Source organism: Streptomyces sp. NPDC001002, from assembly GCF_053599215.1.
Map to the genome: position 1 here is coordinate 1 of NZ_JBSFLV010000057.1, position 55,585 is coordinate 55,585.

Sequence of the window (55,585 nt, forward strand, 5' to 3'; positions counted from 1 at the left end):
TCCCGCACCGGCGCCTCCATGCACTTCATCCGGATGCCCATGTACGGCGCCGCGGTCCCCTTCGCGTACGCCTCCGCGATCAGCCGGGCCGCGCGGGCCGCCGCCTCGTCCTCCTCGGCGTCCGGGCGGGGGCCGTATCCGTCCTCGAAGTCCACGCGCAGGTCCTCGATGGGCTCGCGCTCCAACTTGGCCCGCACGCGCGCGTGCACGGGCTCGGCGAGGTCGTCGCTCAGACCGAGGACCGCGGCGAAGGAGGCGGCGTCGGGGGCGTGTTCGTCGAGGGCGGCGAGCGCCCGGTCGCCCCAGGAGCGGACGGTGTCGGCGGCGAAGACGTCACCGGGCACGTACACGGTGTGGACGGGCTGGCGGGTGCCGGGGTCTCCGGGGTAGCGGCGCTCCAGTTCGGCGTCGACCGGGGCGAGGGAGGCGCTGATCTCCCCGCTGACGGCGCCCGCGAGGCTCGTCGACACGTTCTCCTGCTGGCCCTGACCCATCCCGCACCCTCCTGTTTTCCACTGTACGGAATCAACAATCCGTTGAATGAAGTTATCGGGGCACCTTCGGGATGGTCAACACCGTGTCCACGGGGAGCCACTCGGCCATCCCGACATGTTCACGCCGATCTCATCCGGGGGTATCACCCCCGGGTACCACCCTTGTGTACGCCTGACCCGCCACCCGCACGACTCGCCATTCGCACGACTCGTCCGGCTTTTGCCACCGAAGGAGCCTCCGTGCCGAGCCCTCGCCGAGTCACCCGCCGTCTGGGCCTGAAAGCCGTGCTGGCCGCGGCGGTCACCGTGCCCCTCTCCAGTGCCGCGATCCCCGCGTCATCGGCCTCGCCGACCGTTGCGCCCGCCACCGCCGGACCGCAGGTGCGCCGCGCGCGCCCGGCACCCCTGCTCGATGTCATGACCTTCAACCTGCGCTTCGCCAGCACCGCCGAACCCAACAGCTGGCGCGACCGCAGGCCGGTGATGCGCGAACTGCTGCACCGCGCGCGCCCCCACATCATGGGCACCCAGGAGGGCCTCTACCAGCAACTGCGCGACATCGACAGCGACCTCGGGCCGGACTACGACTGGGTCGGCACCGGCCGCGAGGGAGGCAGCCGCGACGAGTCCACGGCGATCTACTACGACCTGCGGCGCCTGCTCCCCGTCGAGCACTACACCTTCTGGCTCTCCGACACCCCGGAGGTCATCCGCTCGAACACCTGGGGTGCCGCCTTCCCCCGCATCGTCACCTGGGTCCGCTTCCGCGATCTCGCCGACGCGGGACGGGAGTTCTACGTCCTCAACACCCACTTCGACCATGTGAGCCAGTACGCGCGCGAGCGCAGCGCCACGCTGATGACCCAGCGGATCGCCCAGCTCGACCGCACGCTGCCCGTCGTGGTGACCGGCGACTTCAACGTCGCCGCGCACAAGAACCGGGCCTACGACACCCTGGTGGGCTCGGGGCTCGTCGACACCTGGGACGTGGCGGAACAACGCGGCGCCCTGTACGGGACGTTCCACAGCTTCAGCGAGCCCAGGCCGAACGGCGACCGCATCGACTGGATCCTGACCTCGCCGGGCGTACGCACGCACCGGGCGACGATCAACACCTTCTCCCGGAACGGTCAGTTCCCCAGCGACCACCTGCCCGTGCAGGCGTCGATCGCCCTGGGATGAGCGGAGGCCCCCGCGACCGTCGGTACGGTCACGGGGGCCTCGTACAGCCCTCGCACGAATCAGGGCGTCAGCCCCGAACGGGCTCAGCCCTTGCGGGTGTTGATCTCTTCGGTGAGCTGCGGGACGACGTCGAAGAGGTCGCCGACGACGCCGTAGTCGACGAGGTCGAAGATCGGGGCCTCGGCGTCCTTGTTGACCGCCACGATCGTCTTGGAGGTCTGCATGCCGGCCCGGTGCTGGATCGCGCCGGAGATGCCGTTGGCGATGTAGAGCTGCGGCGACACCGACTTGCCGGTCTGGCCGACCTGGTTGGTGTGCGGGTACCAGCCCGCGTCCACCGCGGCGCGGGAGGCGCCGACGGCCGCGCCGAGGGAGTCGGCGAGGGCCTCGATGATGGCGAAGTTCTCGGCGCCGTTGACGCCGCGGCCGCCGGAGACCACGATCGCGGCCTCGGTCAGCTCCGGACGGCCGGTCGACTCGCGCGGGGTGCGCGCGGTGACCTTGGTGCCGGTGGCCTGCTCGGAGAACGTGACGTCCAGGGCCTCGACCGTGCCGGCGGCCGGAGCGGCCTCGACGGCGGCGGAGTTGGGCTTGACGGTGATGACCGGGGTGCCCTGGGAGACACGGGTCTTGGTGGTGAAGGAGGCGGCGAACACCGACTGGGTGGCCACCGGACCCTCGTCACCGGCTTCGAGGTCGGTGGCGTCGGTGAGGATGCCGGACTTGATGCGCAGCGCGAGACGGGCGGCGATCTCCTTGCCCTCCGCGGAGGACGGCACCAGCACGGCGACCGGGGAGACGGCCGCGACGGCGGCCTGGAGGGCATCGACCTTGGGGACGACGAGGTAGTCGGCGTACTCGGACGCGTCGTGCGTGAGGACCTTGACGGCGCCGTGCTCGGCGAGCGCGGCGGCGGTGTCGGCGGCACCCGAGCCGAGGGCGACCGCGACGGGCTCGCCGATGCGGCGGGCCAGGGTCAGCAGCTCCAGGGTGGGCTTGCGGACGGCACCGTCCACGTGATCGACGTAGACGAGAACTTCAGCCATGGGAATGGTCTCCTGCGTGCTTGCGAAGTCTGAGGGGAGGAAAGCGAGTTGGGCCTGCGGCCTTAGATGAACTTCTGGCCCGCGAGGAACTCGGCGAGCTGCTTGCCGCCCTCGCCCTCGTCCTTGACGATCGTGCCCGCGGTGCGCGCCGGGCGCTCGGCCGCGGAGTCGACGGCGGTCCAGGCGCCTGCCAGGCCGACCTCGTCCGTCTCGATCTCCAGGTCGGACAGGTCCCAGGCCTCGACCGGCTTCTTCTTCGCGGCCATGATGCCCTTGAAGGAGGGGTAACGCGCCTCGCCCGACTGGTCGGTGACCGACACGACCGCGGGGAGGGAGGCCTCCAGCTGCTCGGAGGCGGTGTCACCGTCACGGCGGCCCTTGACCACGCCGTCCTCGACCGTCACCTCGGACAGCAGGGTCACCTGCGGGACACCCAGGCGCTCGGCCAGCAGCGCCGGGACGATGCCCGCGGTGCCGTCGGTGGAGGCCATGCCGGAGACGACCAGGTCGAAGCCGGCCTTCTCGATCGCCTTCGCCAGCACCAGCGAGGTACCGATCGCGTCCGTGCCGTGCAGGTCGTCGTCCTCGACGTGGATCGCCTTGTCCGCGCCCATGGAAAGCGCCTTGCGCAGCGCGTCCTTGGCGTCTTCCGGACCCACCGTCAGGACGGTGATCTCCACGTCGTCGTCGGAGTTCTCCGAGATCTGCAGTGCCTGCTCGACCGCGTACTCATCCAGTTCGGAGAGCAGACCGTCCACGTCGTCCCGGTCGACGGTCAGGTCATCGGCGAAGTGCCGGTCGCCAGTGGCGTCGGGCACGTACTTCACAGTGACAACGATCCTCAAGCTCACGCCGGCTCTCCTACTGCTTCGTCTTTTTTTCGGCTGCCTCTTGAAGGCAGCATAGGCGCCTCAAGCGGCCGATCCCGGTCGGGGCGGCCTGCGCTCCGAACGAAATATTACTCGCCAGTACACCCAGTTCCTGCCCGCTAAGCAAGCGCTTTGAACTGTGACCTGTGCAACGCAGCGTAATCGGAACTCGACGGCTTCGCAGAACGGCGGCGGCAGTTCTAGTCGCGCAGACCGCTGAAGCGCCCCTGGTGGTAGAGGAGCGGACGGCCGGGACCGGCCGGGTCGCCGAGCACGACCTCGGCGAGGACGACCCGGTGGTCCCCCGCGGGCACGCGCGCGTGAACCCGGCACACGAGCCAGGCGAGGACGTCGTCGAGGACCGGAACTCCTTCGGGACCCTCGCGCCAGACGGTGGGTGCACCGAAGCGATCGGCGCCGCTTCTGGCGAAGGTGGCCGCCAACTCCTGCTGGTGCTCCCCGAGTATGTGGACGCCGATGTGCTCTGTGGCCGATATCGCCGGCCAGCTGGAGGCGCCGGTGCTGATGCCGAAGGAGAGGAGCGGGGGCTCGGCGGAGACGGAGGAGAGCGAGGTGGCGGTGAAGCCGACCGGGCCCGTCTCACCGCGGGCGGTGATCACCGCGACGCCTGCCGCATGCCGGCGGAAGACGGAGCGCAGCAGGTCGGGAGAGGCGAGTTGAGGGGTACGGGCGCCGAGGTCGGGCGTGGCCGTCATGGAGTTGTTCCTTCTGGGAAGAGGGACGAGCGGATCCGTGGCTGCTCAGCAGCCCGGACAGCGCGCACTCGCGGTGCGGGCGAGGTCCACGTGGACCCGCTCGAAGAGAAGGAGTTCCGAAGGCATACGGTCAGGCTGACGATAGGTGGTACGCACAGTCAAGTACGTTCCGGCATATGGGAGATGCCTCACCGTCCGCGACACAGTCGTCAAACCGCCTCCCCCAGTGCCGCGATGACGTCGGCCTTGCGCGGCTGGCCGGTGGCACGCCGGACGACCCGGCCGTCGGCGTCGAGGACCAGCACGGTCGGGGTCTTGAGGATGTCGAGTTCCCGGACGAGGTCCAGGTGCTCCTCGGCGTCGATCTCGACGTGGGTCACGCCCGGGACCAGTCCCGCGACCTCGCCCAGGACCCGCCGGGTCGCCCGGCAGGGCGCGCAGAAGGCGCTGGAGAACTGCACGAGCGTGGCGCGCTCGCCGAGTTCCGCGCCCAACTCGCCCGCGCCGAGCCGCTTTCCGTCGTCGCGCCCGCGCACCCGTACCCTCCCGCTCCGCCGCCGATGCAGCACTCCGTAGGCGCTCGCCATCGCGAGCACCGCCACGCACACCACGAGTCCGGTCATCACCTGCACAAGCATTCACGAGACTGCAAAGATTCCCGCCCCCCGGAATCGTCTCGGTTGCGGAATGCTTGATTCATGGACATCGATGTGCGGGGCCCCCGATTCGGCGCGGCCCTGACGACCGTCGTACTGGCGGTCGTGCTGATCACCGGGAACGTCTGGCTGCTCGCCTGGCAGACGCTCGCGTTCGCGCTGGGCGCCGCGGGCGGGGTGGGACGGTCGCCGTACGGCTGGCTGTTCCGCAAGGCGGTACGTCCCCGGATCGGGCCGCCGACCGAGTTCGAGCCGCCGGAGCCGCCGCGGTTCGCGCAGGCGGTCGGACTGGCCTTCGCGGTCGTCGGGCTCGTCGGTTTCGCGCTGGGTCCCGAGTGGCTCGGACTGGCCGCGACGGGGGCCGCGTTGGCGGCGGCTTTCCTCAATAGCGCGTTCGGGTACTGCCTGGGGTGCGAGATGTACCTGGTCCTGCGTCGCGTGACCGCCCGCGCGGAGTGATCGGGAAGTAAAGGGCACTTAAAAGCCCGAGGTGGATCACTGGGCGCCGACGTGACGAGGATCTCGCGGTTCACAGGCACTTGGGGTGGCTCCCCGGGCGTTCTTGGGGCACGATCTGCGAGATGCCGTAAACCTACGGCTGCGTAGCTTTCCCGCCGGGAGCTCCCTTCCCTGGCCGAGAAGGAAGGGCCCACTCCGTCCATGGCAGAGCTTGTCTACCGTCCCGTCGTTGGTTTCGCCCAGGCGCTGTTCAAGGCGTGGGACCTGAAGATCGACTGCCAGGGGTCGGAGAACATCCCGCGCTCGGGCGGCGCCGTGCTGGTGAGCAACCACATCAGCTATCTGGACTTCGTCTTCGACGGCTTGGCGGCCCTCCCGCAGAAACGTCTCGTTCGCTTCATGGCGAAGGAGTCCGTGTTCCGGCACAAGATCTCCGGTCCGCTGATGCGCGGCATGAAGCACATCCCGGTGGACCGCAAGCAGGGCGAGACGGCCTACGCGCACGCGCTGGAGTCGTTGAAGTCCGGCGAGGTCATCGGGGTCTTCCCGGAGGCCACGATCTCTCCGTCGTTCACGCTCAAGAGCTTCAAGTCGGGTGCCGCGCGCATGGCGCAGGAAGCCGGCGTACCGCTGATCCCGATGGCGGTCTGGGGCACGCAGCGCCTGTGGACCAAGGGCCAGCCGCGCAACTTCAAGCGCAGCCACATCCCGATCACGATCCGCGTGGGCGAGGCGATCGAGGCCTCCCGGGACAAGTACGCGGGCGCCATCACCCGCCAACTCCGCGAGCGCGTCCAGGAACTCCTGGAGGCCGCCCAGCGCGCCTACCCCGTCCGTCCGAAGGACGCCAACGACACCTGGTGGATGCCGGCCCACCTGGGCGGCACGGCTCCTACGCCGGAAGAGGTGAAGGCGGCGGAGGCCCTCTGACGTAGGACGGGCGGCCGACTGCGGTCGGCGGCCCTCCGTCGATCGGCCCGAGTTCAGGCCCCGGCCGCCCGACGCACGTCGATCCGTGCCCCCGGGCTGAACTTGCCCAGCAGCTCCGCGAGTTCGGCCCCGGCCGACTCGACCTCCGCGACCGGCATCGGGGCCAGGCTCTCCAGCAGGAAGAGTGCCGAGACGGTCTCCTCGGTGAGGCGGGTGCGGGGGCCCTGGCGCCAGTTCCAACGGCGGCAGGTCACGCCCTTCTCGTCGCGCCACACCACCTCGCCCGCGTCGGGGTGTTCGACGGTCTCCTCACCCCCGGCCACGGTCACGAAGTCCTCGTCGCCGGTGGCCCGTACGAGGTGCATTCCGCCCTGGATCCGGTCGAGGTCCTCGCCGCCGACGGGGATCAGGTGGGCGACGCTGATGGCGTTGTAGAGGTCGACGAGCACGTTGATCCGGGGCAGCCCTGCCTCCGACAGCGCCCTTTTCGCCAGCGCCTCCGCCGAGTTGCGGGTGCGTGAGGGCTTCGAGCCGAACGCCGTGTAGACCTCGCGCCAGGCGGCCATGTGCGGGTCCTCGTGCGGGGCGCGGCCGTCCAGGCGGGCGGCGAGGCGGCGGCTCGCGTCGTCGAGGAGGGCCGAACTCTCCTCCGTGCTGGGGCCGTTGACGAGTCCGTGCGCCTCGATCGCGACATGGGTGAAGCCGGGGGCGATGGCGCGGACGTCGGGGGACACGGTCAGCGAGAGGGTCATGGCTTGCCTCAGAGTGCGGTCGGGAGCGTCTTCCACAGGTGCGGCCGGTCGGATGCGGCTTTGAGGGCGTTCAGCACGACCGGATGCGGTTCAGCGTACAGTACCGGATAGTCCAGCTCATTGAACTCAGGGTCGGGCGCGAAGGCCAGCCGTTCACCGTCGAGGGAGAACTGCGCGTCCACGCCCGGCTTGTTGCCCCGGGGATCCTGCCGATGCCAGGCGCCGTTGAAGCGGACGGCGACCAGACCGTGGACCACGTCGAATTTCTGGTAGCACAACGCCGTAGGGATGTCCTCGGCCCGCAGCAGCGCCGCCAGGGCGTGGGCCTTGGCGTAGCAGATGCCGGTGCCCTGCTCCAGGACGTCGGAGGCACGCCAGGTGACGCGCATGTCGCCCGAGTCCTGCGAGTGCGGAATGGTGTCGCGCACGAATTCGAAGGCGAGCCGTGCATAGGCATACGAGTCTGCGGCCCTCCCGGCCAGGCGCGCGGCCGTCTCGCGCACGAGCGGATGCTCGTGGTCGATTGCCTCGTCAGCGGCCAAGTATGCGGACAGATCGGGGGTGTTCTGGATCAGCTCCATGCCTGCAGAGCATAGGAAAGCGATCACCCGAACGTCAATGACTTTTCAGGTGACCGCATACCTATGCGTCGAGATCTTCGGCACGCCGAGCGAACGCCTAGCGCGCCATCTCCTCCTTGAGCGCCGCCAGGAACGCGTCCACGTCGTCCTCCGTAGTGTCGAACGCGCACATCCAGCGCACGACCCCCGCGGCCTCGTCCCAGAAGTAGAACCGGAACCGCTGCTGGAGCCGCTCGCTCACGTCGTTCGGGAGTTGAGCGAAGACCCCGTTGGCCTGCACCGGGTAGAGGATCTCCACCCCGTGCACCGAGCGGACGCCCTCGGCGAGGCGCTGGGCCATCTCGTTGGCGTGGCGGGCGTTGCGCAGCCAGAGGTCCTTGGCGAGCAGGGCCTCCAACTGCACTGAAACGAAGCGCATCTTGGAGGCGAGCTGCATGGACAGCTTGCGCAGGTGCTTCATGTGGCTGACGGCGTCCTGGTTGATGACGACGACCGCCTCGCCGAAGATCGCGCCGTTCTTCGTCCCGCCCAGGGAGAGGATGTCGACGCCGACCGCATTCGTGAACGTCCGCATCGGGACGTCCAGAGAGGCCGCCGCGTTGGCTATGCGGGAGCCGTCCAGGTGCACCTTCATGCCGTGCGCGTGAGCGTGGTCGCAGATCGCGCGGATCTCGTCCGGCGTGTAGAGCGTGCCGAGTTCGGTGCTCTGGGTGATCGAGACGACCTGCGGCATCGCCCGGTGCTCGTCGTCCCAGCCGTACGCCTGCTTGTCGATGAGTTCGGGCGTGAGCTTGCCGTCGGGCGTGGGCACCGTGAGCAGCTTGAGGCCGCCCATGCGCTCGGGGGCGCCGCCCTCGTCGACATTGATGTGCGCGCTCTCGGCGCAGATCACCGCGCCCCAGCGGTCGGTGACCGCCTGGAGCGCGACGACGTTGGCGCCGGTGCCGTTGAAGACCGGGAAGGCCTCCGCCGTAGGACCGAAGTGGCTGCGGACGATCGCCTGGAGGTGGTCGGTGTAGTCGTCCTCGCCGTACGCGACCTGGTGGCCGCCGTTGGCCAGGGCCAGGGCGGCCAGCACCTCCGGGTGGGCGCCGGCGTAGTTGTCACTGGCGAAGCCGCGGAGCTCCGGGTCGTGGTGGCGACGCGCGTCGGTACGGGGAGGGTTCACGGCTGCTCGGTCAGCCACAGGCGCTTTCCGTTCACTTCTGCGGCGGGCTCGCTCCAGACACCGACGATGGCGTCGGCCAGGTCCTTGACGTCCGTGAAGCCCGCGAACTTCGCGTTGGGCCGCTCGGCGCGCATCGCCTCGTGCACCAACGCCTTGACCACCAGGATCGCAGCCGCGGAGTCCAGCGTGTCGGTGCCCCCCGCCTTGCGGAAGGCGTCGGCGAGCGCGAGCGTCCAGGCCTCGGCGGCGGCCTTGGCGGCGGCGTACGAGGCGTTGCCCGCGGTCGGCTTCGTTGCGCCGGCTGCGCTGATCAGCACGTACCGGCCGCGGTCGCTGCGCTGCAGGCCCTCGTAGAAGGCCAGGGAGGTGTGCTGGACCGTGCGGATCAGCAGCAGTTCGAGGAAGTCCCAGTCGTCGAGGCTGGTCTTGGTGAAGGTCTCGCTGCCGCGCCAGCCGCCGACGAGGTGGACCAGGCCGTCGACCCGCCCGAACTCCTTCTCGATGTGGTCGGCCCAGTCGCGGGTGGACTCCAGGCTCAGCAGGTCGACCGGCTCGCCGGTGACGGTGGCACCGCCCGAGGCGTAGCGGGCCGCGTCCACGGCCTCCGCGAGCCGCTCCGGGTCGTTGTCCGCGCCGACGACCGACGCGCCGGCCTCGGCCAGACGCAGCAGCGCCGCCCGGCCCGCGGGTCCGCCCGCGCCGGCCACCGCGATCACCGCACCGCTGAGAGCGCCGTTCCCCATGTTCTTCGCCTCCTGAGCAGTGGTTCTGGTGGTGCGGTCGCTCACGCGGCGATCCGCTCGGCGCTCTCCGCCGTGATGCCCTTGGTCTCGGCGATCACGTTCTTCAGCTTCTTGGAGAGGGCCTCATAGAACATGCTCAGGGGAAACTCGTCCGGAAGCACGTCATCCACGAGTTTCCGCGGCGGCAGGCTCAGGTCCAGGGCGTCGGGGCCCTTGGCCCAGCGGGAGCCCGGGTGCGGGGCGAGATAGGTGGAGACGAGCTCGTAGGCCTTGAACCAGTGGACGAGCTTGGGGCGGTCGATGCCGGCGCGGTAGAGGTCCTCGATCTCGGCGCAGAGCCGGTTGGTGACCTCGGGGGCGCGCTGCCAGTCGATGTGCAGCTTGTTGTCGGTCCAGCGGACGACGTCGTGCTTGTGCAGGTAGGCGAAGAGGAGCTGGCCGCCGAGGCCGTCGTAGTTGCGCACGCGCTCGCCGGTGACGGGGAAGCGGAACATGCGGTCGAAGAGGACCGCGTACTGCACGTCACGGGCCTGCGGGACGCCGTCGGCCGACAGCTTGACGGCCTCCTTGAAGGCGGTGAGGTCGCAGCGCAGCTCTTCGAGGCCGTACATCCAGAACGGCTGGCGCTGCTTGATCATGAACGGGTCGAAGGGCAGGTCGCCGTGGCTGTGGGTGCGGTCGTGGACCATGTCCCACAGGACGAAGGCCTCCTCGCAGCGCTTCTGGTCGTGGACCATCGCGGCGACGTCGGCGGGCAGTTCGACGCCGAGGATGTCGACGGCGGCCGCGGTGACCCGGCGGAAGCGGGCGGCCTCGCGGTCGCAGAAGATACCGCCCCAGGAGAACCGTTCCGGCGCCTCGCGCACGGCGATCGTCTCCGGGAAGAGGACGGCGGAGTTGGTGTCGTAGCCGGCCGTGAAGTCCTCGAAGGTGATGCCGCAGAACAGCGCGTTGTCGTAGCGCGTGCGCTCCAGCTCGGCCAGCCAGTCCGGCCAGACCATGCGCAGCACGACCGCTTCCAGGTTGCGGTCCGGGTTGCCGTTCTGCGTGTACATCGGGAAGACGACCAGGTGCTGCAGGCCGTCCGCGCGGTTGGCGGCGGGCTGGAAGGCCAGCAGCGAGTCGAGGAAGTCGGGCACCTGGAAGCCGCCCTCGGCCCAGCGGCGCAGGTCGGCGGCGAGGGCCTCGTGGTAGGCGCGGTCGTGCGGAAGCAGCGGGGACAGCTCGTCCACGGCGGCCACGACACGTCGTACGGCGTCCTCCGCGTCCGCGCGGCCGGGCGCACCCTCGGCCTCGAAGTCGATCGAGCCGTCCTTGGACTGCCATGGCCGGATCCGTTCCACGGCATCCTTGAGCACCGGCCACGCCGGGTGCTCGACCACCCTGGTCGCGGGAGCGATCCGCTCTCCCTCAGCCGACCGCACAAGAATTTCCGTCATGTCCCACCCTCCACAGGAGAACCTCGCGTATGGAAACCGTATACATACAGGCTTCCTTCCAGCAAGGGGGATCTTGGGAGATTATCCTGCCTCCCCTGTTCGTAACAGAACTTTTTCCCGCCGGAAGCCTCGCGGGCCACCAAAGGGCCATCGCGCCGCTACCCGGGGAGCCGGGTGCCGAAACCGGCCATCGGTCAATCCGCGCCTTCGCCCGTCACTCCGATCCCCTGTGTACGCACGGGTACATCGCGGGGCGTGGCCATTAGGCTGCGGATCTGCCCGCGCGGCCGTCCGCTCCGGTCCGCGCGGGCTTCGAGCCGCCGTCGACGGAAGCGAGTTGAACCTTGAACTTCCTTACCATCGGTCACCGCGGGATCATGGGTGTGGAACCCGAGAACACCCTTCGTTCCTTCGTCGCCGCCCAACAGGGCGGTCTCGACGTCATCGAACTCGACCTGCACCTGAGCAAGGACGGCGCCCTCGTCGTCATGCACGACACCGATGTCGACCGCACGACCGACGGCACCGGGCCGATCGCCGAGAAGACCCTCGCCGAACTGCGCACCCTGGACGCGGGGCGCGGCGAGCGCGTACCGGTCTTCGAGGAGGTCCTGGACGCCGTGAAGGCGCCGCTGCAGGCCGAGATCAAGGACGTGGCGGCGGCGCGGGCGCTGGCCGAGGTGCTGCTGGCGCGGGACCTGGCCGGCCGGGTCGAGGTGTCCTCGTTCCACGACGAGGCCGTCGCCGAGATCGGCCGGCTGGTGCCGGGCGTCCGCACGGCCCTGATCGGCAGCCGCTTCGGCCCCGACATCGTGACCCGGGCCGTCGACGCGGGGGCCACGACCCTCTGCCTCAACATCCGTCGGGTCACCCTGGAGGTCGTCGAGGAGGCCCGCAAGGCGGACCTGAGAATCATCGGCTGGGTGGTGAACACGCAGGATCATCTGCGGCTGGTGCGCGCCCTGGAGCTGGACGGTGCGACCACCGACTACCCCGAGATCAAGCGCACCGGCCGCTTCACCGCATGAACGTCACACCAACTCCTTGACCAGCAGCTCGAACTGCAGGTCGTCACGCTGCGGCACACCGAAGCGCTCGTCGCCGTACGGGAACGGCGTCATCCGTCCCGTACGGCGGTAGCCGCGCCGCTCGTACCAGGCGATCAGGTCGTTGCGTACGGAGATCACGGTCATGTGCATCTCCGTGACACCCCAGGTCTCGCGCGCCGCGCGCTCCGCCTCGGCGATGATCACCTTGCCGAGACCGCCGCCCTGCTGCTTCGGGCTGACCGCGAACATCCCGAAGTAGGCGTGGTCACCGCGGTGTTCGAGCTGGCAGCAGGCGACGATCACGCCGTCCCGCTCGACCGCGAGCAACCGGCCGTCGGTCTTCTTGATGACGGCGAGCACACCCTCCGGGTCGGTGCGCTGCCCCTCCAGGATGTCCGCCTCGGTGGTCCACCCGGCCCGGCTGTCGTCCCCGCGGTACGCCGATTCGATCAGCGCGACGAGGGCGTCGACATCAGTGTCGACGGCGTCGCGGAAGGTCAGTCCGGTGGCGGCGGTGTCCATGGGGGCGGCTCCGATCGGTGGCGTGGCGCGAGCAAGGCCGAGCCTAACGCCGCTACTAGGGTCAGGGTGCATGGTGCATGTACTGAGCAGCAGAATCCTCCTCCGCCCCACCGACCCCGAGCGCTCCCGGGTCTTCTACGGCGATCGGCTGGGCCTCGCCGTCTACCGCGAGTTCGGTACGGGCCCCGAGCGCGGCACCGTCTACTTCCTCGGCGGCGGCTTCCTGGAGGTCTCCGGCCGCTCCGAGACCCCGCCCTCCCCGGCCGTGCGCCTGTGGCTCCAGGTCGCGGACGCGACGGTGGCGCACGAGGAGCTGCGGGCCAAGGGGGTCGCTGTCGTCCGGCCGCCGGTGAAGGAGCCGTGGGGGCTGATCGAGATGTGGATCGAGGATCCGGACGGGACGCCGATCGTGCTGGTGGAGGTACCGGCCGACCATCCGATCCGTTCCCGGCCCGGCATCTGAGCTCACCCGGGCTGGTGCTCCCAGCGCCGGTCGGTGCGGGTGAGTTCCCGGAACCCGGCGGTACGCAGCCGGTCGAGCGCCGCCTGGTCGCCGGCCCCCTCGTAGGCGAGGAGACGGTCCACTCCGCTCAGCCGGAGCCAGTCGGCGGCCTCGCCCAGCAGCCGACGCTCAAGTCCCGTGCCGTGCGCGCCCGGTACGACGTACAGATTGCCGATGTCGGCGAGACCCGCCACGCGCGCATGCCGCTCGGCGCGGGCCAGGATCGTGTCGACCTCGATGAACCCCAGCGCGCGGTCGTCGGCGTACGCCGTGATGCGGGTGCCGCACTCCCCCAGGGTGCGCTCGTACGTCGTCCCGGTCTCGGGCGGGGACACCGGAAGGTCGGCCACCCGGGCGATCAGGACGACCTCCGTGTCGCCGACGTGTCGGAAGCCCGCCCGCTCGTAAACGGCCCTGATGTGCGGCCAGTTGCGCGGCAGCCCGTAGACGGCGGGGGCGGGCACGGAACCGTCGGCGTACCGAACGCGCACGTCCCACCGGGCCAGTTGGGCCAGGCACGCGGTCATCAGCTGGTCGGCGGCCCGCTCGGCGTCCGGCCGGAAGGAAGCCTGCGGATGGCAGACGAACCAGTCGATCTCGCCGGCGTCCCGATAGGTCTCGCCGACCTCGTCGTCGGCGCGGTAGCGCAACAGGTGCGCGGCGCCCACGACTTGGCGCCGCGACTCGACGACGAGCGTCACCCGCTCGCTCACCCACGGGTCGGTGATGAACTCTCCGGGCTGCCGTTCCAGCCCGCTGAGCACGGTGTTCACCGAGGCGGAGACACCGGGCAGGACGGCGGAGACATGGGCGTTGACCAGATCGGTGAGCTGGTCGCGGTCGGCGCGGTGGAAGGGGCGCACGGTGGGCACGGACATGCGGGACCTCCGGGGCAGGGTGCTGGGCTGGAGGCCGCCATGCGATGCGGTACAAGGGGAGAGTACGTCGGTCAGGCCAACGGTGTCACCGTGACCTGGTCGATGACCGGGGCGTAGGCCGAGCGTTGGCCGTACGGATTGGTCGATCGGCCGTCGAAGTCCGGGAGTTCGTCGGCGGTGAAGGTGAGGGTGTTGGTGCCTTCGTCGAGGGTGACGGGGACGGAGAGCTGCCGGAAGTCGTTGAAGTGGAAGGTCGTGGGGAACAAGGCGCGGTGCGCGGCCACCCCGTTCACGGCGATGTCGGCGTGGCGGCAGATCGGGTCCGGGTTGTAGTGGGTCGCCGGTGCCTGCTCGCCGTTGGAGTAGCGGATCGTGAGGGCGTGGCGGCCGGCGCGTGCGGCTGTCACGGTCAGCGTGAGCGCGTTGTCCGGGCCTGCGCCGATGCCGTCGACCGCCTTGCCGCCGGTCGCGCGGGAATGTGCGGCCGCCTTCGCGGTACCGGTGAGGATGCCTTCCTCGGCCGCGTACACCGTGGTCGGCAGCAGTCCACGCGAGGGGCCGACCCGGAGCCGGTCGACGACCAGCTTCTCCGAACTCCCGGTGACCGTCACCTTGTTGATCCCTCCGGCCAGGAAGAGGGCGACCGGGCCGTACTGGACCGAGCCCAGTTCCTCGCCGTTGACCGCGAGTTGGCCCTCGCCGGGGCCGAGCAGGTCGACGGTCACCGTCGCCTCGCCGTCGTCGGCCGCGTGCACCCAGAAGGTGACGGTGCCGCCGCGCGGGAGTACGACGGTGCCGGGGCCCGAGGCGCCGAGGTGGTCGTAGTCGATGCGGGCGCCCGCGCCGAGTGCCGCGAACTCGGCGTCGTACGTGTCGGATTCCTGGTCGTCGCGCAGGATCAGGTCCAGCTTGTCGATGACGGCGTCGCCCTCGGTCGCGCCGAGTTCGGGGTCCTGGGCGGCGAGCGTGATGCGGTGCCGGCCTGCCGTGAGGTCGATCTCGGTGTCGGTGTGGCCCCACACCGCCCACTTGTAGCCGAGCGGCAGCAGCAGTTCGCGCGGCCGTTCGCCGTCCACGCGCAGGAAAACGTTGGTGGGCCCGTGCTCCCGTACCAAGTCGGCCAGGTTGTGGGAGTTGGCGAAGACGCGCACCTCGTACGTGCCGTCCCGCGGGACCTCGACGTCGAAGCTCAGCAAGCCGTCGGAGTCGGTGCGCAGGCCGCCCACGTGGAAGCCGCCGGACGTGGCGAACTTGTCGACGTCGGACGGGGATCCCTCGGGACCGTTCCTGGAGTAACCGGAGCCGGTGTAGGTCGCGTCCTCGGCCTCGTACGTCCGCCTCCAGACGAGTGAGGGCGGCAGCGGCTCGGCTCCGTTGCCGCCGGGCGCCAGGGTCAGTTGGTAGGCGGACATCGCGTCGAGGTCGGTGAGGGACAGGGTCACCGTGCCGTCCACGACCGGCAGTTCAGCGTCCAGAAGGCGCAACGGCCCCTCGGACACGCCGACTTGGCCGCTCCAAGGGATCTCCAGCAAGCGCGCGTGAACCGTCGTCCCGAAGATCTCCGCGTCGACTCCCTCGACGACCAGGTCGGCCGCGCCCGCCGCGCCGCCGAACACCACCCTGGACTGCCGCTTCTCCCGGTCGAGCGCGGCGACACCCTGGAGCGTGTACTGCACGTTGGGGTGCGGCGCGGTCACGCGCACGGTGTTCCCGGTCAACTGCCCGTAGGCGTTGAACAGCCACCACTGGCCGTTGCCCTTGTTGGCCTCGACGGCCGAGTCGTTGAGGTTGCCGGCGATGTTCCAGTACGCCATGTCGGCGTCGACCTTGGACTCCTCGACGGCGGCGATCCACTGGATCATCTGCCCGGGGACGGACAAGTGGTAGTTGTGCGCGTATTCGTTGAGGTTGACCGGCAGCGGGCCGATGCCCAACTCCCGTTCCAGCTCCCGGTACTTGGCGACGTTCGTGCGGACCTCGTCCGGCGAGGACAGCTCGTGCCAGGTCATCACGTCGGGGAGCACGCCCTGTTCCTTGGCGAACTCCAGGAAGCCGCGCACCTCGGGGTACAGCTCACAGGTGTTGGGCCCCGCGATGCGCGCCCCGGGGTCAAGTCCCTTGATGAGGTGGTAGATCTGCTGCCAGGCCGCGAAGTAGGGGCCGGGTTCGGTCCGCCAGGAGATCTGGTCGTGGCTCCACTCCCCCGTGCCGAACATGTTGCCCTCGGGCTCGTTGAACGGGACGTACACGACATGGGACTTGAGCGCGCCCAGCGTCAGCACCTGTTCGACCTGACGGCGGACGCTCGCCAGGTAGGTGCCGAGCCGTTCCGCGCCGGTGGCGCCCGGCCATTCGTAGGGGAAGCCGCGGTGGATGTCGGGGAAGTAGATGTAGACGTCCCGGCCGCCCGCCGCGACGAAGGACGGCAGGATCTCCAGGGCGTCGGCGCCGGGGTGCTGGACGCCGTCCTGGGCCTTGGTGGTGACCGTGCGGACGTACATGCCCTCGATGACGGCGCGGCTCGGCACTCCGTCGCCGTACAGCCCGTAGAGCGTGCCGCTCGCACCGCCGTGGAAGGGGCCCGTCTCCGTGCCCAGGTCGACGGTGAGCCGGTCCACTGCCACGGCACCCCTCCTTCGTTCGACATGTCGTACGCCAGTCGATTTTCCGAACCGGCCTGGTCGAAGGTAAGGACAGCGTGTCGATCACGTCAACGGGTGGCCGGCTTCCGGACGTCTCGAAGGCCTGGTCGGGCGGGAGCGCTCAGACGCGCAGCGCGCCCAGGGTGCCTTCGAGGCGGCTCAGCAACTCGCCCAGCAGTACGGCGAGTTCACCCTGCCCCTTGGGGTCGAGGACGGACAGTACGGCGGTCTCGTACGCGAGCTGCTCGGGCATGATCGCGTCGACGAGTTCACGGCCCGAGTCGGTGAGGCGGAGGTGGGCGACCCGCCGGTCCCGGCTGTCGCCGCGCCGCTCGACCAAGCCGCGCTCGGTCAGCTGCTTGAGGCGCTTGGTGACGGCGGCGCCCGAGGAGAAGGTCTCGCGGGCCAGCTCGCCGGGGGTCAGCTCGTGGCCGGTGCGGCGCAGCGCGCCCAGCAGGTCGAACTCGGGGCGGCTGAGGCCCGCCCGGCGCAGCGGTGCGTCCTCGGCCTGCTGGAGGAGGGCGGCGCACCGGTTGACCCGGCCGATGATCTCCATGGGCCCGGTGTCGAGGTCGGGATGGACGGCCTGCCACTGCCGGACGACCGCGGAGACGGTGTCGCCGCCTTGGGGGCGCGGGTCCGTCTCCCGGTTGGTTGCCGTCATGGTCGTACGTCCTCCGCACTCGTGCTCCTACGCGCGTCCAGGTGCCGTCCCCGGGCGTCGTGCCGTCTCGGCGAGGGTACGGTGTCCGGCCTGTTCGGCGCGCACGACCCGCTCCTGGGGCAGGGCGCGCTGCCACCACTCGCCGGAGGCCGCGTCGAAGGTGGCACGCAGGTCGACCAGGGCGGCGGCGAGGCCGCGACGGGCGGACTCCAGGGCCCCGGGGGCCGGGCCCGGCGTCGCGAGAAGGCGGGCGGTGCGTGCGCGGGCGCTCTCCGCGGCGGCCAGCGCGTGCTCGACGCGGTCGCCCGCGCGCCGGTTGGTCACGGCGACGGCGGCCGCGAAGCCGACCAGCGCGCCCACGAGCGTGTCGACGACCCGCTCGGTGATCAGCCGCCCGGGCTCCTGGAATCCGGCGAACTCGGTGACGAGCAGCGCCATCGGAGTCACGCAGACGCTGCCGAGCCAGTAGTTGCGGCTCATCAGTGCCTCTGCGCCGAAGTTGAAGGCGAGGCAGCACAGGACGAGGACGGCCGGGGCGAGGTGGGCGAGCGGGACGACGGCGGCGAAGACGAGGACACCGGCGAGATTGCCGACGACCCGCTGCACACCGCGCGTCCAGGTGAGGGCGAGGTTGGCCTGGTAGAGGGAGGCGGCGGTGACCAGCGCCCAGTAGGGGCGGCCGACGCCGAGGGCCAGGGAGACGTAACCGGCCAGGGCGCAGCCGAGTGCGGTGCGCACGGCGAGCGGGGCGTAAGGGCCGAGACGGTGCCACAACGGGCGGGCGGGGACGGCGAGTTCGGCCTCGACGCCGAGGAGTTCGTCGGCCGCTTCAGGGGTCGGGACCGCCGGGACGGGTCCGCTGCCGCACAGGTCGCGCGCCCAGGTGCGCAGCCGGTCCGGATCGGTGTCGGCGGGCGCGGCGAGGGCGAGCTCGGCGCGGACGAGGAGGCGTTCGAGGGCACGCCGGGTACGGGTGGAGCGGGGACCGGTGGCGAGGAGGGAGTGCCAGGCGGCCTGGATGGCGGCGGCCGCTGCGGCTCGGGCGCGGTCGTGGCCTTCGTCCGTGCCGCCGCTGGCGCGGCTGTCGATATACACGGCAGCCGCATTGAGCGCCTGTGCCGTGGACCGGCGTTCCGGTCCGTGCGGGCGCAGCAGGACCGGCGCCATGCCGACGAGCCAGGCCCAGGCGCCGGCCGCGGCGGCCAGGGCCAGGTGACCGGGGATCTGGCCGAGAGCCTGCGGGGCGAAGAGGGCGGCCGAGGTGATGAAGGTGAAGATCACATGCGCGGGCGGCCCGATGCGGGTCGCGTCGCACAGCGCCTTCTGTACGGCGGCCAGCAGAGCTCCGACGGTGACCAGCACGAGGGCGCTGCCGGTGAGGGAGGCCGCGGTGAGGGCGACGGCGAGGCCCGCGAGCATGCCGAGCACGACCCAGGCCAGGGTGCGGGCCCGGGCGGCGTACGGACGGTTGTGCGCGTACAGGGCGCAGAGCGACCCGGCCATCGTGTACATCGCCAGATCGAGCCGGCCCAGCGCCAGCAGGGTCAGGTTGGGCGGGGCGGTCGAGACGACGACGCTCAGTGCGGGCTTGAACCAGATGTCCGAGGGGCGGCCCATGCGCAGGACGCCGACCAGCGGGAGACGGCGGATGCGTGGGGTGGTGGGGGCGGGGGTCGCACTGCTCATGAAAGATTACTTTAGCAGGTGTTTTACTCGTAAATGATAAAGTGAAGGGAGCACCCTCAGCCGCCACCCGTGCCCGCCCTCCGCCACCCGTGCCCGCTCCCCGCCGCCTCCGCTCACCTGCCGCGCTCCGTCGATTGCTCCCCGTGTGCACCCTTGCGCTTGCTTGCGCGCCGCGTGTCGTGGGCATCGACGGACTGTCCGACACCGTCGAGCGGGGAGGTGCGCGTGCACGGACCGGCTTCGCCCGGCTGGCTGCTGGTCGCGCTGTGCGCGGCGACCGGGGCCTACTGTCTGCTGCGCATGCGCAGCAGGGTCGAGGAGCAGCGCCGGGCCGCCGGCGGCGAGGCGCTGATGGGCTTCGGGATGGCCGCGATGGCCGTACCGGCGGCCGTGTTCAGCCCGCCGTCCTGGGCCTGGCCCGGCTATGCCGCCGTGTTCGGCGCCGCCGGGCTGCGCGCGCTGTGGGCGGCGCGCACGAGCCCGCACCATCTGCATCATCTGGTGGGCGTCTCGGCCATGGTCTACATGGCGGTGGTGATGGCCGTCTCCCCCGGACACCACGCCGAGCACGGCGTCTCGTCCGGAGTCCCTTTGGTGACAGGGGTGTTGCTCCTCTACTTCACGGGGTACGTCCTGCTCTCCGGCGTCCGCCTGATACCCGTGGCCGTCGGTGGCGGGAGCGTCGGCTGGGGCGACCGGCCGGAGTTGGCGCGGGCGTGCCGGCTGTCGATGGGGATCGGGATGGTGGCGATGCTCCTCACCCTCTGAAGTGCGGCTCCCCGCGGTACGCACAACCGTTGCCTGCGTCACTTCGGCGTACGGAACCGTGTGCCGAGCGGCCCCGCGCTCATAGGGTGATCGCCATGATGGTCCCCGCAGCACTGTTGCTGCTCGGCGCTCTCGCCGCCGTGGTCGCCCCGAGGCTGCTCGCCCGGGCCGACTGGCCGGACCGTGAACCCGTGGTCGCCCTCTGGGTCTGGCAGTGCGTGGTGGCGGCCGTACTGCTCTGCTGTGCGCTGTCGATGACGCTCAGCGCTGCGGCGGCCTGGCAGGCGGTGCGCGGCCATGTGTTCGCCGGTGCGCCGCGGGGTGTGATGGAGGCGTACGCGCTGCGGGCCACCGGCCCCTGGGCGGCGGCGACCGCGGTCACGCTGGCGTGTGCCGGGGCGTGGAGCGCGGCGATGCTGGTCCGTGAGGTCGTACGGGCGCGGGCGCGCCGTCGGCGTCGCCGGGCCGAACTCCTCGTGCAGGCACCGCTGTTGCCGGGCGAGGAGCCGGTGCGGGGTCGGCTGGTGGTGCTGGAGGCCGAGCGCGCGGATGCCTGGTGGCTGCCGGGTGCGGCACCGGGACTCGTCGTGACCACCGAGGCGCTGCGGCGGCTCAAGGGGCGGCAGCTGGACGCCGTCCTCGCGCACGAGCGGTGGCACGAACTGGCCCGGCACGACTGGCTGTTGCACTGTTCGGGGGCGCTGGCGGGCGGGTTCCCGCAGGTGCCGGTGTTCGCCGCGTTCCGTGCTGAGATGCACCGTCTGGTCGAACTCTCCGCCGACGACATGGCGTCCCGCCGCCACGGCCGCCTCACGACCGCGCTCGCGCTGGTCGAACTCAACGAGGACCGGGGCGTGTTCGGCCCCTCCCCCACGCCGCAGGCGCACGTCCCGCACCGCGTCAACCGACTCCTCGCCCCGCCCGATCGCCTCACCGCGGCCCGCCGCCTGGGCCTGACGGCGACGGCCGCGCTGGTGCCCGTGGTGCCGGTGCTGGTGGCGTTCGGACCGGGGCTGCGGGCCCTGGGATAGCCACGGCGGCAGGCACAGGGACACCTCCGGGAACAGCCACCGGGACAGCCCCCGCATTGGCATCTCGCCCCACCCGTCGGCGAGGATCGCAGTATGCACACCCTGCCCGTCGACTCCCCGCCCCGGCACGGCACCGCCGTCCGCAGCGCCACCGCCCTGGCCCTGTGCTCCGCGCTGCTGCTGGTCCTGGTCGCGGTCGAGTGGCATCCACTGACCGGCCTCGACGACGACATCGCCCGCACCACCCACGACTGGGCGGTCGACGAACGAGGCCTGACCCACGCCTTCCGCATCCTCACGGACTGGGTCTGGGACCCCTGGACGATGCGCGTCGCGTCCGCGGTGGTCGTGGTGTGGCTGATCAGACGCTCGGCCTGGTGGACGGCTCTCTGGCTGACGGCCACCTGCGCACTGGGGACCCTGCTGCAACAGTCCCTCAAGGCCGCCCTGGACCGCCCGCGCCCAGTCTGGCCCGACCCCGTCGACTCGGCCCACTACGCGGCCTACCCCTCCGGCCACGCCATGACCGCCGCGATCTCCTGCGGCCTCCTCCTGTGGCTCCTGCACCGCCACGACCCCGGCCGCGCCCTGTGGCGTACGACCCTGGCGGCGGCCGTGCTCTCCGTCCTCGGCGTCGGCCTGACCCGGATCTGGCTCGGCGTGCACTGGCCGTCGGACGTGCTGGGCGGGTGGCTCCTGGGAGCGCTGGTGGTGGCGGTCGCGGTGGGGGTGCATGAGCGCTGGGGGCCGTCACGTCCCGGCCGGCGCTACGACGGTGATCTCGCCGCGCGCCGGAATCCCGCCCCGTAAGATCCACTCATGACCGCAGTCCTCTTCGACTTCTCCGGCACCCTCTTCCGTATCGAGCCCACCGAATCCTGGCTGCGTGCCGCGCTGGACGAGGCCGGGATCCCGCTCCCGGAAGGGGAGTTGGCGCAGGCCGCCAAGGCACTGGAGGTGGCGGGGGCACAGCCCGGTGGGGCGCAGCCGGAGCGACTGCCCGCGGAACTGGGTGAGTTGTGGCGGGTCCGGGACGAGAGCGCGGATCTGCACCGCGCCGCGTACACCGCCGCCGCCCGCCAAGTACCGCTCCCCGAGCCAGGGTTGTACGACGCGCTCTACGAGCGGCACATGACGCCGGGTGCCTGGTCGCCGTATCCCGATGCCGTCGAAGTGCTGCGTGCACTGCGGGAGCGCGACATCGCCGTCGGTGTGATCAGCAACATCGGGTGGGACCTGCGTCCGATCTTCCGGGCGCACGGCCTCGACGCGTACGTGGGCGCGTACGTCCTGTCGTACGAGCACGGCATCCAGAAGCCGGACGCCCGGCTGTTCGCGCTTGCCTGTGCCGAACTCGGGGTGGCCCCCGAGGACACGCTCATGGTCGGCGACAGCCGGGAAGCGGACGGCGGCGCGGCGGCACTGGGCTGCCGGGTGCACCTCGTGGACCATCTGCCGGTGCAGCAGCGGCCGGAAGGGCTGCGTCCGGTGCTGGGGCTGGTGGGCTGAGCCCGGCCGACGCCACGGACACCCCCGAGGTCAGCCCTGGTAGCCCTCCACCTGCGAGGCCGGGCGCGCGCTCGCCTCGTCCGGGTTCTCGCCGTACTCCGTCTTCGCGCGCCGCTGCCGCAGCAGGTCCCAGCAGCGGTCGAGCTCGCGCTCCAGCTCGCCGAGCCGCTGGTGTTCCGTCGTGTCGTCGATCTCGCCGGACGCCAGGGCGGCGCGGAGCTTGTGCTCGTCCTCGACCATCGCCGTGATCCTGGCCAGGATCTGCTGGTCCTGTTCCATCTCCCGCACACTCCTCAACTCGGCACTCGTGCCCACTCTAGGGACGGTTCGGAAGCCGTGCGACAGAAGTTCCGCAGGTCGCCGCGGGTCCCGGAAGTCGCCTCAGGACACCATCGGAGCGAAGAGGCCGCCCGCCTGAGACGATCCCCCGCGTCGCCCCAGACGGACGGCTGCCCTGACCAGGCCCTATGGGGGCGCCGGACGGGACGTGCTGAGTATAGTTGGCTGGCAGCCAGTCAACACAGGAGTTACAGCATGTCCCCGCGCAGCGCCTCGGTCAATGAAGAGTTGCGGAGACGTTCCCGGGAGCGGCTCCTGCAAGCCGCTCTTGAGGTGGTGGGCGAGCGCGGGTACGAGGCGACGACGCTCGCCGACATCGCGGACCGGGCCGGCTCGGCGCGCGGACTGGTGTCGTACTACTTCCCGGGCAAGCGTCAGCTCGTCCAGTCCGCCGTGCACCGGGTGATGCACCGCACGGTGCAGGAGGGGCTGGAGCGGGAGCCGCGCACCGAGGACGGGCGGGAGCGGATGGCGCGGGCCATCGACGCCGTGCTGGGGCTGGCCCAGGACCGGCCGGTGCTGATGCGCCAGCACATGGCGGGGCTGCTGCAGTCGGAGGGTTTCGTGCAGTGCCCGGAGCAGAAGCGGCTCGCCGAGCTGCTGCGGGACACCGTCGTCCGGCACGGTTCGCAGAACGTCGACGGGGACTATCCCATGCTGCGGTCCCTGCTCATGGGGTCCGTCTACGCGATGGTGCTGCCGAACGTGCCGATGCAACTCACCACCCTGCGGGCCGAGTTGTTCAAGCGCTATCGGCTGGAGTGGGAGATGGGGTTCCCGCCGGACGCCCGGGAGGCGTCCGGCGAGACGTGCGAGACCGATCTTTCACGCTTCTTCGCTACCGGCGACGGGCCGGCCGAGCGGGCCGACCCGTCGGGACAGTCCGGTCAGTCGAAATAGTCGGGCTGCGACTGGACGTTCAGCTCGCCGAGCCTGACCCGGCTCGCCTGGTCCGTGCGCCGGTCGCTGAGCTTGAGGACGTCGAAGCCCTTGGCGATGTCGTTGGAGTAGATGTAGCCGTTGTAGTAGTACGCCGACCACGAGCCGCCGACCTGGAGCGTGTCCGTGCTCAGCGGGCCGCGCTCGAAGTAGGCGATCTCCTTCGGGTTGGCCGAGTCGGTGAAGTCCCAGACGGAGACACCGCCCTGGTACCAGGCCTGGACCATGAGGTCCTTGCCCTTGACCGGGATCAGCGAGCCGTTGTGGGCCACGCAGTTCTCGGTGTCGGCCTGGGCGCGCGGGATCTTGTAGTAGCTGCGGAAGACCAGCTTGCGCTTGTCGCCCTTGCCGACGATGTCGTAGATGCCGTCGGCGCCGCGGTTCGGGCCGATGGCCGCGTTGCAGGTGGCCGCTCCGCCGCCGCCCAACTCGTCGGTGAAGACGACCTTGTTGGCCTTCTGGTTGAAGGTGGCCGAGTGCCAGAAGGCGAAGTTGACGTTGTCCTGGACCCGGTCGATCACCTTCGGGTTCTCGGGATCCTTGATCGAGAAGAGGATGCCGTCACCCATGCAGGCGCCCGCGGCCAGGTCCTTGGACGGCAGGACCGTGATGTCATGGCAGCCGGTGGTCTTGGAGACGCCCGGGTTGGTGGGCCCGCCCGGGTTGCCGCCACCGTCGGGTCCCTCACCGGGGAAGAGCACCGGGAAGCCGACGACCGCCGCCCGCTCGGGGTGGCTGCGCGACACCTTGATGACCGAGATGCCGTCGTGCGGCGGCTGGCAGTCGGGGTAGGTGGCGCTCGGCGAGTACGAGGAGACGTACACGTAGACGTTCTTGCGCTCGGGCACCAGCGTGTGGGTGTGCGAGCCGCAGGCGGTCTCGACGGCGGCGACGTACCGCGGGTTGCGCTTGTCGCTGATGTCGAAGACCTTCATGCCCTCCCAGGAGGACTTCTCGGTCGCGGGCTGCGTGGTGCTGTTGCAACTGCTGTCGCTGCGCGAGGAGTCGGTGGAGAGGAAGAGCAGGTCGCCGGAGACCGAGATGTCGTTCTGCGAGCCCGGGCAGAGCACCTGGGAGACGGTCTTCGGGGCCTTCGGGTTGCTGATGTCGAAGATGCGGAAGCCGTCGTAGTTGCCGGCGAAGGCGTACTTGCCCTGGAAGGCGAGGTCCGAATTGAGGCCGGTGAAGGCCTCCTTGGGGATGTTCGCCAGGGGCTTGATGTTGTCCGAGTGGACGATCTCGTCCTGGCCGGGTATCTCACCGCTCGCGATGGCGGCTCGCGCCTCGGCCTGCGCGCTGCGGGACACCTCCTTCCCGGATGCCGTGCCGTCCCCGGGGTCGGGGGTCGCGGCGGCCGGGACCGCGGTCAGCAGCGCCGCGAGCAGTCCGGCGGCGGCCGTGGCAACTCCCACGCGTCTGAGCCGCGTTCGGGAATCGTTGAACAGGATCACTGTTTCCTCCCTGGTTCCGTTCGTGTCGGAACGGTTCACGCACCCCCGAAGTATCGTCTTCACCATGCACATATCAACAGAGGGCAACGTACTCGTAATGAAGGTTTTTGATCATCCGACTGCGGAAGCGTGCTAGGACGTTCATCAACACTCACGAGGTGTCCCCCAACACACGTGCCACAGGAGGTCGTTGTGCCCATCCGCCGAGAGTCCCTCGTCACGGCCGCGATGGCCGCCCTGGCCCTGCTCGCGGTCGCCGGCTGCGACTCGGGTTCCGGCTCGGACGCCAAGTCACCCGCGGCGAGCGGCCCTTCGGTGATCGCGCCGGGCAAACCGGGCGAGGAGAACCAGACCCTGTCCGCCGCGGACGCCGCCGAGCAGCGCGCCGAGGACGACTCGCCCAACTCCGCCGACGTCGACTACGCGCGGATGATGATCCAGCACCACTCCCAGGCCCTGGACATGACCGAACTCGTCGCCGACCGGGCCGAGTCGACGCAGGTCGAGAAGCTGGCCGCGCGGATCGCCGCGTCCCAGGGCCCGGAGATCTCCACCATGCGGGCCTGGCTCAAGACGCACGGCAAGAGCGAGACGGGCGGCGCGCACGATCACGCCTCGATGCCCGGCATGGCGACCGAGGCCCAGTTGAAGAATCTGCGCGCGGCCCGCGGGAAGGCGTTCGACCAGCTCTTCCTCACCTTGATGATCACCCATCACCAGGGGGCGATCACGATGGCCACCGACGTGAAGGCGCAGGGCAACAACATCCAGATCGAGGAGATGGCCGACGACGTGATCGCCCAGCAGACGAGCGAGATCTCGCGCATGCGGGACATGAGCTGACCGAACAGGCGGCTTCAGCGCCTGACATGACGGGGTGTCAGGAACCCCGCGTCCCGCGCCTGCGAGATCAGCCGCAGGGACTTGCGGCGGCTGTGCCCGGTCGCGGACATCACCGCGAGGACCGGGTCGACGCCCTCGCCCTGGGCCGCGCGGTACTCCTCCGCGATGAGCCAGCGGCCCTCGATACCGCGGGGCCAGGGCGGGCGCGCGCGTCGAGAGGCGGTCCCGTCCGCTGATCCGTCGGCCGCCCCGACCGGCAGGCCGCAGGCCTCGAAGAGCGGGTCCTCGATCCAGTCGGCGAGGACCGCCAGGTCGTCCAGGGACAGCGCCGGCTGAGCCCGGACGTCTTCCACGGAGACGCCCGCCTCGCCGACCACGGCGAGCGCGTCGACCCGGGCGCCGTCGGCGAACTCCAGCCGGACGGTGAACCACGAGGTGCTGCCCTCGTCCTCCCGCACTTCCCACGCGGGCCACACGGACACCGCGCCATCCGTCGGACAACGATCAGAAAGATTAAAAAAGGATGCTTCTAGCACATACGCAACGTAACCGCATGATCACATTCCATACGAACGGACACGCACGCCCGTCCCGTGCCTGCACCCTGTCAGCCGAGCACCGCCGGTGCGATCCTGGAGACGTCAGCGAACTCCCGTCGTAAGACGTAAGGAGTACCGCCGTGCTGCGTGTCGCCGTCGTCGGCTCCGGGCCGAGCGGGGTCTACACCGCCCAGAGTCTCGTCCAGCAGGACTCCGCGGTGCTCGTCGACGTCCTGGACCGACTCCCCTGCCCGTACGGCCTCGTGCGCTACGGGGTCGCGCCGGACCACGAGAAGATCAAGTCCCTGCAGAACAACCTGCGTACGGTCCTGGAGCACGAGCGGGTGCGGTTCCTCGGCGGCATCCAGGTCGGCCCCGGCGGACTGCCGGTCGCTCGCCTTCGGACGCTGTACCACGCGGTGGTGTACTGCGTCGGCGCCGCCACCGACCGGCACCTCGGGATCCCCGGCGAGGACCTGCCGGGCAGCTGGTCGGCGACGGAGTTCGTGTCCTGGTACAGCGCCCATCCCGACGCGGCGGACGACGGATTCGTACGGGACGCCCGCTCGGCTGTGGTCATCGGTATGGGCAACGTTGCCGTGGATGTGGCGCGGATGCTGGCGCGGGCGACGGCGGAACTGAGCCCCACCGACATACCGCAGGCGGCGCTCACCGCGCTCGCCGCGAGTCGAGTCACCGACGTCCAGATGGTGGGCCGGCGCGGTCCTTCCCAGGGCCGCTTCACGACCAAGGAGCTGCGCGAGTTGGGCGGGCTGCCCGACACCCATGTCACCGTGGATCCAGGCGAGTTGGCCCTGGACCCGGCCTACATCGACCCATCCGCGCTGCCTCCGGCACAGCGCCGCAATATCGAGGTGCTGCGCGGCTGGGCGGCACGGCCGGACGAAGGAGCCGCCCGCCGGATCCAACTGCGTTTCTATCTCCGTCCGGTCGAACTCCTCGCCGAGGGTGGGCGCGTGGGTGCGGTGCGCTTCGAGCGGACGGAGCCGGACGGACACGGCGGCGTGACGGGCACCGGTGAACTCGTGGACATCGAGGCCCAGTTGGTGCTGCGGTCGGTCGGCTATCGCGGAGTCCCCCTGGAGGGACTGCCGTTCGACCCGGGCAGCGCCACGGTCCCGAACAGCGCGGGCCGCGTCCTGCGCGACGGCTCCCCCTCCCCCGGCGAGTACGTGGCCGGCTGGATCAAACGCGGCCCGACGGGCGTCATCGGCACCAACCGGCCGTGCGCGAAGGAGACCGTGACCTCACTGCTCGCGGACGCCGTCACGCTCGTACCGAACGGCCTGTCGGTGGATCCGGTCGCCGTGCTCCGGGCCGAGGGGGTCGAACCGGTTCCGTGGCCGGGGTGGCTGGCCATCGAGCGGGCCGAGGCCGCGCTCGGGGCGTCACTGGGGCGGAGTGTGGTCAAGCTGGCCGACTGGGAATCACTGCTGGCGGCGGCGCGTACGACAGCCTCCTAGCGGAGTGAAACAGCACGTGGTGGGCAGACACACACCGGCAACGAACCGGACATCAACAAACTGTTCAAAGGCCATACGGTCTCGTCCTGTCCGGATGCCATCCCCCGCCGCCGCTCTGGAGTACCCATGACGACGACCACCCCCGTCCATCCCGTCGACGAGGTCCCACCCGTACGGCAACTCGCCGCGTTCGCTCTGCAGCACGTGCTCGCGATGTACGCGGGCGCGGTGGCCGTGCCGCTGATCGTGGGCGGTGCGATGAAGCTGTCGCCCGCGGATCTGGCGTATCTGATCACCGCGGATCTGCTGGTGTGCGGCATCGCGACGCTCATCCAGTGCGTGGGGTTCTGGCGGTTCGGTGTACGGCTGCCGATCATGCAGGGCTGCACGTTCGCGGCCGTGTCGCCGATGGTGCTGATCGGTACGACGGGTGGCGGGCTGCCCGCGATCTACGGTTCGGTGATCGTGGCGGGGCTCGCGATCGTGCTGCTGGCACCGGTCTTCGGCAGGCTGCTGCGCTTCTTCCCGCCGCTGGTCACGGGCACGGTGATCCTGATCATCGGGGTCTCGCTGCTGCCGGTCGCGGGCAACTGGGCGGCGGGCGGGGCCGGTTCGGCGGACTTCGGGGAGCCGAAGAACCTCGCCCTTGCCGGGTTCGTGCTGGCGGTGGTGCTCGGTGTGCAGCGGTTCGCGCCGGCCTTCCTGAGCCGGATCGCGGTGCTGATCGGTATCGCGGTGGGTCTCGCGGTGGCGGTCCCCTTCGACTTCACGGACTTCGGCGGGGTCGGCGACGCGGACTGGCTCGGCATCAGCACGCCGTTCCACTTCGGGGCGCCCACGTTCGAGGCGTCGGCGATCATCTCCATGCTGGTGGTGGCGCTGGTGACGATGACCGAGACGACCGGCGACCTGATCGCGGTCGGCGAGATGACCGGACGCAAGGTCGAGCCGCGCTCACTGTCGGACGGCCTGCGGGCCGACGGCCTGTCGACCGTCCTCGGCGGGATCTTCAACACCTTCCCGTACACGGCGTACGCGCAGAACGTCGGGCTCGTCGGGATGACCCGGGTGCGCAGCCGCTGGGTGGTGGCCGCCGCCGGCGGCATCCTGGTCGTGCTCGGTCTGCTGCCCAAGCTGGGCGCGGTGGTCGCGGCCATACCGGCGCCGGTGCTGGGCGGCGCGGGTCTGGTGATGTTCGGGACGGTCGCCGCGAGTGGCGTACGGACCCTGGCGCAGGCCGACTTCAAGGACAACCACAACCTCACGGTGGTCGCGGTCTCGGTGGCCGTGGGCGTGCTGCCGGTCGGGGTGCCGACGGTCTACGAGAAGTTCCCCGACTGGTTCCAGACGGTGATGAACAGCGGCATCAGCGCGGGCTGCCTGACGGCGATCGTGCTGAACCTCCTCTTCAACCACCTTCCCTCGAAGGGGAGTTCAGTCGCCCCCGAGCCGGAGGGACTGGCGGGCGGCGGCCGCGAGGAGGGCGTCGAGAAGTCCCGGGAAGAGGTCGTCTAGGTCGTCCCGGCGCAGGCCGTTCATCTTGGCCGTGCCCCGGTAGACCTGGCGGATCACCCCGGCCTCGCGCAGCACCCGGAAGTGGTGCGTGGTCGTGGACTTGGTGACGGGCAGGTCGAAGTGCGAACAGGAGAGCTCGTCGCCGTCGGCGGCGAGCTCTCGCACGATGCTCAGCCGCATCGGGTCGGCGAACGCGTGCAGCACGCCTTCGAGCCGGATGTCGTCGCGCACGGGGTGCGGCAGATCCCGACTGCTGGCGGCGGGGGTAGCGGTACTCACGAGAGCCATTGTACGAGAGGCATCGTAGTTTGACACTTCCCGTACTACGATGCCTATCGTACGAACCGTCCCTCGGTCCCGCGAGAACGGAGCAGCTCACCATGAGCTCCCTCTTCCAGCCCTTCACCCTGCGCGATGTCACCATCCCCAACCGGGTCTGGATGCCCCCGATGTGCCAGTACTCGGCGGCGCCGGAGGGCCCGGAGGCGGGCGCTCCCACCGACTGGCACTTCGCGCACTACGCCGCCCGCGCGACCGGCGGCACGGGCCTGATCATCGTCGAGGCCACCGCGGTGTCGCCCGAGGGCCGGATCTCGCCGTACGACCTGGGCATCTGGAACGACACCCAGGTCGAGGCGTTCCGCCGGATCACCCGCTTCCTCGTCTCCCAGGGCACGGTCCCCGGGATCCAGATCGCTCACAGCGGCCGCAAGGCGTCGACCGAGCGCCCCTGGAAGGGCGGCGCACCGGTCGGACCGGAGGCGCACGGCTGGCAACCGCTGGGCCCGAGCGCGCTCCCGTTCGCCGACGGGCACCCGGTACCGACGGAACTGACGGTCAATCAAATCCACGACATCGTCGGCCAGTTCGCGGACGCGGCCCGCCGAGCCCTCGCCGCCGGCTTCGAGGTCGCCGAGATCCACGGCGCCCACGGATACCTGATCAACTCCTTCCTCTCCCCGCACTCCAACCACCGCACGGACGCCTACGGCGGCTCGTACGAGAACCGCATCCGCTTCGCCCTCGAAGTGGTCGACGCCGTACGGGAGGTCTGGCCGGACGACAAGCCGCTGTTCTTCCGCGTCTCGGCGACCGACTGGCTGGAGTCCGACGGCTGGACACCCGACGACACCGTCCGCCTCGCCACCGACCTGCACACCCACGGCGTCGACCTCCTCGACGTCTCGACCGGCGGCAACGCGTCCGGCGCCCGCATCCCGACCGCTCCCGGCTACCAGGTCCCCTTCGCGGCCCGCGTCCGCTCCGAGACCCCGATGCCGGTCGCGGCGGTCGGCCTCATCACGGAGCCCGAGCAGGCCGAGAAGATCCTGGCGAACGGCGAGGCCGACGCGGTGCTCCTCGGCCGCGAGTTGCTGCGATCGCCGTCTTGGGCTCGGGACGCGGCAAGGGAGTTGGGCGGCGAGGTGCACGTGCCGGACCAGTACCACCGGTCCGTCTGAGTGATCGCACGGCGGGTCAACCCGCCGTGCAGGCCGTCCCGTTGAGGACGAAGGCGCCCGGCGGGGTTGGTGCCGCCGGGCGGTGGGGTAACGGCACGCGTGCGGCGAAACATCATGGAAGCGCTCCCACACTAGCGCTCAGGGTCGTTTCAGACAGCCCTTGCCACTCACCTGCACAGACGGAACAACCACTGCGCAAAGCGTTGACTAGAAAGCGCTTGCCGTCTACGTTCCGTTCAGCAGTGTGACCGACCGAGGCCTGGCCACCCCCAATCGGTCGCGATGCCGGCGCACGGCGTTCACGTGTATGCACATCATTCACGTACACGACCTCCCTGCATCTTCCGAAGGGACGCACCCGCATGCGTACTCACCCCTTACGTGCACATCCGCAAAGAACCGCGCTGGCGACGGCGGCCGTGGCCGCCCTCGCCGTGACCGCCGCCCTCGGCGTCCCCCAGCCGGCCGCCGCTGCCGAGTCCTCGCCGGTCGGGTTCGGTGCCGGGACGACCGGTGGTGGCAGTGCCACGGCGGTCACCGTGTCGACGCTGGACGCCTTCAAGTCGGCCGTCACCGGCAGCACTTCGAAGGTGGTCAAGGTGAACGGCCTGATCTCGCTGAGCGGTCAGGTCGACATCGGGTCCAACACCACGGTGCTGGGCGTCGGTTCGGCGTCCGGGTTCACAGGCGGTGGGCTGCGGCTGAAGAAGGTGACGAACGTCGTCGTCCGCAACCTGAACATCAGCAAGCCGGTCGCGCCCGCCGACGGCATCACCGTGCAGGCCTCGACGAAGGTGTGGCTCGACCACAACGCCTTCTCGTCCGACCTCGACCACGGGAAGGACTACTACGACGGCCTGCTCGACATCAATCACGGCTCCGACTACGTCACCGTCTCCTGGAACACCTTCAAGAACCACTACAAGGGCTCGCTCGTCGGCCACAGCGACAACAACGCGAGCGAGGACACCGGGCATCTGCGGGTGACGTACCACCACAACTGGTTCGACCAGGTCAACTCCCGTATCCCCAGCCTGCGTTTCGGCACCGGGCACTTCTACGACAACTACGTCGTCGGCGCCGAGACCGCCGTGCACTCGCGCATGGGCGCCCAGATGCTCGTCCAGAACAACGTGTTCCGGGACACCGAAGTCGCCGTCACCACCAACCGGGACAGCGACGTCGACGGCTACGCCAACCTCACCGGGAACGACCTCGGCGGAGCCGCGACCGAGGTCTCGCAGGTCGGCACATTCACCAGTCCGCCGTACAGCTACAGCGCCGAGCCCGCCTCGACCGTCGTCGCCTCGGTGACGTCCGGCGCGGGCACCGGAAAGCTCTGACCACTCCCCCACCTCGGAGAAGGAATCGGGACATGACTTCTTCCATACGGCCACGCGCGCTCACCGGCGCCGTGGCGACCTTCGGACTCACAGTTGGCATGCTCATGGCATCCAGCGCACTCTCGCCCGCCAATGCCGTCACCTGGCCCACCGCCAGCGGCAGTCAGGCGGTGACCAAGACCATCTCCGTGTCCGGCACCAAGGACTACGGGATGCTGCGCCTGTACGGCAGCGGTGACCTCGGCAGCGGCAGCCAGGACGAGGACCAGGGGCCGATCCTGGAGCTCGCGGCCGGCACCACGCTCAAGAACGTCATCATCGGCGCCCCGGCCGCCGACGGCATTCACTGCCTGGGCAGTTGCACGCTGCAGAACGTGTGGTGGGAGGACGTCGGCGAGGACGCGGCGACCTTCCTGGGCTCCTCGTCGTCCAACGTCTACACCGTCTCCGGCGGTGGGGCGAAGGAGGCCAGCGACAAGGTGTTCCAGTTCAACGGCGCGGGCACCCTGAACGTCTCCAACTTCGCGGCGCAGACCTTCGGTACGTTCGTCCGCTCCTGCGGCAACTGCAAGACGCAGTACAAGCGCACGATCAACCTCAACACCATCGAGGCGACCTACAAGGGCAGTCGACTCGTCGGCATCAACACCAACTACGGCGACAGCGCGACCCTGAAGAAGATCACCATCGTCGGGGACTCCAGCAAGAAGATCATCCCCTGCCAGAAGTACATCGGGAACAACACCGGCGCCGAGCCGACCACGAACGGCACCGGTCCCGACTCGACGTACTGCAAGTACGCGACCAGCGACATCACTTACAAGTAGGCCGCGGGGTCAAGCACCGGGTCCATCGGCTCCGTCCGACCCGACCGAGCCGATGGACCCGGTGATCTCGCGCTGGTACTCCGCGTAGGCGGCCCGCAGGGGCGTGCCCGGCCAGTCGGCGGGGAGGAGTTCGGGGGGCAGGACCGGGTCGGCGAGCAGGTGGCGTACGACCGCGGCGAAGGTCGTGAAGCGGTCGGCCGGGCGGTCGGCCTCGGCGAGGTGGGCGAGCAGGGAGCGGGCGGTGGCGGACCAGGTGTCCAAGGGCCAGAGGGACGCGGCCAGTTCGGGTGCCGCGCGGTCGGGGCGGGCCGTGTAGGACTGGGCCACGGACTCCAGGTCGGCCGGCAGGGTGCGGTTCAGGTTGGCGGGGCGCAGCCAGACTCCCTCGCGCAGTTCCGCGAGGCGTAGGGCGGTCAACCGGGCGCGCAGTTCCGCGCGTTCGGCGGGCTCGCGACCCGTCGCGGTGATCACCAGCATCTCCCAGTCGCCGTCCCACGCGCGCGTGCGGGGGTGTACGGCCTCGTCCTGGCGGCGCTGGCGGGCGAGCAGTCGGTCGCTGAGCCGGTAGACGGCGTCGGTGCGCCACAGGTCTCCGGCGGCCACCATGCGGCTGAGCGCGGCCCTCAGCGTGGAGCCGACGACGCCGAACGGCTCCACCGCGCGGACCAGGTCCTTCACCGCGAGCTGCGGCGGATGCGTGCCCAGCAGCAGGCTCAGCACGACCGACCGCGCGGACAGGGGCCGCAGGCCGGCCTCGCCGGACCGCTCGGAGACGTTCATGCGCATGGTCACGTACCTTACGTGCGCCTTCTTGTTGCATCATTGCTACGACCGCAGGAAAGGTGCAACATGGCCGTATGGTCTCGACACCCGCACCCACACGCCAGCCGCTGAACGCCACGCACGACGTCACCAACCAACCTCCTTTGCTGGCGCCCTACGACGCCTCCGATGACACCGCCCTGCTGGAAGGGCTGCGCCGGGAGGGCGCCGGTTGGGCCGAGGAGGGCATCCGGCGGCTCGGTCTGCGGGCCGGCAGTGCCGAGGCGCAGGAGTGGGCCGAGCAGGCCAACACGCACGAGCCGGTGCTGCGTACGCACGACCGGTACGGCAACCGGATCGACGAGGTCGACTTCCACCCGAGCTGGCACCACCTGATGCGGGCCTCGGTCGCCGAGGGCCTGGCCGGCGCGCCCTGGGCGGACGCACGGCCCGGGGCCCATGTGGCGCGCAGTGCGGGCGGGTTGGTGTGGGGGCACACCGACGCCGGACACGGCTGCCCCACGTCGATGACGTACGCGGCCGTCCCGGCCCTGCGCGCGCAGCCGGACCTCGCCAAGGTCTACGAACCGCTGCTGACCGGCCGTGAGTACGAGCCCGAACTGCGGGTGCCGACACAGAAGGCGGGGCTGCTGGCCGGCATGGGGATGACGGAGAAGCAGGGCGGCTCCGACGTCCGTACGAACACGACCGCGGCGACGCCGACGGCCGAACCCGGCGTGTACACACTGCGCGGGCACAAGTGGTTCACGTCGGCACCGATGTGCGACGTCTTCCTGGTGCTGGCGCAGGCGCCGGAAGGCCTTTCGTGCTTCCTGGTGCCGCGGATCCTGCCCGACGGCAGCCGCAACACCTTCCGCATCCAGCGCCTCAAGGACAAGCTGGGCAACCGGTCCAACGCCTCCTCCGAGCCGGAGTTCGACGGGACCGTCGCCTGGCTGGTCGGACCCGAGGGGCGCGGGGTCAAGACGATCATCGAGATGGTCAACTGCACCCGTCTCGACTGCGTGATGATGTCGGCGACCCTGATGCGCAAGACGCTGGTGGAGGCGGGGCACCACGCGCGCCACCGCAGCGCGTTCGGGGCGCGGCTGATCGACCAGCCGCTGATGCGCAATGTGCTGGCCGATCTCGCGCTGGAGTCCGAGGCTGCCACGACGCTCACCCTGCGTCTCGCGGGGGCCGCCGACCGGGCGGTGCGCGGGGACGCGGGCGAGGCGGCCTTCCGCCGGATCGCGACCGCCGTCGGCAAGTACTGGGTCACCAAGCGCGGTCCGGCCTTCACCGCGGAGGCCCTGGAGTGCCTCGGTGGCAACGGCTACGTGGAGGAGTCGGGCATGCCCCGCCACTACCGCGAGGCTCCGCTGCTGTCGATCTGGGAGGGCTCGGGCAACGTCAACGCGCTGGACGTGCTGCGGGCGCTGCGGCGCGAACCCGGCACCGCCCAGGCGTTCTTCGACGAACTCGCCCTGGCCCAGGGCGCGGACGCCCGGCTGGACGCCGCCGTGACGCGCCTGGAGAACCTGCTGGTGAACGGTTCCGAGACCGGCGCGCGCCGGCTGGTGGAGCACATGGCCCTGACCCTGCAGGCCTCCCTGCTGGTCCGGCACGCCCCGCCCGCGGTCGCCGACGCCTTCTGCGCGACCCGGCTGGGCGGCGACTGGGGGCACGCCTTCGGCACCCTGCCCGACACCGCCGATCTGGGCGCGATCCTGGACCGCGCACTGCCCGCCGACTGAGCATCTCCCCGCTGTCGGCGCACAGTTGGCGCAGAGTCATCTCCCGATTCCGCTTCGTTGTCAGTGCGGTGGTGCAGACTCACGAACAGGAGGCACTTCGCCGGGGGAGGACTACGTGTTCAGCGGGATCGACGAGGTCGACTGGGCCTCGATGCGGCATGCGTACGGCAGCGCCGAGGACGTGCCCGGACTGCTGAGGGCTCTGGCCTCGACGGACCCCGCCGAGCGGGAGATCGCGCTCGACGCGATGTACGGCGGGGTGCACCACCAGGGTGACGTGTACGACTCGACGCTGGCCTGCATTCCGTTTCTCTTCGAACTCGCGGAGAGCGAGGCCGTGCGGGAGCGGTGCGGGATCGTGGAGTTGCTCGTCAGCATCGGGCAGGAGGGCGAGCCCCCGGAGGGGATCGCGGACGACGCCTACGCGATGGCGTGCACGGCGGTCCGCGCGGGCGCCGAGGTCTTCGCCCGGCTGACGGCGGACCGGGACTCCGGAGTGCGGCGGACGGCGGCGGTCGCGGTCGCGCGGTTCCACGACGAACCGGCGCGCGTGCTGGGCCTGTTGCGCGAGCGGATCACCGTGGAGCGCGACGACCGGGTGCTGCTCGCCCTCGCCGAGGGCCTGGGCGTCCTCGCCCGACGGCACCCCGGGCACGCGGCCGGCGCGGTGGACCTCCTGGCCGCCCAGAGCGCGCCGCCGTTCGGCCCGGGTCTGCGGCTGGCCGCGCTGGGACAGCTCGCGGGCTGCGCGCCCGACCGGCTCCCGGCCGACCTGGTGCCCACCGTCGTAGGACTGCTGCGGGACCGGTCCGAGCGGCCGCGATGTCGGTCGGAGGAGCCCGACCGGCCCGACACCGACACCCTCATCGGAAAACTGCGGAAGCTGCGGCCCTCGGACGAGGAGGGGGCGCAGCTGCTGCGCACCCTGCACACCGCGCTGGACGGGCGGGTGGCCGACCGGATCGCCCTGCTGGCGGGCCAGTTGAGCAGTCCGTCCGCGACGGACCGGTGCAACGCGGTGTGGATGTCGTCGGGGCTGCTGCGTGGCTGGCGTGCCGACTACCGGGAGCTCGTGATGCTCATCGGTGCCCAACTGGACACTCCGGACGACCGGTTGCGGGAGGCCGCGGAGTCCGTCCTCGGCGATCTCTTCGCGCTGGCCGCACCGGCCGCCGACCACCTCCTCGCGCTGGTGACCTCCCGTCCCGAGCTGCGGGTACGGCAATGGCAGCACGGGACGCCGAGCGTGGGCGAGGCGGTCAAGTCCCTCGCCAGGACCGGGGATCCGCGAGCCGTGCCCGTCCTGGCGGAGATGCTGGCCGCGCCCGTCGTGCCGGACGAGTTGGGGAACCTGATCGTCCATGTGGGCCCGGCCGCCGCTCCCCTCGCCCCCGAACTGCGGCGCAGGCTCGGCACCGTGCCGCTCGACTCACGCCGGACCTACGACCTGGCGGCACCGCTGCTGCACGCGCTCGCGGCGCTGCGCGACACGCGGTGCGTGCCCGAGGTGCTGCGCCTGCTGCTGGGCATGCCCGACGAACTCCCGGTCCGGGACGTGGTGGTGAGGACCGCGGTGGAGACGCTCGGAGCGTTCGGGCCGGACGCGCACGAGGCGATACCCACGCTGCGCGAACTGTTGGACACGGAGTCCGCGATCGCCGCGGCGGAGGCGTTGTGGCTGGTGGAGGGTGACGCGTCCGTCGTACTGCCCGTGCTGATGCGGGAGTTGACGGACGGTCGCGGGTTCCGGCCGCGGACGGCGGCCAAGACGCTGGGTCTGCTGGGCCCGGCGGCTAGCGCGGCGCTGCCCGAGCTGTCCGGCATGGCCGGGTCCGACGACTTCTGGGAGCGGCTGGACGGCGCGTGCGCCCTGTGGCGGATCGGCGGGGACCCGGACGTGGCCGTCCCGCCGCTCCGGGCCGCCTGGGCCAGGAACCCCGACACGCGCCGCACGATCGCCGCGTGCGTCGCCGACCTGGGCCCGGCGGGCGCGCCCCTCCACGACCTGCTGCGCACGGAGCTGGCGCGGACGCGTCGCCATCAGGACCCGACCGCCAGGTACGGCAGCGAGGTCCTTCAGGACGAGCAGTTGCTGCGGATCTGCCGGGGAGCGGTGCAGGACGCGTAGGGGTCAGGTGTCCCCGTCGGCCCAGGTCTTGCGTCCCCACAGCGGGTCGAAGCCGGCCCACTCGGCGTCCCACTGGGCCATGCGGCGGCGCTCCAGGCGGCCACAGACCATGCGGCCGCCGACGAACGGGACCAGGGCGGCCCCCGCTCCTACCAGGACGCCGATGAGCGCGGCCCGCGTCCGGGCCTCGGCGGCGGTGGCGGGCTTGGTGACCAGGTTGCCCTGCGGATCCGTCCACACGGTGACCTCGGTGCCGGTGGCGCTGCCCGGGCGGACCCGGACCTGGCCGTTGTGACGGGAGCCGTCAGGGGCGGGCCAGCTCACCTTGCCCCACACCCGGTCGCCGCTGGACGCCCCGGAGCCCGCGGCGGCCGTACCGGGCGCCTTCTCGGTGAGGTGTCCCTGGACGGCACGCCACTCGACGCGTTCGCGCGCGAGCCCCTGCTCGACGGAGTGGGTTGCCGCGAGGCCGGCCAGCACCCCGGCGAGAACGGTGAACAGCCAGGTGCCGAGGATCACCCACGACTCCACCGCGTCGGCAGGGCGCTTGAGCGGATTGCGCCGCCAGCGCCAGAGCCACACCTTCGGACCACGGAACGCCATCGAAGGCATCCTCCTCATGAGCGCACGACCATCCAGACCGTCCTCCCATACGCGCGAAGGCCGCTGGATGCTCAGGTCGAGTCCCCCACGCGACGGTCGCACGAGAGGTCCCGCTCGCGCAGGCGTCTGCGCGAAATCGCCCCGCCGGCTGGCCGAAAAGGATCGGCGCGGTGTCGCGTCGGACCGGTGTCACCGCTCTGACCTGTGGTGATGAAACGTCCGGGGGTGACTGTCAGTGGCGGGGTGCAGACTGGCAGATGTCTGGGACAAAGACGTCGCGGAGGTGATCGGCATGACCGACGTACTACTCGCCGTGGGCACGCGCAAAGGCCTGTTCATCGGGCGGCGGCGCGGTGGCTCATGGGAGTTCGACGAGAGCCCGTACTTCAACGCGCAGGCCGTGTACTCGGTCGCCGTGGACACGCGCGGCGACCGGCCGCGTCTGCTGGCCGGCGGGGACAGCTCGCACTGGGGCCCGTCGGTGTTCCACTCCGACGACCTGGGCCGCACGTGGACCGAACCGGCGCAGCCCGCCGTGAAGTTCCCCAAGGACACGGGCGCTTCGCTGGAGCGGGTGTGGCAGTTGCACCCGGCGGCCGCCGAGGCGGACGTGGTGTACGCGGGTACGGAACCGGCCGCGCTGTACCGCTCGGAGGACCGCGGGGAGACCTTCGAGTTGGTCCGGCCGCTGTGGGAGCACCCCACCCGCTCGAAGTGGGTGCCCGGCGGTGGCGGCGAGGGACTGCACACCGTGCTCACCGACGAGCGCGATCCGCAGGCGGTGACGGTCGCCGTCTCGACGGCCGGAGTGTTCCGCACCGGCGACGGCGGCGCGAGCTGGGCGCCGTCCAACTCCGGTGTCGCGGCGGTGTTCCTGCCCGATCCGAACCCGGAGTTCGGACAGTGCGTGCACAAGATCGCCCAGGACGCGGCCGACCCGGACCGGCTGTATCTGCAGAACCACTGGGGTGTCTACCGCAGCGACGACGCGGGCGCGCAGTGGAAGGACATCGGTGAGGGCCTGCCCTCCACGTTCGGCTTCGCGGCGGCCGCCCACCCGCACCGCGGCGACACGGCGTATGTGTTCCCGATCAACGCCGACGCGGACCGGGTGCCCGCCGACCGCCGGTGCCGCGTCTTCCGCACAGCCGACGCGGGCAAGAGCTGGGAGCCCCTGACGGCGGGGCTGCCTCAGGAGGACCACTACGGCACGGTGCTGCGCGACGCGCTGTGCACCGACGACGCCGACCCGGCGGGCGTGTACTTCGGCAACCGCAACGGCGAGGTGTTCGCCTCGGCCGACGACGGCGACAGCTGGCGGCAGTTGGCCTCCCATCTGCCGGACGTGCTGTGCGTGCGGGCCGCGGTGGTCGGATGAACCAGGCGGGGGTGAACCAAGCGGAGGTGAACCAGGTGGGGGTGAATCAGGCGAGGGGAACTGCCTTCCAGGCACCGGGCGTTGGCCATCGGTTGATCTCCACTGTCGTTACGGCAGTAGGGTGACGCCCGTGGCATCACGACCGTTGCATGAAATCGTCGAAGCGGGCTGGGCGCAGGCCCTGGAACCCGTCGCCGGGAAGATCGCCGAGATGGGGGACTTCCTGCGCGGGGAGATCGCCGCAGGGCGCACCTATCTCCCGGCCGGACCGAACGTCCTGCGAGCCTTCCAGCAGCCCTTCGACGACGTACGCGTCCTGATCGTCGGACAGGATCCTTACCCGACACCGGGGCACGCGGTGGGGCTGTCGTTCTCGGTGGCGCCCGAGGTGCGTCCGCTGCCCGGCAGTCTCCTCAACATCTACCGGGAGCTGAACACCGACCTGGGCCTGCCCCAGCCCGCCAACGGCGATCTGACGCCGTGGAGCAGCCAGGGCGTACTGCTGCTCAACAGGGCGCTCACCACGGCCCCGCGCAAGCCGGGCGCACACCGCGACAAGGGCTGGGAGGCGGTCACCGAGCAGGCGATACGGGCCTTGGCTGCGCGCGGCAAGCCGCTGGTGTCCATCCTGTGGGGGCGTGACGCACGCAATCTGCGCCCCCTGCTCGGGAATCTGCCGTCGGTGGAGTCCGCGCATCCCTCCCCCATGTCGGCCGACCGCGGCTTCTTCGGGTCCCGTCCCTTCAGCCGGGCCAACGACCTGCTGATCGGGCAGGGCGGACAGCCGGTGGACTGGCGCCTGCCGTGACCGGCGGGGCGAGCGGCGGACCGGGCCCCGATGCGGGCCGGACCGGCGTCCTCGCCGTCGACTCCGGAGGCTCGGGCCTGCGGGTCGTGGTCGCGACCGGCAACGGGACGGTCCTTGCCGGGCGCGAGTCGCCGGAGCCGGTGCGCACCGGGGCACGGGGTATCGACTCCGAGCATCTGATGGAGCAACTGGCGCCCATGGTGCGGGTGTTGCTCACCGAGAGCGGAGTGACCGAGCTGCGCGCGGCTGCCGTCGGTGCCGCCGGGCTCGCCACCCTGGGTGACGCGTTGCGCGCCGAGCTTCCGGCCGCCCTGCGGCGGGAGTTCGGGATCCGGACGGTCGCGCTCGCCGCCGACGCGGTCACCGCGTACACCGGAGCGCTCGGCGCGCACCCCGGTGCCGTGGTCGCCGCCGGCACCGGACTGATCGCCGTCGGCACCGACCTGAACCGCTGGAGTCGCGCGGACGGCTGGGGCCATCTGCTGGGCGACTGCGGCAGCGGCGCCTGGATCGGGCGGGCCGGTCTTGAGGCGGCCCTGCGCGCCCATGACGGACGGCCCGGCGGATCGGCGGCACTGCTGACCCGGGCCGAGAAGCTGTTCGGCCCCGCTGGAGGGCTGCCCGGCCGGATCTACCCCCGCTCGGACCGGCCCGCCGTCCTCGCCTCCTTCGCGCCCGAGGTCGGGGCCTGCGCCGAGCAGCACGACCCCGTGGCCCTGGGCATCCTGCGTGCGGCGGCCCGGCACATGGTCGAGTCCGCGGCCGCGGTGTGCCCGACCGGGGGCGAGTCCCGGATCGCCTTCACCGGGGGCCTGTTCAGGATGGGCGAGCCGCTTCTCGTACCGCTGGCGGAGGAGTTGGCGAGCGTGCTGCCCGCCGCGCGGCGGGCGACGGCCGCGGGCGACCCCCTGGCGGGGGCGGTGCGGATCGCGGCCGATCTGGCGGCGGGCTCGCTCACCCTGCCGGGTGACGCGGTGATGTTGTCCGTGGTCACCACCCCGGGCGAGTGATCGACAGCGGCCGATCACTTCCGATTCGTACGTAACTCATCAGACAAAACCGGACGGATACCGCTCACCTGCACCCTCCCCGAACAGGGGAGCCCAGGAAGCCAGTAACATGCGACGCCATGAGCTCCCCCACTGGGCCCGCGTCCGGCCTGCCAGTACGAATGCCGCGACCTCGCCAGGCCGGGCGGCACCGCCGTCCCGAGCCGCTGGCGGCTCCCGAGGGCGCGCCCGCGCTCGTTCTCGCCGTGCCGGGCACGCCCAGCGCCGGCACGCGCAGCCTCGCCGAGGAGGTCGTGAGCATCGCGCGCTCCGAGCTGCCCGGCCTGGACGCCCGCATCGGTTACCTGGACGGTGACGACGCGGAGTTCCCCACCCTGCAGGCCGTGCTCGTGCACGCCGCCGAAGAGCGCTCCGCCCGCTTCGAGCAGGCCAAGGCCGCCGGACTTGACGTCAAGGAGCCCGACGGCCCCGTCGGCGTCGTCGTACCGCTGCTGGCCGGACCGGACAGCGCGCTGCTGCGTCAGGTCCGCCAGGCCGTGATGGACAGCCGCGTCGCGGCCGACCTCACCGATGTGCTGGGCCCGCACCCGCTGCTCGCCGAAGCGCTGCACGTGCGGCTCTCGGAGGCCGGTCTGGCCCGCGCCGACCGTGCCCGGCTGTTCACCGTGGCGACCGCGGCGGACGGCATCGTCCTGGCCTCCGTGGGCGGTGACGAGGCCGTGCAGGCGGCCGGGATCACCGGCATGCTGCTCGCCGCGCGCCTGGCCGTGCCGGTGATGGCGGCGGCCCTGGACCAGGAGGGCTCGATCGCGGCCATCGCCGAGCAGTTGCGTTCCTCGGGTTCGCAGCAGCTGGCGCTCGCGCCGTACCTGATAGGGCCGGAGATCGACCCGGGTCTGATCGAGGCCGCGGCCAAGGAGGCGGGCTGCTCCGCCGCCGAGGCGCTCGGCCCGTACCCGGCGATCGGCAAGCTCGCCCTGGCCAAGTACACGTCGGCCCTGGGCATCGTCCCGCCGCAGCCGCAGGGCGCGCCGGTCCGCTGACGCGCGGGCACGGCCGCAGGAACGCCGAAGGGCCCGCTCCCGAATCCGGGACGGGCCCTCGGCATGCCGGGTGCCGTAGGTCTGCCGGCCGGCGTCAGTCGAAGATCACGCAGGACGCGGCCGGTACCCGGAGCGAGCCCTCGTAGCGCGGCAGGCCGGTGGCCGGGTCGACGGCGTACCAGGCCACATCGCCGGAGCGCTCGTTGGCGACGTACAGGTATCCCTGCGACTCGGCGAGCGCGCGGGGCCAGTGGCCGCCGCAGGGGACCGTGCCGATCAGCCGGACTTCCGTGCCCTCGACGGCGAAGGTGGACAGGACGTCCTCGCCGCGGGTGGCGGTCCAGACGAAGCGGCCGTCGGGTGCGGCGACGATGCCGGAGGGGTAGGCGTCGCCGGCCGGGGCGCCGGGCAGGACCTGGACCTCGGTGAGCGGCTTCAGGGAGCCGTCCTCGGCGTCCCAGCGGCACACGGTGACGGTCGGGGTGAGTTCGTTGAGCACGTACGCGTAGCCGCCGCCCGGGTGGAAGGCCAGGTGACGAGGTCCGGAGCCGGGGCGCAGGGCGATCTCGCGGTGGAGTTCGAGGGCGCCGTCGCGCAGGGCGCACACGCGGATCGAGTCCGTGCCGAGGTCGACGCTGACCGCCCAGCGCCCGCTCGGATCGGGCTGCACCTGGTGGGCGTGCGGCCCCTGCTGGCGTCGCGTGTGCGGACCGGAGCCGGTGTGGCGCAGGACGCCGGAGGGGACCGGTGCGAGAGTGCCGTCGGCGCGTACGGGGACGGCGGTGACGCTGCCCGAGCCGTAGTTGGCGGTCAGGACGTGGCCGGCGAAGACGCTGAGGTGGGTGGGTTCCTGCCCGCCGACCGGCACCGCCGGTCCGACCTGCTCGGGCCGCGGGCCTCTGACCCGGTACGCGGCGACCGCGCCCTGCGCCGTCTCGCTCACCGCGTAGAGGGTGCCCCCGCCGGGCGCCAGCGCCAGATACGACGGGTCGGGCACGCCGTCCACGCTGTTCAGGGCGATCAGCGCACCGCCGCTCGCGGCCACGGCCGCCGTCACGATCCCGGGGCCGCCGGCCGCCGTGAACGATCCGATGAAGGCCCTGCGCCGCCGCCCGCCACCGTCTGCCACCGCTGTCCCCTCTCGGTCCTGTGCCGTCGGGGCGACGTTAGCAGTCGATCATGAGCGGTCTAGACCATGTTCGGCCGATCTCACTGGCCGGTCCTCGTCTCTCGCCGGCCGGTCCTCGTCGGACGGGTCGGGGCGAGGGAGCTCATGCGGGGTCCGGGTGCCGGCCGGATGCGGCTCAGGCGCCGACCAGCGGTGAGCCGGACGGCGTCCGCAGTGGGGTGGCCAGTTCCGCCAGGGCCCGCTCCAGGCCGTGCAGGTGGGCCAGGGCCGGTTCCATGGCGCTCGCCGGGGAGAGGTGCGCGGTGATCTTCCCAGTGCTCCCCTCGGTGAGCGCCTCGACCGCGGTCTCCACCCGCCGGCACGCGGCGGCGAGGCGCTCGTCGTGCGAGGCCTCCGGATCGGCGGCGACGGCGACCAGGCCGCGGATCTCGCGGGCGCAGTCGTCGAGGAGGGCCAGCACCCGGCGGGCCCGGCGCTTGCGGCCGAGCATCGGGTTGAGCGGGTGCACCAGGGGCGCGACGGACAGGCGTACGCGAGCGACCAGTTGCTCCAGTTCGGCCACCCGCGGGGCCGGGTCGGCGGTCGGGGAGCCGGCCAGGCGGGCCGCGGCCTCGGCGGTACAGGCGTGGACGCAGCGCAGCGCGCGCTGGATCCAGGCGTGGGTCGTGGTGTGCGTGGTGACCGGGAGGACGAACAGCACGGCGAGGACGGCGCCCAGCGCCCCGACGCCGGTCTCCGCGAACCGGAGGGCGAGCAGGCCGGGGTTCAGGACACCGAGCAGGCCGTAGAGCAGCTCGGCCAACAACGTCACCCAGAGCATCATCCAGGTGTACGAGACGGCGGCCGTGTAGAAGATGCCGAAGACGCAGACGGCGAGGAGGGCGGCCGTGGGGACGGGCGCTCCGCCGACGGGGACCGCGACGAGCAGGCCGAGGCCGATGCCGATCACCGTGCCGAGGACCCGGCGGAAGCCACGGACCAGGGTCTCGCCGCGCGAGGCGGTGTTGACGAAGATCCACCAGGTGGCACCGACGGCCCAGTACCAGCGCTGCCCGGACACCAACTGCCCGATGACCAGGGCGAAGCCGGCGCCCGTGGCCGCCTGCACCGCCTGACGGGTCGTGACGCGCGCGAGGCCGGTGCCGGACGGCTGCGCCGGTACCGGGGCCGGGGGCAGCCTGCGCTCGTAGCACCACAGGCCGAAGCGCACCGCCGCCGCCGTGAGCACCGACAGCACGACAGCCGCGTACAGCTGGGGCAGTTGGTCGGTGGTGGCGTGCAGGAACTGCGCCACGAAGAAGGTCATGAACGCGAAGACGCCGAGGCTGTGGCCGCGCGGGCCCCAACGGCGTGCGTAGACGCCCGCGCCGACGACGGCGAGGAAGGTGAGGTCGCGGGCGACGGGGTGGTCGTGCAGTTCGGCCGCGACGGCGAGCACCGGCAGGCCGACGGCGGGCAGCAGCGCGGTGGTGAGGGCCTGGCCGCGGACCGTGGCGTCCGTGACGGTGAACAGGGCGAGCAGCGCGGCGAGACCTCCGGTCACGGCGCCGACGAGCGAGTGCCCGGCGAGGCCGCAGACGACGACCGCGAGCCCGATGCCGAGGACGGCCCGGGCGGCGAACCGCAGCCGTGCGCGCCCCGGGTCCGGCGCCACGAACACCCTCTTCAGCACTACCACCCCGCCCCTGGACGCCGGCTGGACACCGGCATGGAAAAGGCGCCGCGGAGGTCCGCAGCGCCATCGACGTGACCATGAGAGCATCAATGAGGCGTGTGGCTCAAGTGACCATCGATCTGCTGAGCCATTGGCACACCACGAGGAGATTGAGCCATTGGTACAGTCTCACCTCATGAGCGTGGACGAACTCGACACCCGCATCCTGACGCTGCTCCTGGAGCAGCCGCGCACCAGCGTGCGCGAGTACGCCCGCATCCTCGGCGTCGCCCGTGGCACGCTCCAGGCCCGGCTGGACCGTCTCGAACGGGATGGGGTGATCACCGGTACGGGCCCCTTCCTGTCCCCCGCCGCGCTGGGTCACCCGGTGCTCGCGTTCGTGCACATCGAGGTCACGCAGGGGCATCTGGACGATGTGGGGGACGCACTGGCCGCGGTGCCCGAGATCGTCGAGGCCTTCTCGATCACGGGTGGCGGGGATCTGCTGACCCGGGTCGTGGCCCGGGACAACGCGCATCTGGAGGACGTGATCCAGAAGTTGATCAGCATGCCGGGCGTCGTCCGCACCCGTACCGAGGTGGCCCTGCGCGAGCGGGTGCCGCAGCGGCTGCTGCCGCTGGTCGAGTCGATCGGGCGCGCGGCCGGAAAGTGATCCCGCCCTCACCGGGGACGATCCCTCCCTGACCGGGGACGCCGTCCCGTACGCCGCCGTGCGGGCCGACGTACGGGAGGTCGCCGCCGCGGGCTGCTCCTGCGGGGAGGCCGGTCGCAGTTCGCCGCGCGCGGCCGACTCGGGTGGCCGGCGCGGCTGCCGCGGCTTCCCGGCCGTCCGGCGGCGCCGGAGGGGAGGCGTCGCCGGTCGGTCGAGGTCCGTCAGCTCGGGCGGATGTTCTGGTTGAGGCGGAAGACGTTCTCCGGGTCGTAGTCGGCCTTGATGCGGGCCAGTCGGTCGTAGTTGCCGCGGTAGCTGGCGCGGACCCGCTCCTGGCCCTCGTCCATCATCATGTTCACGTAGGCGCCGCCCGCGGAGTACGGGTGCAGGGCGTCGAAGTAGTCGACAGTCCAGCGCTTGATCAGGTCGGCGTTGGCCGGGTCGGGGTCGACGCCGGCGTAGACGGAGGCCCAACGGGCGCCTCGGTAGGCCCAGGGCGTGTCGTCGGGGCCGACGTCGTGGGCCGCGCCGTCGATCGGGTAGAGGTGCATGGTCGACTGGACGGTCGGCACCTCGGCGCCGAACTTGGCGTGCAGGTCGACTGCTTCGTCGGGGATCTCGTTGACGAAGTCGGCGCGCCAGTACCACTGGTGGCCGGGCGGGTAGAGCCCGTCGAACATGGACTGCAGGTCGGGGTGCGGCATCGGGCCGACGGCGTGCAGCAGGGGTGCCGGGAGCGCGTCGAGCAGCGGGGCCATCTCGCGGGCCGCCGCCTCCATGTCGTCGCCGGTGTAGCACCACACGACGCCTGCCGTCTTGCGGAGTTGGATCTCCTCGGGGAACGGCGGGGCCGGCGGGACGGTGCCGTGCAGGAAGAAGCCGTTGAGCTCGCGGGGCGCGTTCGGGAGGAAGTCCCGGTAGGCGGTGAGGACTTCGGCGCTGATCTCGACCGGCCAGAAGGTCGGCCCGGCGATGACGGTGCTGATCTCGTGCAGCCGGAAGACGAAGGACGTGACGACGCCGAAGTTGCCCCCGCCGCCGCGGATCGCCCAGAACAGGTCGGTGTTCTCGTCGGCGCTCGCGCGGACCTGGCGGCCGTCGGCGAGGACGACGTCGGCGGCGAGGAGGTTGTCGATGGTCAGCCCGCACCTGCGGGTGAGGTGGCCGAGCCCGCCGCCGGTGGCGATGCCGCCGACTCCCGTGGTGGAGACGATGCCGCTGGGGGTGGCGAGGCCGTGCGCGTTGGTCGCGCGGTCCACCTCGCCCCACACGCAGCCGCCGCCGACCCGGACCGTGCGGGCCTCGGGGTCGACGTGGATCTCCTTCAACGGTGACAGGTCGGCCACCACTCCCCCGTCGACGGTGCCCAGTCCGGCGCCGTGGTGACCGCCGCCGCGCACCGCGAGCGGCAGGGACTGGGCGCGGGCGAAGCCGATCACGCGGGCGACGGCATCCGCGTCGGCACAGCGGGCGATCAGGGCGGGCCTGCGGTCGATCATCGCGTTGTAGACAGCGCGGGCCTGCTCGTAGCCGGAGTCCTCGGGCCCGACCAACTCCCCCGTGAACCCGGTCAGTTCCCTGCGTGCCGCTTGAGCGGGTGTACTGGACATGCGATATCCCCCGTTTGTTCGGTGTCGGGCCGATCTGCACGTTCTACTCGGGTTGCGCGCCCCCGGGCATCCGTGCGGGTCACCTAGCTCGGGCCCTTCGGCTACCTACGTTTCGCCCGCGGCCCCGACGCTCGGGATACCTACGTCTCGCGCTCGGACAGGAGCCCGAGCTGCGCGGCGCGCACGGCCGCGTGGCGCCGGGTCGGCGCGTCCAGCTTCTCCAGGACGGCTCGTACGTGGTTGTCGACCGTGCGGACCGACACGACCAGGCGGGCGGCGATCTCGGAGTTGGTCAGGCCCTCGGCGAGCAGCCGCATGACCTGGAGCTGGCGGTCGGTGAGTCCTGCGGGGTTGCCTCGGGTCGCGGCGAGGGGGCCGCGCGGGATGCGGCGGACGCCGAGGCGGCGGAGCTCGGTGCGGACGAGGCGGGCCAGCGGTTCGGCGCCGAGGGCGTCGAGTTCGGCCAGGGCGGTGAGCTTGTCGGCGGGGTGCGGGCTCTCGGCGACGGCGGCCGCGTGCTCGTAGGGACAGCCGGCCGCCTGCCAGATCGACGCGGCCTCCCGCCAACGCCCGCGGGCCTGAAGGGCGTACGGATGCTGCGAGTCGTCGTCGACCGCGACGGGATGCCCGGATTTGCCGAGCCAGTAAGCGAGTTCGGCGCCGTAGGGGATGCCGGTGAGGTGGCGGGCCTCGGCGTGGACCGGGGTGGCGGCCTCGACCACGGCGTCGTGGTCGCCGCGCAGCCAGGCCGCTTCCGCCAGGGCGGCGGCCACCGGTCCGGTGCGCTGGAGTTCGCGGGTGCGTACGGCGATCTCCTGGGCCTCGGCGAGGAGTTCGTCCGCGCCGGGGCGTCCGCAGCGGGTGCGGACGCGGGCCAGGACGGTCAGCGCGGGACAGCGGGCGGGGAGGAAGTTCAGCATCCCGAACTCGGCGTGCCGTTCGGCCTCCTCCCAGTCGGCGGCCGCGAGCCGGCGGATGGCGAGTTCGACGTGCAGGTAGGTGAGGAAGCCGAAGTGCTCGGCGCGGTCGGCGAGTTCCATGGCCGGGGGCAGCAGGCGGTCGGCCTCCGCGTACTGGAGGTTGTCCAGCAGCGTCCAGATGAGGTTGGCGTAGGAGCGGCAGGCGTGCTCGACCTCGCCGGCGGCGAGCGCGACGTCGAGGCTCTCCTCCACCTGCTTGCGCCCACCCGGGTCGCCGCCCCGCCAGCGGGCCATGCCCACGTTGTTGAGGGCGTGCGAGAGGATCGCCGTGTCCTCGGTCCGCTTGGCCAGGGCGATGGCGCGTTCGGCGTGGGCGACCGCCTCGGGGTAGCGGTCGGACAGCATGCGCAGTTGGGCGATGTTGCTGACGGCGAGGGCCAACAGCCGCTCGTCGCCCGCCTGTTCAAGGACGGCGACGGCTTCGCGGGCGGCTTCCTGTGCCTCGTCGGCGTCGCCGGCCCACCAGTGGATCCGTGACAGCCAGCGCAGGTCGGCGCCGAGCGCGAGGGTGTCGCCGAGCGAGCGGCGCAGGGCGACCGCCTCGCGCTGGGCGGCGACGGCGGCGGCCGAATCGGCGATGGTGTAGCTCTCCACGGCGAAGCGTTCGAGCAGGTCGGCGAGTTCGGCGGGGCCGTAGCGCTGCCGTCGGCGCAGGACGAGCCGGAGTTGGGCGGCGGCCTCGCGGTGGGCGCCGGCTCCGGCGGCGTCCCGGGCCGCGTCGGGGCCGTAGCGGGCGATGGCGTCCTGGTCGCCGGCCTGGGCGGCGTGATGGACGATGCGGGCCGCGTCCGATCCTGGCCGGGCGACCAGGGCCGCGAGGGCGTTGCGGTTGAGGTCGATGCGCCGGGCGGCGGGCAGCGAGTCGGCGACGGCTCGCCGGATCAACTCGTGCCGGAAGGCGACCCGTTCCGGCTCCACCGTCAGCAGTCCGCGCTGTTCGGCCGCCACCAGCGCGGCCACACCGTCGGTCAACAGCGCGTCCACCAGCGGGCGTTCGACCGCCGAGGGCACGACGGCGAGCTGTTCCAGCGCGTCCACGGTGGCGGGTTCGAGTCCGCGCAACCGCGCGAGCACGGCGTCGACGACCGTCGGGGGCACTCCCCCGGTGCCGCCCGCCGCCACGACCTCGGCAACGAAGAAGGGGTTGCCCGAGGTCACTTCGTACACCTGCGCAGGATCGAGCCGACCCGCCGCGCTGAGCGTGCGCACCGCGCTCAGCGAGAGCCGGGCCAGTGGCAGGCGGTGCACGCGGGGTGCGCGGGACACCTGGCCCAGGAGGTGACGCAGCGGGTGGCCGCGGCTCAACTCGTCGTCCCGGTAGGTCAGGACGAGCAGGGCGGGCAGCCGTTCCATGCGCCGCACGAGGAAGCGCAGGGCGTCCAGGGATGCCTCGTCGGCCCAGTGCACGTCCTCGACGACGAGTACGGCGGGGTGGGGGGTGCCCGCCAGTTCGGCGTGCAGCGCCTCGTAGACGCGGTGGCGATCGCCGCCGTCGGTGACGGCACGGGCGAGTTCGGCACCGACGCTGCCGACGAGATCGCGGAACGGGCCGAGCGGCCTGCTGGTGGCCAGGTCGTCGCACTGGCCGACAAAGACGCGGGCATGGGGAGGCAGCAGGTCCGGCATGGCCTTCACCAGGCTGGACTTGCCGATCCCCGCCTCACCGAAGACGAGCGCCACCGAACCGGCACCGCCCGCCGCCTGCCGTGCGGCCGCGGCCAGACGCGCCAGCTCGGGCTCGCGTTCGAGGATCCCCCGGTCCACGTCGCCGATTCTGTCACCACCGGGTCGCTCCGCGAGGTGTCCTGCCCGACCGGAACTGAACCCTCCCGACCCGTTGACCCCCACCTGCCTCCTCTCTATCGTCTGGTCGGCAATTCGCACACTGTTCGCAATACCGAACATCCGATTTCGCAGGACTCCCGAAGTCGCCGGACCCGTTGAGGAGCACCCATGGCACCGCCCCTCTCCAGACGATCCCTTCTGCAGGCCGCCGCCCTCGGCGCGGCCACCCCCGCGATCGCGTACGCGGCGACCGACCACGCAACTGCCGCCACCGGCTCGGCAGCCGCCGTTCCGGCCGCCTGGACCGTGCGCCCGTTCGCGCTCGACGACGTGACGCTCGGGGCAGGTGTCTTCGCCGACAAGCGGCGACTGATGCTCGACCACGCCCGCGGCTACGACGTGAACCGGCTGCTGCAGGTCTTCCGCGCCAACGCCGGGCTGCCGACCGGCGACGCGGTCGCCCCCGGCGGCTGGGAGGGCCTCGACGGCGAGGCGAACGGCAACCTGCGCGGTCACTACACCGGCCACTTCCTGACCATGCTCGCCCAGGCCTACGCCGGCACCGGGGAGCCGGTGTTCGCGGACCGGATCGCCGCGATGGTCGGCGCCCTGACCGACGTACGAGCCGCCCTGCGCAGGGATCCGACCGTGCTGAGCGTCGCCGGCCGGTTCGGGTCCGCCGCCCTGAACGAGCGCGGGTCCTATCAGTACGTCGATCTGCCGCCGGCCGTGCTCGGCGGCGCCGCCGCCATCACCCTCGCCGCGTGGGTGAAGCCCGCGCACGACGACAACTGGGCGCGCGTCCTCGACTTCGGCAACGACACCACCCGCTATCTCTACCTCGCCGCGCGCAACGCGAACGGCGTCCCGCGCTTCGCCGTCACGACGAGCGGGGCCGGCGGCGAGCAGGGGTTGAACGGCACCGCCGCGCTGCCGTCGAACGAGTGGAGCCACCTCGCGGTGACCATCGCCGACGGCACCGGGACGCTCTACGTCAACGGCACAGCCGTGGCACGCAACACGGCGATGGCCCTCACGCCGGCCGCTCTCGGCACCCTCGCGCACAACTGGCTCGGCCGGTCCAACTACCCCGCCGATCCTGTCTTCGCGGGCGCCTTCGGCGGGTTCGACGTCTGGTCGCGCGCCCTGACCGCCGCCGAGATCGCCGAGTTGCAGGACAGCAGGACCGCCGACGCCTCGGCCGGCCGCGGGGACCTGGCCTCGTACGCCTTCGAGGAGACCACCGGCGGCGGCTTCGCGGACGCCTCGGGGCGCGGCCTGACCGCCACCCTGCGCCGCACCTGGGGCGGCCCCAGCCACCCCGGATTCCTGGCCGCGTACCCGGAGACGCAGTTCATCCTGCTGGAGTCGATGACCGGGAGCGACTACACGAAGGTGTGGGCGCCCTACTACACCGCGCACAAGATCCTCCGCGGTCTGCTGGACGCGTACACCGCCACGGGCGACGGACGGGCCCTGGACCTCGCGTCGGGCATGGGCGACTGGATGTACGCGCGCCTGTCCGTGTTGCCCGCCGCCACCCTGCAACGGATGTGGGGCATCTTCTCCAGCGGCGAGTTCGGGGGCATCGTCGAGGCCATCTGCGATCTGCACACGTTCACCGGGAACGCCCAACACCTCGCGCTGGCCCGCCTGTTCGACCTCGACAGGCTGATCGACGCCTGCGCCGCGAACACCGACACGCTCGACGGACTCCACGCCAACCAGCACATCCCGATCTTCACCGGCCTGGTCCGCCTGTACGACGCGACGGGCGAGGAGCGCTACCTGAGCGCGGCGAAGAACTTCTGGGGCATGGTCGTACCGCATCGCATGTACGGCATCGGCGGTACCAGCACCGGGGAGTTCTGGAAGGCGCGGGACGTGATCGCGGGCACGATCGGTGCGACCACGGCGGAGACGTGCTGCGCGTACAACCTGCTGAAGCTCAGCCGAATGCTGTTCTTCCACGAGCAGGATCCGAAGTACCTGGACTACTACGAACGGGCCCTCTACAACCAGGTGTTGGGCTCCAAGCAGGACACGGCCGACGCCGAGAAGCCGCTCGTCACCTACTTCATCGGGCTGACGCCGGGGCATGTGCGCGACTACACGCCCAAGCAGGGCACGACCTGCTGCGAGGGCACCGGCATGGAGAGCGCCACCAAGTACCAGGACTCGGTGTACTTCGCCGCGTCCGACGGCGGCGCCCTGTACGTCAACCTGTTCAGTCCGTCCCGACTGACCCGGGCGGACAAGGGAGTTACAGTCACCCAGACGACCGACTATCCCCGCGAGCAGGGCACCACGCTCACCGTCGGGGGTGGCTCCGCGAGCTTCGAGCTGCGGATACGGGTGCCGAGCTGGGCGACGGCCGGCTTTCGGGTCACCGTCAATGGGCGTGTGGCGCCGGGGAGTCCGACGCCGGGGAGCTACTTCGGGGTGTCCCGGAAGTGGCGGGCCGGGGACACCGTGCGGGTCGCCGTGCCGTTCCGGCTCCGGGTCGAGAAGGCGCTGGACGATCCGACCCTCCAGACCCTCTTCTACGGGCCGGTGAACCTGGTTGCCCGCAACTCGGCCACGGACTACCTGGAGTTGGGCCTCTACCGAAACGCCGGTCTCTCGGGTGACCTGCTGCCGTCCCTCGCCCCCGTGACCGGCAAGCCCCTCCACTACACGTTGGACGGCGTCGAGTTCGCCCCCTTCTTCGAGGGGACGGAGGATCCGACCCACGCATACTTCAGGCGGTCGGAACCGAGGGTTGTGTTCGGGAACACCGACTCCGGGGTCGCCAATCCGGCGAAGGCCGACGGCACGACGCTGTTGGACGAGATCTGGGCCGGTGCGCCGTTCGGGGGCAAGAGAGCGATTGTCGCGCGGGTGCGGTCGACGGTGGAGGCGTGGGTGGCGGGCGGGCTGCTGAGCGGGGGTGACGGGGCGAAGGTCGTCGGCACGGCGGAGAGGGCTGTGTTCGCGCCCTGAGCGCAGAAGGCTGCATTCGCGCCCTGAGCGAAGGGGGCTGGGCGCGCCCTAGGTGGAGACGATCAGGAGCCTAGGACCGACCGCGGGGCTTGCCCCGCTTGCCGCCACCCTTGGCTCCGCCTCCCTTGGCTCCGCCACTCCTGCTGCCGCCACCCGCGGCACCCCGGCCGCCCCGACCCGTCGGCTTCGAGGGCGTCGCCGGCTTGCGGCGGGCCGTGGTCGGCTCGGCTCGCTTCGTCTTCGGCTCGGGGTCGGCGGTCTTGCGGCCCCGAGAGCTGTTGGCTGTGCGGCCGCGGACGATGCCGATGAAGTCCTCGACCAGGTCGGTGGTGGCGTCCTCGGGCCAGGCGAGGGCCACGCTCGACTCAGGGGCGTCCACGACCGTGCGATAGGTGAGGTCCTTGCGGTGGTGGAGCCGGGCCAAGGATTGGGGCACGATCAGCAGCCCCACGCCCGCCGCCACCAGCTCGACCGCGTCGGCGGTGGTCACGGGGCGCTCGAAGCCGGGCTCCCCGGGCGGCTGGTCCCACTCGAAGACGTCGTCCAGGGGGTGGAAGAGGACCTCGTCGGCGAGATCGCCCACGGTCACCTCCTCCACGGCCGTGATCACGTGGTCCTTGGGGATCACGACGACCGTCGTCTCGGTGTAGAGGGGGATCGCGCTGAGGAACGTACGGTCGACCGGCAGCCGTACGAACGCCGCGTCCGCCTCACCCGCCCTCAGCAGTTCGGGCGCCTCGGCGGCCTCGACCTGGTGGAGCGTGAGGGGGACGTCGGGCAGGCGCTCGTTCCAGACCCGCACCCACTTGGCGGGGGTCACGCCCGGGACGTATGCCAACCGGAACGTGGGGGATGTCTCGGGGTCCGCGGAGCCTGTCACCCCGCCAGATTACCGTCCGTGGTCGGCGGCCTCTCACACGATCGATACCCTGGACAGCATGAAGTCGCAGCAGAGCACCCAGACCATGAAGCCCGCCACGGCGGCGAAGAAGCTGGGTGTGTACCTCGAAGCCACCCCCGCCGAGTTCCGCGAGGGCGATGTCTCGCGCGCCACGCTCGACGAGCTCCAGGCGAATCCGCCCGAGTGGCTGCGCGAGCTGCGGGCCAACGGTCCGCACCCGCGTCCGGTGGTCGCGGCGAAGCTGGGGATCTCCATCTCGGGTCTCGCCCGCGGCGGTATCACCGAGGCGCTCACCACCGAGCAGATCGAGGCCATCAAGCAGGACGGGCCCGAGTGGCTGGAGAAGGAGCGCGCCACCCAGGCCGAGGTCCGCAAGGAAGCGGCACGCCTCAAGCAGCGGGACGCGGAGCGCGAAGCCGGTTCCTGAGTCGAGGGTCTTCCGACTCAGGCTCGCTGACCGCGTTCCGGCGACGGTGAGTCGTCGGCCGGGGTCTGTGTGTACACGGAAACCAGATCTGACGGCCCATTAAGACGAAGGTCACAAAAGCGTATCGGACATATCGCGCTTCAACCTTCACACAGGGCACACAAGTTGGTTAAGTTGATTCTCAGGTCGCATGACTCCCTCCGGCGGACCCCGTCGGGTCGCGCGACCTCCGCTGAGTCCGGTGCGCCGCTGTGGCAGCCGGAGCCGGGGACCCAACCGACACATGGGGTGAATCGGCCCAACTGCCCCTCGGGGCAACGGCCGTAGGGCATGCCTTCCGGAATCGATCGCCCGAACCCGACAGCTAACTCGGTAGGCGGAGTACGGAAGGAGTACGGCTCCCATGGCGCCGGAACGAATGCCGCGCGCGGGAGGCTTCGGCCAGCCCGGCATGCGCAACTCCGCTTTGGCGACGGCGGCCCTCACCTCGGTGGCCGTGTTCTCGCAGGCCGCCGACGCCGCGCCCCAGGCCGCCGATGAAGCGCCGAGCCGCGAAGAGGTCCAGCAGCGGGTCAGCACCCTGTACGACCGGGCCGAGAGCGACACCGGAAACTTCAACGCGACCCGCGCGATGACCGCGGGCACCCGTGGCCGGGGCCCCTCGACCGGCAGCATCCCGCGCCAGACCTCGGACCCCGACCTCGACAATGTCGCCCGGCGCTGGTTCGACGCGGCACGCAACTCGGTGGGCCCGACCATTCCGGCGGTGCTGCCGGCCGACCGGATGCCCGCCCGCCCGGCCGTACCCCGGCCCGCGCGCCCGGCCGACGACCTCATCGAGCGCAAGCGTGACGTGCCCGAGCTGCCCGCGGGCCCCACCGGCCGCCCGATCGCGGAACTGCCGGCCGGCCCGGTCGCGGAGCTGACCG

General features: G+C 71.3%; 52 protein-coding genes and 1 riboswitch (1 of these 53 cut by a window edge). Of the genes, 26 read left to right on the forward strand and 26 right to left on the reverse strand.

The features are described from left to right. On the reverse strand, nt 1–494 hold a 494-nt coding region (locus ACWDR3_RS25010; protein WP_450354775.1), incomplete at its 3' end, for a DUF6986 family protein. A 240-nt stretch (nt 495–734) separates the two neighbouring features. Here ACWDR3_RS25010 and ACWDR3_RS25015 point away from each other — a divergent pair. Next, complete coding sequence (locus ACWDR3_RS25015; protein WP_450354776.1) at nt 735–1,676, forward strand: endonuclease/exonuclease/phosphatase family protein; 942 nt, start codon at nt 735–737, stop codon at nt 1,674–1,676. 83 nt (nt 1,677–1,759) lie between these two features. On the opposite strand, the gene ACWDR3_RS25020 is transcribed toward ACWDR3_RS25015, so the two are convergent. From ACWDR3_RS25020 to ACWDR3_RS25035, 4 genes are all read right to left on the reverse strand, one after another. Next, nucleotides 1,760–2,722: an electron transfer flavoprotein subunit alpha/FixB family protein gene (locus tag ACWDR3_RS25020; protein WP_450354777.1), complete on the reverse strand. Its 963-nt coding sequence runs from the start codon at nt 2,720–2,722 to the stop codon at nt 1,760–1,762. A gap of 62 nt (nt 2,723–2,784) precedes the next feature. Continuing rightward, nucleotides 2,785–3,573, reverse strand: coding sequence for an electron transfer flavoprotein subunit beta/FixA family protein (locus tag ACWDR3_RS25025; RefSeq protein WP_450354778.1), 789 nt, complete (start codon nt 3,571–3,573; stop codon nt 2,785–2,787). Nucleotides 3,574–3,791: 218 nt separating this feature from the next. Next, nucleotides 3,792–4,307 (reverse strand): flavin reductase family protein, encoded by a 516-nt coding sequence (locus ACWDR3_RS25030; RefSeq protein ID WP_450354779.1) that lies wholly within the window; start codon nt 4,305–4,307, stop codon nt 3,792–3,794. A gap of 209 nt (nt 4,308–4,516) precedes the next feature. Beyond that, the gene (locus tag ACWDR3_RS25035; RefSeq protein ID WP_450354828.1) at nt 4,517–4,930 is read right to left on the reverse strand and encodes a TlpA family protein disulfide reductase; all 414 of its coding nucleotides are present in this window, start codon (nt 4,928–4,930) and stop codon (nt 4,517–4,519) included. 75 nt (nt 4,931–5,005) lie between these two features. Between ACWDR3_RS25035 and ACWDR3_RS25040 the strand changes: the two genes are divergently transcribed. Continuing rightward, nucleotides 5,006–5,422, forward strand: a complete 417-nt coding sequence (locus ACWDR3_RS25040; protein ID WP_450354780.1) for a DUF4395 domain-containing protein — start codon at nt 5,006–5,008, stop codon at nt 5,420–5,422. Between the two features lie 201 nt (nt 5,423–5,623). Then, nucleotides 5,624–6,352 (forward strand): lysophospholipid acyltransferase family protein, encoded by a 729-nt coding sequence (locus ACWDR3_RS25045; RefSeq protein ID WP_450354781.1) that lies wholly within the window; start codon nt 5,624–5,626, stop codon nt 6,350–6,352. Between the two features lie 53 nt (nt 6,353–6,405). Here ACWDR3_RS25045 and ACWDR3_RS25050 read toward each other — a convergent pair whose 3' ends face one another. The 5 genes from ACWDR3_RS25050 to ACWDR3_RS25070 form a co-directional block, all read right to left on the reverse strand. Continuing rightward, nucleotides 6,406–7,104, reverse strand: a complete 699-nt coding sequence (locus ACWDR3_RS25050; RefSeq protein WP_450354782.1) for a B3/B4 domain-containing protein — start codon at nt 7,102–7,104, stop codon at nt 6,406–6,408. 8 nt (nt 7,105–7,112) lie between these two features. Continuing rightward, nucleotides 7,113–7,685, reverse strand: a complete 573-nt coding sequence (locus ACWDR3_RS25055; protein ID WP_450354783.1) for a transglutaminase domain-containing protein — start codon at nt 7,683–7,685, stop codon at nt 7,113–7,115. Nucleotides 7,686–7,782: 97 nt separating this feature from the next. Then, the gene (locus ACWDR3_RS25060; protein WP_450354784.1) at nt 7,783–8,853 is read right to left on the reverse strand and encodes a threonine aldolase family protein; all 1,071 of its coding nucleotides are present in this window, start codon (nt 8,851–8,853) and stop codon (nt 7,783–7,785) included. Beyond that, nucleotides 8,850–9,596: an SDR family NAD(P)-dependent oxidoreductase gene (locus ACWDR3_RS25065; RefSeq protein WP_450354829.1), complete on the reverse strand. Its 747-nt coding sequence runs from the start codon at nt 9,594–9,596 to the stop codon at nt 8,850–8,852. Before ACWDR3_RS25065 ends, ACWDR3_RS25060 begins: the two co-directional genes overlap by 4 nt. A gap of 41 nt (nt 9,597–9,637) precedes the next feature. Next, nucleotides 9,638–11,035 carry a DUF6421 family protein gene (locus ACWDR3_RS25070; RefSeq protein WP_450354785.1) on the reverse strand — a complete coding sequence of 466 codons (1,398 nt, stop codon included), beginning with the start codon at nt 11,033–11,035 and terminating at the stop codon, nt 9,638–9,640. Nucleotides 11,036–11,379: 344 nt separating this feature from the next. Between ACWDR3_RS25070 and ACWDR3_RS25075 the strand changes: the two genes are divergently transcribed. Continuing rightward, on the forward strand, nt 11,380–12,063 hold the full coding sequence (locus tag ACWDR3_RS25075) for a glycerophosphodiester phosphodiesterase (RefSeq protein ID WP_401726252.1): 684 nt from the start codon (nt 11,380–11,382) through the stop codon (nt 12,061–12,063). Nucleotides 12,064–12,066: 3 nt separating this feature from the next. Here the strand turns inward: ACWDR3_RS25075 and ACWDR3_RS25080 are convergent, their stop codons facing one another. Further along, the gene (locus ACWDR3_RS25080) at nt 12,067–12,606 is read right to left on the reverse strand and encodes a GNAT family N-acetyltransferase (RefSeq protein ID WP_450354787.1); all 540 of its coding nucleotides are present in this window, start codon (nt 12,604–12,606) and stop codon (nt 12,067–12,069) included. A 70-nt stretch (nt 12,607–12,676) separates the two neighbouring features. Here ACWDR3_RS25080 and ACWDR3_RS25085 point away from each other — a divergent pair, with 70 nt between their 5' ends. Next, on the forward strand, nt 12,677–13,069 hold the full coding sequence (locus tag ACWDR3_RS25085; protein ID WP_450354788.1) for a VOC family protein: 393 nt from the start codon (nt 12,677–12,679) through the stop codon (nt 13,067–13,069). A gap of 2 nt (nt 13,070–13,071) precedes the next feature. Here ACWDR3_RS25085 and ACWDR3_RS25090 read toward each other — a convergent pair whose 3' ends face one another. The 4 genes from ACWDR3_RS25090 to ACWDR3_RS25105 all read right to left on the reverse strand — a co-directional run bounded on the left by ACWDR3_RS25090 (nt 13,072) and on the right by ACWDR3_RS25105 (nt 18,978). After that, complete coding sequence (locus ACWDR3_RS25090) at nt 13,072–13,986, reverse strand: N-acetyltransferase family protein (RefSeq protein WP_450354789.1); 915 nt, start codon at nt 13,984–13,986, stop codon at nt 13,072–13,074. Nucleotides 13,987–14,057: 71 nt separating this feature from the next. Then, nucleotides 14,058–16,610: a cellulosome protein gene (locus ACWDR3_RS25095; RefSeq protein WP_450354790.1), complete on the reverse strand. Its 2,553-nt coding sequence runs from the start codon at nt 16,608–16,610 to the stop codon at nt 14,058–14,060. A gap of 139 nt (nt 16,611–16,749) precedes the next feature. Then, complete coding sequence (locus ACWDR3_RS25100) at nt 16,750–17,292, reverse strand: MarR family winged helix-turn-helix transcriptional regulator (RefSeq protein WP_450354791.1); 543 nt, start codon at nt 17,290–17,292, stop codon at nt 16,750–16,752. Nucleotides 17,293–17,319: 27 nt separating this feature from the next. Beyond that, nucleotides 17,320–18,978, reverse strand: coding sequence for an FUSC family protein (locus ACWDR3_RS25105; protein ID WP_450354792.1), 1,659 nt, complete (start codon nt 18,976–18,978; stop codon nt 17,320–17,322). A 225-nt stretch (nt 18,979–19,203) separates the two neighbouring features. On the opposite strand from ACWDR3_RS25105, the gene ACWDR3_RS25110 reads away from it, so the two are divergent. The 4 genes from ACWDR3_RS25110 to ACWDR3_RS25125 all read left to right on the forward strand — a co-directional run bounded on the left by ACWDR3_RS25110 (nt 19,204) and on the right by ACWDR3_RS25125 (nt 22,286). Then, a complete protein-coding gene (locus ACWDR3_RS25110) occupies nt 19,204–19,746 on the forward strand; it encodes a DUF5134 domain-containing protein (RefSeq protein ID WP_450354793.1) in 543 nt (180 codons plus the stop codon). Nucleotides 19,747–19,841: 95 nt separating this feature from the next. Continuing rightward, complete coding sequence (locus ACWDR3_RS25115; RefSeq protein WP_450354794.1) at nt 19,842–20,777, forward strand: M56 family metallopeptidase; 936 nt, start codon at nt 19,842–19,844, stop codon at nt 20,775–20,777. A 93-nt stretch (nt 20,778–20,870) separates the two neighbouring features. Next, nucleotides 20,871–21,587 (forward strand): phosphatase PAP2 family protein, encoded by a 717-nt coding sequence (locus ACWDR3_RS25120; RefSeq protein ID WP_450354795.1) that lies wholly within the window; start codon nt 20,871–20,873, stop codon nt 21,585–21,587. A gap of 9 nt (nt 21,588–21,596) precedes the next feature. Then, a complete protein-coding gene (locus ACWDR3_RS25125; RefSeq protein ID WP_450354796.1) occupies nt 21,597–22,286 on the forward strand; it encodes an HAD family hydrolase in 690 nt (229 codons plus the stop codon). Nucleotides 22,287–22,316: 30 nt separating this feature from the next. Here ACWDR3_RS25125 and ACWDR3_RS25130 read toward each other — a convergent pair whose 3' ends face one another. Next, nucleotides 22,317–22,565, reverse strand: coding sequence for a DUF2630 family protein (locus tag ACWDR3_RS25130; protein WP_124000994.1), 249 nt, complete (start codon nt 22,563–22,565; stop codon nt 22,317–22,319). A 255-nt stretch (nt 22,566–22,820) separates the two neighbouring features. On the opposite strand from ACWDR3_RS25130, the gene ACWDR3_RS25135 reads away from it, so the two are divergent. After that, on the forward strand, nt 22,821–23,525 hold the full coding sequence (locus tag ACWDR3_RS25135) for a TetR/AcrR family transcriptional regulator (RefSeq protein ID WP_450354797.1): 705 nt from the start codon (nt 22,821–22,823) through the stop codon (nt 23,523–23,525). Here the strand turns inward: ACWDR3_RS25135 and ACWDR3_RS25140 are convergent. Further along, nucleotides 23,513–25,015 carry an LVIVD repeat-containing protein gene (locus ACWDR3_RS25140; protein ID WP_450354799.1) on the reverse strand — a complete coding sequence of 501 codons (1,503 nt, stop codon included), beginning with the start codon at nt 25,013–25,015 and terminating at the stop codon, nt 23,513–23,515. The genes ACWDR3_RS25135 and ACWDR3_RS25140 overlap by 13 nt on opposite strands. Before the next feature lie 228 nt (nt 25,016–25,243). Between ACWDR3_RS25140 and ACWDR3_RS25145 the strand changes: the two genes are divergently transcribed. Then, nucleotides 25,244–25,858, forward strand: a complete 615-nt coding sequence (locus tag ACWDR3_RS25145) for a DUF305 domain-containing protein (RefSeq protein WP_450354831.1) — start codon at nt 25,244–25,246, stop codon at nt 25,856–25,858. 14 nt (nt 25,859–25,872) lie between these two features. Here ACWDR3_RS25145 and ACWDR3_RS25150 read toward each other — a convergent pair whose 3' ends face one another. Further along, nucleotides 25,873–26,340: a DUF6214 family protein gene (locus ACWDR3_RS25150; RefSeq protein ID WP_450354800.1), complete on the reverse strand. Its 468-nt coding sequence runs from the start codon at nt 26,338–26,340 to the stop codon at nt 25,873–25,875. Nucleotides 26,341–26,537: 197 nt separating this feature from the next. Here ACWDR3_RS25150 and ACWDR3_RS25155 point away from each other — a divergent pair, with 197 nt between their 5' ends. Together ACWDR3_RS25155 and ACWDR3_RS25160 are read left to right on the forward strand one after the other, a co-directional pair. Then, nucleotides 26,538–27,881, forward strand: coding sequence for an FAD-dependent oxidoreductase (locus ACWDR3_RS25155; protein ID WP_450354801.1), 1,344 nt, complete (start codon nt 26,538–26,540; stop codon nt 27,879–27,881). A 126-nt stretch (nt 27,882–28,007) separates the two neighbouring features. Further along, nucleotides 28,008–29,396 (forward strand): nucleobase:cation symporter-2 family protein, encoded by a 1,389-nt coding sequence (locus tag ACWDR3_RS25160; RefSeq protein WP_450354802.1) that lies wholly within the window; start codon nt 28,008–28,010, stop codon nt 29,394–29,396. Here the strand turns inward: ACWDR3_RS25160 and ACWDR3_RS25165 are convergent. Further along, a complete protein-coding gene (locus tag ACWDR3_RS25165; RefSeq protein WP_450354803.1) occupies nt 29,316–29,675 on the reverse strand; it encodes an ArsR/SmtB family transcription factor in 360 nt (119 codons plus the stop codon). The two genes, ACWDR3_RS25160 and ACWDR3_RS25165, sit on opposite strands and share 81 nt — an antisense overlap. A gap of 101 nt (nt 29,676–29,776) precedes the next feature. Between ACWDR3_RS25165 and ACWDR3_RS25170 the strand changes: the two genes are divergently transcribed. The 3 genes from ACWDR3_RS25170 (at nt 29,777) to ACWDR3_RS25180 (ending at nt 33,026) form a co-directional block, all read left to right on the forward strand. Next, entirely contained in the window at nt 29,777–30,856 is a 1,080-nt protein-coding gene (locus ACWDR3_RS25170) for an NADH:flavin oxidoreductase/NADH oxidase (protein WP_450354804.1), read from the forward strand. A gap of 362 nt (nt 30,857–31,218) precedes the next feature. Continuing rightward, entirely contained in the window at nt 31,219–32,199 is a 981-nt protein-coding gene (locus ACWDR3_RS25175) for a pectate lyase family protein (protein WP_450354805.1), read from the forward strand. 32 nt (nt 32,200–32,231) lie between these two features. After that, entirely contained in the window at nt 32,232–33,026 is a 795-nt protein-coding gene (locus tag ACWDR3_RS25180; protein ID WP_450354806.1) for a pectate lyase, read from the forward strand. Between the two features lie 9 nt (nt 33,027–33,035). On the opposite strand, the gene ACWDR3_RS25185 is transcribed toward ACWDR3_RS25180, so the two are convergent. Beyond that, a complete protein-coding gene (locus ACWDR3_RS25185) occupies nt 33,036–33,812 on the reverse strand; it encodes a PaaX family transcriptional regulator C-terminal domain-containing protein (protein WP_450354807.1) in 777 nt (258 codons plus the stop codon). Between the two features lie 71 nt (nt 33,813–33,883). Between ACWDR3_RS25185 and ACWDR3_RS25190 the strand changes: the two genes are divergently transcribed. Both ACWDR3_RS25190 and ACWDR3_RS25195 read left to right on the forward strand, forming a co-directional pair. Beyond that, a complete protein-coding gene (locus tag ACWDR3_RS25190) occupies nt 33,884–35,545 on the forward strand; it encodes an acyl-CoA dehydrogenase family protein (RefSeq protein WP_450354808.1) in 1,662 nt (553 codons plus the stop codon). Nucleotides 35,546–35,660: 115 nt separating this feature from the next. Further along, nucleotides 35,661–37,673 (forward strand): HEAT repeat domain-containing protein, encoded by a 2,013-nt coding sequence (locus tag ACWDR3_RS25195; RefSeq protein ID WP_450354809.1) that lies wholly within the window; start codon nt 35,661–35,663, stop codon nt 37,671–37,673. A gap of 3 nt (nt 37,674–37,676) precedes the next feature. Here the strand turns inward: ACWDR3_RS25195 and ACWDR3_RS25200 are convergent, their stop codons facing one another. Then, on the reverse strand, nt 37,677–38,276 hold the full coding sequence (locus ACWDR3_RS25200) for an Rv1733c family protein (protein ID WP_450354810.1): 600 nt from the start codon (nt 38,274–38,276) through the stop codon (nt 37,677–37,679). A gap of 292 nt (nt 38,277–38,568) precedes the next feature. Here ACWDR3_RS25200 and ACWDR3_RS25205 point away from each other — a divergent pair, with 292 nt between their 5' ends. From ACWDR3_RS25205 to ACWDR3_RS25220, 4 genes are all read left to right on the forward strand, one after another. Beyond that, entirely contained in the window at nt 38,569–39,654 is a 1,086-nt protein-coding gene (locus tag ACWDR3_RS25205) for a WD40/YVTN/BNR-like repeat-containing protein (protein ID WP_450354812.1), read from the forward strand. A 130-nt stretch (nt 39,655–39,784) separates the two neighbouring features. Further along, nucleotides 39,785–40,462 carry a uracil-DNA glycosylase gene (locus tag ACWDR3_RS25210; protein ID WP_450354813.1) on the forward strand — a complete coding sequence of 226 codons (678 nt, stop codon included), beginning with the start codon at nt 39,785–39,787 and terminating at the stop codon, nt 40,460–40,462. After that, on the forward strand, nt 40,459–41,472 hold the full coding sequence (locus ACWDR3_RS25215) for an N-acetylglucosamine kinase (RefSeq protein ID WP_450354814.1): 1,014 nt from the start codon (nt 40,459–40,461) through the stop codon (nt 41,470–41,472). Before ACWDR3_RS25210 ends, ACWDR3_RS25215 begins: the two co-directional genes overlap by 4 nt. Nucleotides 41,473–41,591: 119 nt before the next feature. Further along, entirely contained in the window at nt 41,592–42,515 is a 924-nt protein-coding gene (locus ACWDR3_RS25220) for a sirohydrochlorin chelatase (protein WP_450354815.1), read from the forward strand. Between the two features lie 94 nt (nt 42,516–42,609). Here ACWDR3_RS25220 and ACWDR3_RS25225 read toward each other — a convergent pair whose 3' ends face one another. Both ACWDR3_RS25225 and ACWDR3_RS25230 read right to left on the reverse strand, forming a co-directional pair. Next, nucleotides 42,610–43,644 carry a lactonase family protein gene (locus tag ACWDR3_RS25225; protein ID WP_450354816.1) on the reverse strand — a complete coding sequence of 345 codons (1,035 nt, stop codon included), beginning with the start codon at nt 43,642–43,644 and terminating at the stop codon, nt 42,610–42,612. A 175-nt stretch (nt 43,645–43,819) separates the two neighbouring features. Beyond that, nucleotides 43,820–45,316, reverse strand: coding sequence for an FUSC family protein (locus tag ACWDR3_RS25230; RefSeq protein WP_450354817.1), 1,497 nt, complete (start codon nt 45,314–45,316; stop codon nt 43,820–43,822). 178 nt (nt 45,317–45,494) lie between these two features. Here ACWDR3_RS25230 and ACWDR3_RS25235 point away from each other — a divergent pair, with 178 nt between their 5' ends. Beyond that, nucleotides 45,495–45,971, forward strand: coding sequence for an Lrp/AsnC family transcriptional regulator (locus tag ACWDR3_RS25235; protein ID WP_450354818.1), 477 nt, complete (start codon nt 45,495–45,497; stop codon nt 45,969–45,971). Nucleotides 45,972–46,192: 221 nt separating this feature from the next. On the opposite strand, the gene ACWDR3_RS25240 is transcribed toward ACWDR3_RS25235, so the two are convergent. Together ACWDR3_RS25240 and ACWDR3_RS25245 are read right to left on the reverse strand one after the other, a co-directional pair. Beyond that, nucleotides 46,193–47,581, reverse strand: a complete 1,389-nt coding sequence (locus ACWDR3_RS25240; protein WP_450354819.1) for an FAD-binding oxidoreductase — start codon at nt 47,579–47,581, stop codon at nt 46,193–46,195. 140 nt (nt 47,582–47,721) lie between these two features. Further along, nucleotides 47,722–50,325 (reverse strand): ATP-binding protein, encoded by a 2,604-nt coding sequence (locus ACWDR3_RS25245; RefSeq protein WP_450354820.1) that lies wholly within the window; start codon nt 50,323–50,325, stop codon nt 47,722–47,724. A 189-nt stretch (nt 50,326–50,514) separates the two neighbouring features. On the opposite strand from ACWDR3_RS25245, the gene ACWDR3_RS25250 reads away from it, so the two are divergent. Further along, on the forward strand, nt 50,515–53,328 hold the full coding sequence (locus tag ACWDR3_RS25250; RefSeq protein WP_450354821.1) for a beta-L-arabinofuranosidase domain-containing protein: 2,814 nt from the start codon (nt 50,515–50,517) through the stop codon (nt 53,326–53,328). 70 nt (nt 53,329–53,398) lie between these two features. Here ACWDR3_RS25250 and ACWDR3_RS25255 read toward each other — a convergent pair whose 3' ends face one another. Next, a complete protein-coding gene (locus ACWDR3_RS25255; protein ID WP_450354823.1) occupies nt 53,399–54,208 on the reverse strand; it encodes a LysR family substrate-binding domain-containing protein in 810 nt (269 codons plus the stop codon). A gap of 58 nt (nt 54,209–54,266) precedes the next feature. Between ACWDR3_RS25255 and ACWDR3_RS25260 the strand changes: the two genes are divergently transcribed. Next, a complete protein-coding gene (locus tag ACWDR3_RS25260) occupies nt 54,267–54,656 on the forward strand; it encodes a DUF5997 family protein (RefSeq protein WP_450354824.1) in 390 nt (129 codons plus the stop codon). A 220-nt stretch (nt 54,657–54,876) separates the two neighbouring features. Continuing rightward, nucleotides 54,877–55,051: riboswitch (cyclic di-AMP (ydaO/yuaA leader) on the forward strand. Nucleotides 55,052–55,059: 8 nt separating this feature from the next. Next, a protein-coding gene (locus ACWDR3_RS25265) for a C40 family peptidase (protein ID WP_450354825.1) crosses the window boundary here: on the forward strand, nt 55,060–55,585 show its start. The gene runs 1,088 nt beyond the window's last position; 526 of the gene's 1,614 nt are visible here — the first part of the coding sequence; its start codon is at nt 55,060–55,062; the stop codon falls past the right edge of the window.

What these genes read in the sequence shown, in the direction of transcription:
- ACWDR3_RS25130 (WP_124000994.1), bottom strand. Translation starts at nt 22,565, where the DNA reads ATGGAACAGGACCAGCAGATCCTGGCCAGGATCACGGCGATGGTCGAG.
- ACWDR3_RS25185 (WP_450354807.1), bottom strand. Translation starts at nt 33,812, where the DNA reads ATGCGCATGAACGTCTCCGAGCGGTCCGGCGAGGCCGGCCTGCGGCCC.
- ACWDR3_RS25240 (WP_450354819.1), bottom strand. Translation starts at nt 47,581, where the DNA reads ATGTCCAGTACACCCGCTCAAGCGGCACGCAGGGAACTGACCGGGTTC.
- ACWDR3_RS25235 (WP_450354818.1), top strand. Translation starts at nt 45,495, where the DNA reads ATGAGCGTGGACGAACTCGACACCCGCATCCTGACGCTGCTCCTGGAG.
- ACWDR3_RS25105 (WP_450354792.1), bottom strand. Translation starts at nt 18,978, where the DNA reads ATGAGCAGTGCGACCCCCGCCCCCACCACCCCACGCATCCGCCGTCTC.
- ACWDR3_RS25190 (WP_450354808.1), top strand. Translation starts at nt 33,884, where the DNA reads ATGGTCTCGACACCCGCACCCACACGCCAGCCGCTGAACGCCACGCAC.
- ACWDR3_RS25080 (WP_450354787.1), bottom strand. Translation starts at nt 12,606, where the DNA reads ATGGACACCGCCGCCACCGGACTGACCTTCCGCGACGCCGTCGACACT.
- ACWDR3_RS25085 (WP_450354788.1), top strand. Translation starts at nt 12,677, where the DNA reads ATGGTGCATGTACTGAGCAGCAGAATCCTCCTCCGCCCCACCGACCCC.
- ACWDR3_RS25125 (WP_450354796.1), top strand. Translation starts at nt 21,597, where the DNA reads ATGACCGCAGTCCTCTTCGACTTCTCCGGCACCCTCTTCCGTATCGAG.
- ACWDR3_RS25220 (WP_450354815.1), top strand. Translation starts at nt 41,592, where the DNA reads ATGAGCTCCCCCACTGGGCCCGCGTCCGGCCTGCCAGTACGAATGCCG.
- ACWDR3_RS25045 (WP_450354781.1), top strand. Translation starts at nt 5,624, where the DNA reads ATGGCAGAGCTTGTCTACCGTCCCGTCGTTGGTTTCGCCCAGGCGCTG.
- ACWDR3_RS25205 (WP_450354812.1), top strand. Translation starts at nt 38,569, where the DNA reads ATGACCGACGTACTACTCGCCGTGGGCACGCGCAAAGGCCTGTTCATC.
- ACWDR3_RS25175 (WP_450354805.1), top strand. Translation starts at nt 31,219, where the DNA reads ATGCGTACTCACCCCTTACGTGCACATCCGCAAAGAACCGCGCTGGCG.
- ACWDR3_RS25145 (WP_450354831.1), top strand. Translation starts at nt 25,244, where the DNA reads ATGGCCGCCCTGGCCCTGCTCGCGGTCGCCGGCTGCGACTCGGGTTCC.
- ACWDR3_RS25250 (WP_450354821.1), top strand. Translation starts at nt 50,515, where the DNA reads ATGGCACCGCCCCTCTCCAGACGATCCCTTCTGCAGGCCGCCGCCCTC.
- ACWDR3_RS25035 (WP_450354828.1), bottom strand. Translation starts at nt 4,930, where the DNA reads ATGACCGGACTCGTGGTGTGCGTGGCGGTGCTCGCGATGGCGAGCGCC.
- ACWDR3_RS25050 (WP_450354782.1), bottom strand. Translation starts at nt 7,104, where the DNA reads ATGACCCTCTCGCTGACCGTGTCCCCCGACGTCCGCGCCATCGCCCCC.
- ACWDR3_RS25070 (WP_450354785.1), bottom strand. Translation starts at nt 11,035, where the DNA reads ATGACGGAAATTCTTGTGCGGTCGGCTGAGGGAGAGCGGATCGCTCCC.
- ACWDR3_RS25055 (WP_450354783.1), bottom strand. Translation starts at nt 7,685, where the DNA reads ATGGAGCTGATCCAGAACACCCCCGATCTGTCCGCATACTTGGCCGCT.
- ACWDR3_RS25065 (WP_450354829.1), bottom strand. Translation starts at nt 9,596, where the DNA reads ATGGGGAACGGCGCTCTCAGCGGTGCGGTGATCGCGGTGGCCGGCGCG.
- ACWDR3_RS25135 (WP_450354797.1), top strand. Translation starts at nt 22,821, where the DNA reads ATGTCCCCGCGCAGCGCCTCGGTCAATGAAGAGTTGCGGAGACGTTCC.
- ACWDR3_RS25115 (WP_450354794.1), top strand. Translation starts at nt 19,842, where the DNA reads ATGATGGTCCCCGCAGCACTGTTGCTGCTCGGCGCTCTCGCCGCCGTG.
- ACWDR3_RS25030 (WP_450354779.1), bottom strand. Translation starts at nt 4,307, where the DNA reads ATGACGGCCACGCCCGACCTCGGCGCCCGTACCCCTCAACTCGCCTCT.
- ACWDR3_RS25160 (WP_450354802.1), top strand. Translation starts at nt 28,008, where the DNA reads ATGACGACGACCACCCCCGTCCATCCCGTCGACGAGGTCCCACCCGTA.
- ACWDR3_RS25200 (WP_450354810.1), bottom strand. Translation starts at nt 38,276, where the DNA reads ATGGCGTTCCGTGGTCCGAAGGTGTGGCTCTGGCGCTGGCGGCGCAAT.
- ACWDR3_RS25040 (WP_450354780.1), top strand. Translation starts at nt 5,006, where the DNA reads ATGGACATCGATGTGCGGGGCCCCCGATTCGGCGCGGCCCTGACGACC.
- ACWDR3_RS25120 (WP_450354795.1), top strand. Translation starts at nt 20,871, where the DNA reads ATGCACACCCTGCCCGTCGACTCCCCGCCCCGGCACGGCACCGCCGTC.
- ACWDR3_RS25170 (WP_450354804.1), top strand. Translation starts at nt 29,777, where the DNA reads ATGAGCTCCCTCTTCCAGCCCTTCACCCTGCGCGATGTCACCATCCCC.
- ACWDR3_RS25180 (WP_450354806.1), top strand. Translation starts at nt 32,232, where the DNA reads ATGACTTCTTCCATACGGCCACGCGCGCTCACCGGCGCCGTGGCGACC.
- ACWDR3_RS25090 (WP_450354789.1), bottom strand. Translation starts at nt 13,986, where the DNA reads ATGTCCGTGCCCACCGTGCGCCCCTTCCACCGCGCCGACCGCGACCAG.
- ACWDR3_RS25100 (WP_450354791.1), bottom strand. Translation starts at nt 17,292, where the DNA reads ATGACGGCAACCAACCGGGAGACGGACCCGCGCCCCCAAGGCGGCGAC.
- ACWDR3_RS25260 (WP_450354824.1), top strand. Translation starts at nt 54,267, where the DNA reads ATGAAGTCGCAGCAGAGCACCCAGACCATGAAGCCCGCCACGGCGGCG.
- ACWDR3_RS25020 (WP_450354777.1), bottom strand. Translation starts at nt 2,722, where the DNA reads ATGGCTGAAGTTCTCGTCTACGTCGATCACGTGGACGGTGCCGTCCGC.